Here is a 54585-nt window from a genome sequence, read left to right as displayed (position 1 = left end):
TTGCTGCCGACGTAGATGATCTGGTTGCCGACCTCGCCCATCGTGCCCTTCGCCAGGTCCTCGTGGCGCAACAGGCCCAGGGCCATCACGTTGACCAGCGGGTTTTCCTGATAACTGGGGTGAAAGGTGACCTCGCCGCCCACGGTGGGCACGCCGATGGCGTTGCCGTAATGGCTGATGCCCTCCACCACGCCGTTGACCAGAAATTTGGTGCGGGGCGAGTCGGGATCACCGAAACGCAGCGAATCCAGCACCGCGAAGGGCCGCGCGCCCATCGCGAAGATGTCGCGCAGGATGCCGCCCACGCCCGTTGCTGCGCCCTGCACCGGCTCGACGGCGGAGGGGTGGTTGTGCGACTCCATCTTGAAGGCCACGCCCCAGCCCTCGCCGATGTCCACTACGCCCGCGTTCTCGCCGGGGCCTTGCAGGACCTGCGGCCCTTCGGTGGGAAAGGCTTTGAACAGGGGCCGCGAGTTCTTGTAGCCGCAGTGCTCGCTCCACATCGCGCCGACGATGGCGGCTTCCAGGGCGTTGGGATGGCGCTCTATTTTCTCGACCAGCAGATCGTATTCGCTCTCGGAGAGGCCGAAGGTGGCGGCGCGGGCGCGGAGGGAGGGAAGCGGCGAGTGGGTCTGCGTCATGCGTCCACTTTCTTGATGAGTTGCAGTTGACCCCGGTGATAACCGATGTGCCGCAGGTGCAGGCCGAGCGCTGCCAGAATCGGGCGCTCGCCGCCCGGCGCACTCGGCGAGAAGGTCATGCCGCCGAGGTCACTGGGGGTCATGCCCTGCAAGAAGGCCAATGTCTGGGCGCTGATGTCGTCCAGGCGGGCCAGCACCCCTGCCTTGCCCGCCGTCTCATCTGTCGGTGAAGGCTCGCTGCCCAGGTTCTGCACCCAATCGCGGTCTTCCCAGCCGAGGTGGTGGTAGTTGGGGGTGCGGTCTTGCAGGGCAGTCAGGCGCAGCCAGTCGGCGATGTGCAGGGCGTGCCAGGCTGGGGCGTGGCCGAGCGTGGCGGCACTGAACTCGGCTTCCGGAAAGCTGTCCAGCACGGCGCGGTAAGCGCTGAGTTCGGCGGTGTACTGCTCGGCCAGAAAGGTGCTGAGTTCGTTCTTCGGTTGTTCGTTCATGAACGGACCTCCGTGCGGTGTTGCTTCAGGCTCTGAAACAGCCCGCGCCCGTCCTCGCTGCCCAGCAGGGCTTCCACCGCCCGCTCGGGGTGCGGCATCATGCCCAGCACGTTGCCGCGCTCGCTGACGATTCCGGCGATATCGTTGAGCGAGCCGTTGGGGTTGTCGAGGTAGCGGAAGATGATTCGCCCCTCGCCTTCCAGCGCCTCGATGGTCTGTGCGTCGGCGTAGTAATTGCCCTCGCCGTGCGCGATGGGGATTTCGAGCGTCTGGCCTGGCGTGTAGGCCGAGGTAAAGGCCGTCTGGTTGTTCTCCACCCGCAGATGCACCGGCTTGCACAGGAAATGCAAATCCTGGTTGCGAGAGAGCGCCCCCGGCAAGAGTCCCGCCTCGGTCAGCACCTGAAAGCCGTTGCAGATGCCCAGCACAAAGCCGCCGCGCTCAGCGTGGGCCTTCACTGCCTGCATCACCGGGCTGCGGGCCGCGACTGCGCCGCTGCGCAGGTGATCACCGTAACTGAATCCGCCGGGCAAGAACACCAGATCGGTACCGGCGGGCAGGCCCTCCTCGGTGTGCCACACGAAGCGTGCCGACGGGTCGAGGTTCATCCGCGCGGCGTGCAGCGCGTCGGCATCGCAGTTGGAGCCGGGAAACTGAATAACGGCGACGTTCATAGATGCTCCAACTCACTGACGGTGCGCTCGCTGACGACATTGCCAGTATTCAGCGTGCTGGCAGGTTCAAACATCATGATCCAGGTTTCTTCGGTCTGGGCAACAGGCAGATGCTCGACGCCGCGCGGCACGACGATCAGTTCGCCCTCATGGACCATTCGTTCGCCGTCTCTGAACTTGAGTTGCAGCACGCCCCTGATCACCATGAACAGCTCGTCTTCCTGCTCGTGGGCGTGCCATTCGAACTCGCCACTAATACGGGCAATCTTGACCTGCTGGCCGTTGAGGTCGGCCACCACTTTGGGTGACCAGTGCTCACTGAACAGCCCGAACTTCTCGTACAGATTGACTGTCTGGGGCAGCGCCCTGGCGGGCACGCTCACGCTGGCTCCGGTGCTTTCTCTTCCAGCTCCCAGCGCACGTTTTCCATCACCGGATTGCTCAGCACATTCTCGGCGATGTCTTTCAGGCGGCGTTCCACTTCCGTGCGCTCGCCTTCGAGGTGCAGCTCGATGTATTTGCCCACCCGCACGCCACTGACCGGCTGGCCGAGGTGCGACAGCGAGCGCTCGACGGTGCGCCCCTGCGGATCGAGGATGCTGGGCTTGAGGGTCACGAAGACGCTGGCTTGATAGTTGGGCATGGATGTTCCTCTGCAATGAACGTGTGGCAGGCGGATGGTGGAAGACGCAGAAGGACTGAGACTTGTTCGCGGATCACTCAGGCCTGCTCCACCCGCCGCAGCATCTCCCCATAGGCTTCCTCGACCCCGCCCAGATCGCGCCGGAAGCGGTCCTTGTCCATCTTCTCGTTCGTTTCGGCGTCCCAGAATCGGCAGGTGTCGGGGCTGATCTCGTCGGCCAGCACAATCTGGCCACTGGGCAACTTGCCAAATTCCAATTTGAAATCGATCAGCCGAATGCCGCGCTGCTCGAAAAAAGGCGTCAGAAAATCCCTGACTTGCAGCGCCAGTTCACGGATGCGGGCCAGATCGCCCTCGCTGGCCCAGCCCAGGGCCACGGCAGTATCGGTGTTGACCAGCGGATCGCCCAGCGCGTCGGACTTGTAGCAGTACTCCACCACCGGGCGGGCAAGCGTCTTGCCTTCCTCCAGGCCCAGCTTCTTGGCAAAACTGCCCGCCGCCACGTTGCGCACGATCACTTCCACCGGCACGATCGTCACGGCCTTGACCCGTTGCTCGGTGCTGCTGAGCTTCTCGATGAAATGGGTGGGAATGCCCGCCGCTTCCAGTTTGGGATACAGCGCCGCCGTGATGGCGTTGTTGGTGGCTCCCTTGCCGGCCCAACTGCCGCGCTTCTGGGCGTTGAAGGCGGTGGCGTCGTCCTTGTATTCCACCAAGTACTCGGCGGGGTTCGGCGTGGCGTAGACCCGCTTGGCCTTGCCCTCGTAGCGGAGTTCACTTCTGGTCGTGTCGGTCATGCTGGCTCCTGTACTGCCCGGCGCAAAAGGAAAAACGGGAATCAATGAAGTCGGCGAGTCGGCTCCCGGGACGGGGAATCAGGCTCGCTCGTGTGGACGGCAGGCTCAACTGTGGGGCGACAAACTCGTGAATCGGAAACCTCCAACGCCGCCTCGCGGACGGCTGGTCCAGCGCTCGGCTGGGGCGTCTCGCTGGACGCACGGATGGAAGATCGGGCGGCTCTCTCGGGGTGCTCTCCTGGGTTGACCGGGGCGCTCACCCTGGGGTCAGGAAAGCAGCTTAACACCCCCGCGCTTCGCCGGGTAGGGCACCCCGACTGGACAACCCCAACTGGACAACCCGGTTGGGCGAGTCGATCGGGGCAGGTGCACAGGGACGAAGGCCGCTTGCCGGGAAGCTACACTAAGCGGCATGGCTGCCGATCTCTCCCTCCTGCCCCCCACGCTGCTGCTGGTCGTGGACCTGATCGACCCGGACAGCGGCCTTGCCGAGGTCGAAGACGACCAGGGCCGTACCTACGCCTTTCCCGCTGCCTGGTTGCCGCAGGCCGCCGACGGCCAGGCGTACCGAGTGGGCGTCTCAGACCAGGGTGTGCAGTTCGTGGCCGAGGCGGGCGGCGCGGCCCGGCTGCGTGAGAAGAGCAAGCAGACCCTGCTGGAATTCAGTGACGACTTCTCGGGTGAGCAGCCGTGAGAGAGGTGGTGGTGGTGCCCGATTTGCACGGGCGGCTCGATCTGCTGCTGTCAGCCTTGCGGCAATTTCCCGAGGCCCACTTTCTGTCGCTGGGCGACGCCATCGACCGGGGTCCGCGCAGCCTCGCCACCGTGGACAAGCTGCTGGAACTGCACGGGCAGGGCCGCGCCACCCTGCTGATGGGCAACCACGAGCGCATGGCGCAGGAGGGCCTCAAGTGGTACCGGCGCTACAGCGGCACCCACGACATGGGCGATTACCGCAAGGCCATGGAGGGCTACCAGTGGTGGATGCAGGCGGGCGGCGACACGGTGCGCAAGGAGTTGCCCCAGTACGCCGCCGAGCACGGCGGTCCCAGCAGCCTGACCCTGGAGAAGTTTCCAGAGAATCTGGCGCGCTATCTCGATCTGCTGGTGCGGGTGGTGTATGTCACCGCTGACGGCGCGATTCACTCGGAGGTGCCGCCGCAGCCGAGCGTGCTGGTGGCCCACGCCAGCCCCCCGGTGAGCCACCCGCAGTACCGCCACCCCGAAACGGCGGCGCTGTGGTTGCGGCCCTTCGAAGGTCCCTTTCCGCTGCCGCCGGGCGTGGTCTACAGCGTTCACGGGCATACACCGGTGCGCGTGCCGACCCGGCTGGGCCGCCACCTTTACCTCGACCTGGGGGCCTACGAAACCGGCAAGCTGGCGCTGCTGCCGCTGAGCGTGCATCAGGTGAGCAAGGTGACGGTGCTGTGCGGGCGCGGCGAGCCGCTGCGGGCCAGCCGGTATCCGGCGATGGGCGAGGCGCTGCCTACCCAGCTGGTGCCGCTGGACGGTGCGCCGGGTCGGCGCTGAGGTGAAGCCGATCGGCCCCCAGTTCAAGTACCTCGTCTGACCCAGCCCCTGTAGCTGAGCCTGGGCCGCTTCCCGGCGCGGATGGGTCAGGTGGTCTGGGTGCTGCGCCGCTGAGCGCAGGTGGCTACAACACGGCGTCCAGCCCTGAGAGGCATTCCTGGGCAATCGCGCGGGCCAGCGGGTCGCGGGTCGAGCGGGCGTAGCTGACGCCCAGGTGCAGGTGTTCGTCGGCCTCGTCCTCGCCGAGCATGATCAGGGTCTGGAAGAAGGCCAGGTGAACGTGCGAGAGCAGCACGTCGCGGGTGCGCTCCGGCGGCAAGACCCGTAACGTGCCCAGCGCCTCGGTCAGCAGGTCGAGCGCGGCCCGGCTCTCACCTTCCACCGCCGCTTCCCGCCCCAGTTGCAGGAAGCGAGCGGCACTGAGGTAGGCGGGGCGCATGCCCGTCACTCTAGCGCAGCCCTCGGGCTGAAACCGGAAGATGAAGGTGACCCCGGCGTAAGAATCCCGTGAGGCAGCGGGCCTCATGCTGGCCTGAGCATGACCAACGCCGTGGCAATCGCGTTACTCAGCAGCTTCACTCTCTTTCTGGGCCTGAGTGCGCTGGCGCGCCGCCACATGCAGCGCGAGCGCCTGAGTATCAGCGGCCTGGGGCTGGCGTTGAGCGGTCTGGCCGGGCTGGGCTGGCTGACCGTGGTTGATGGCAATCTGCGCGCCGCCGCCCCGGTGCTGCTGATCGGCGCGCTGGGCTACTGCTTCGGACATTTCACGACGCCGCGCCGCGCCGTGCCGCGCCTCAGTGCTCCAGGTCCCCAGCTCAAACCCAAATAAGCCTGCTTGTCTGCCCTTACTCGGCCAGCCGCAGCCAGGGCCAGCGGGCTTGGTAGTCGGCCACCTTCGCCGCGTAGAGTTCAGGCGTCTGGTTGAGCGGATTGGGCCGCAGAATGCCGCTGGCGAGGTCGCCGAACCCGTACGGGGCGTAAACCTCGCCGCTGGCCGAGATGCCCAGGCAGGTACACCGCACCAGAAACTGCCGGATGCTTTCTTTCGAGCTAAGAATGGCCGGGCGCGGCAGGCCGTACTTCTCGACAAACCACAGATGCACGCGAGCCTGGTTACGAACCTCGGTCCGCACCCCGAGGTCGGCGAACAGCACCTCGGCGCGGCGGATCACGGCATCCTCGGCCTTGTAGCTGGTGTCGGCGTCCCAGTAAAAGAGGTCGTAGTCGCGAATGCCCTGGCCTGCCGGACGGCCTGAGCGCACGTTCCAGACTGCTTGAAACAGGCAACCCGCCACCAGATAAAGCTGCGGCACGCCAAGGCGGGGCAGCCGCTCAAGGATCGCCGCGTTGACTGGATTGCGCTGGACCATCTCCAGAAATTCAGCTTCAGTCATGTGCTCAGGCGTCATGTGATCGGTGCCTCGGCTCTGTGCCCCGGCTCAGCGTCTTGGTGGCCCCCGGCGCTCGCCACCCTCACGCGGTGCACGCGGTTCGCGCGGCGCGATCTTGCCTTCCAACTCCGGGCGCACCAGATCGATCTTGCCCCGGTCGTCGATGCCCACGATCTTGACCCTGAGCTTGTCGCCCACGTTCAGCGCGTCCTCGACAGCGTTGATGCGCTCCTCGCTGATCTGTGAGATGTGCAACATGCCGTCCTGGCCCGCAAACAGGTTCACGAAGGCCCCGAACGGCGCGGTCTTGACCACCGTCCCCTCGAACTCCTCGCCGATCTTGGCGCTGCGGGTCACGGCCTCGATTCTGGCCTGCACCGCTTTGGCCGCCTCGCCGTCGCTGCTGAAGATGCGGATGGTGCCGTCCTCCTCGATGGTCACCTGCGCGCCCATCGCTTCGAGTTCGCGCACCTGCTTGCCGCCCGGCCCGATGACCTTCCCGATGAGTTCGGGGTTGATCTTGATGCTGATGATGCGCGGCGCGGTGGGGGAGAGTTCGGGGCGCGGCGCGGGCAGCACCTCGGCCATCTTGCCGAGGATGTGCAGCCGGGCGTCCTTGGCCTGCGAGAGCGCCTCGCGCATGATCTGGGGCGTGATGCCCTGAATCTTGATGTCCATTTGAAGCGCGGTGACGCCCTGTGCGCTGCCACAGACCTTGAAGTCCATGTCGCCCAGCGCGTCTTCCGAGCCGAGAATGTCGGTCAGGATCTTGTACTTGCCGTCTTCCATGACCAGGCCCATTGCGACACCCGCCACCGGAGCCGTGATCGGTACGCCCGCATCCATCAGCGCCAGCGTTCCGGCGCAGACGGTGGCCATGCTGCTCGATCCGTTGCTCTCCAGCACCTCGCCCACCAGCCGGATTACGTAGGGAAAGCTCTCGAAGCTCGGCAGCACCGCCCGGATGGCCCGCTTGGCGAGGTTGCCGTGGCCGATCTCGCGCCGCGACTGCCCGCCCATGCGCTTGACCTCGCCGGTTGAGTACGGTGGGAAGTTGTAGTGCAGCATGAACTTGTCGCCGGTCTCGCTGGTCAGATCGTCGATCAGAATCTCGTCGCGCTCGGTGCCGAGGGTCGCCACGCCCAGCACCTGCGTCTCGCCGCGCGTGAAGATGGCCGAGCCGTGGGCACGCGGCAGAGGCCGGGCCTCGATCCAGATGGGGCGCACGGTGCGGGTGTTGCGCCCGTCGGCCCGCAGGTCCTCTTCCAGAATCAGGCGGCGCAGTTCCTGCTTCTCGACTTTGTAGAAGGCGTTTTTCAGCGCGGTGATCTGGGCAGCAGCTCCCTCGGCCCCGGCGTCCGGTACCCGCAGGGCGATCAATCCGTCGCGCAGTGCCTTGACGCGACCGCTGCGCTCTTTCTTGCCTGCCGTGAGCAACACGTCGCGCAGGCCGCCAGCCCTGGCGTCCTCGGCGAGTTCCGGCACCATGTCCACCGTGAGGTCGGCCTCGGTCGCGAAGACGAACTTTTCCTGGCCAAGTTCGTCGCGCATCTGCTCGATCAGGGCGATAATAGGCTGCATCTGGGCGTGGGCAAACTCGATGGCCGACACCAGCACGTCCTCGTCCACGGTTTTCGCGCCCGCTTCGACCATCAGGATGGCGTCTCTGGTTCCGGCGACCACCAGGTCCATGGTGCTGTGTTCGAGCTGGCTGAAGGTCGGGTTGATGACGAACTGGCCGTCGATCTGCCCGACCCGTACGCAGGCAGTGGGGCCTTCCCAGGGAATGTCCGAGATGCTCAGCGCCGCCGACGCGCCGATGGGACCGAGCACGTCCGGAGAATGCTCGCCGTCCGCCGAGATCACCGTGATGATGACCTGGGTTTCCTGGCGGTAGCTCTTGGGAAACAGCGGCCTGATCTGGCGGTCGGTGATGCGCGCCGACAAGATGGCCTTCTCGCCGGGGCGGCCCTCGCGGCGGTGAAACGACCCCGGAATCTTGCCCACGGCGTAGTGGCGCTCCTCAAATTCCACTGTCAGCGGCAGAAAGTCGAGGCTGCTGCGCTCGTCTCTGGCCTGGGCGGTGACGAGCAAAATGGTGTCGCCGTAGCGCACGGTCACCGAGCCGCTGACCAGTTTGGCGAGCTTGCCGGTTTCGATACTCAGTTCTTTGTCGCCGAGCATGGTGGAAAAGGTCCGGGGGGTTTTGGCGTTCATTGTTCCGAGTCTAGCGCGGCGGCGTTGATCAACGGTGACGGCTGCGGGGAAAGCGTGGGGGCTGAAACCAGAGGCGTTCAGCGGGCATTGGTGCGCTGCTGCCCTTGCTCCAAAGGGGGCTTGTCCCAGAAGCCGGGACAATTCCAGCCTCAAGACACTGGGACAAGTCCCCGCCTACGCTCGGGGGGCTTTCGGGGAGAGCAGACCGCCGCGCCGAGCCTGCTGAGGAGGAATGTTCGGACCGCGCCCTGAACGCCCGCGTGACCGTCTTCCACTTGCCGCGACTTTCCAGTGTTCACCATTCCAAGGAGCCGTGTATGCCCCATTCCAATGCCGAGGACCGCCCCGCGCTCACCCTCTCTCGCCGCGAACTGATGCAGCGGGCCGCTGTTCTGGGGCTTGTCAGCCTGCCCCTGGTGCGGGGCGTGGGACTGGCCCAGACCACCACCCCGACACCGCCGGCCGCTGGAACGGCCAGCGATTACAAGTTGAGCCTGGCAAGCCTGCCTGCCGTTGCCATTCCCACAGACGTGAGCGCCCGCAAGGGCAACAAGGCGGCCTGGCCGCTGCTCATGGGCGTGTCCATTGCCCAGGTGGAAATCCCGGAGGGCAGCTGGCGAGCGCCGCACTACCACACCAACACCTCCGAACTCGCCGTGATTGTGCAGGGCCGCGCCAAGGCTGCACTGCAACCGCCGGGGGAGGCGTGGCTGGAACTGGACCTGGAGGCCGGTGACTGCGTGTACTTCCCGCTGGGCTGGGCGCACTGGCTCAGGAACACCGGCAGCGGGGTGCTGCACACCTACTTCAATTACGGCCACGAGCAGCCTGCCACCGTCGAAGTGACGGGCTGAGAAACGGGCCTGGCCGACTACAATAAACAACGCTTCGTTTCAGATGATGAGACTCAGACCAACCGCCGCAACCGCTGAAGGCTGCGGCGAGATTTTTCCTCTTCTCTCGGGACCCCAGCCTGAACCTGAACTGAAGCGGAAGTGGCCCCACCCGGTCCGGCGTTCAGAGGACCGGGTGGGGCCTTGCTCTCCTTCCCCAGATCAACGCCGCCAGTCCCACCACACCCGAGAGCGTGATGATCAGCCCGGCATTGCCGACCAGCAGGAAAGCCAGTGGCAGCGCTGCGGCGATCAATACGGGTGGCCACCAGGCCCGGCCCAGCGCCCGCAGTGCCAACAGAGCGCTCAACACCCCGCCGATCAGTCCGGCCCAGACCACCAGCAGATAACTCATCAGCATGCCACCGAGGGTGAGGCCCGCCAGCACCGCCAGCAGTGCCAGCGCCACCTGCACCGGGGTCGTTCTCAGCCCATGCCCCCAGGCCCACAGCCCTCCGAAGACGGTGGCGATCAGTAAGGAGAGCGGGGCGAAGCCGTAGAGCTTGCCCAGCGTCTCGCGCAGGCTGGCGCTGGAAAAGGTCATGGCCACGTCCTGAGCCGTGATCACGTCCTTGAGGTTCCAGCTCAGCGTGTTGCTGCCCAGGCTCCGGGCCGTCTGGGTGGGCGGCAGGCTGTAGCGGGCGAACTTGGCCGCTTCGTTGGTCTTCACGCTGAGTTCAAAATCCTTGATCGGCTCGCGGCGGCTGGCCAGCAGGTAACTCCAGCCGCGCGCGCCCTGGTGGGCGTAGGTCACCTTCACGTTGGCGGTTTCCCTGGGGGCCATCTGCGCTTCCCACTGGCTACCGTTACTCAGGTCGGCCGCCGTCAGCTCCTGGCCGTTGACGATCACCTTGAAGCCCGACAGAGTGCCGCTGCCCTCGGGCAGGGGAAACTGAAAGCGCACGGTGATTTCGCGGTCGAGCGGATTGGTGAAAGCGTACTCGGCGGCGAAGGTGGCGTTGTAGTAGGTGCGCCTGGCTCCTCGCGCCGGCGTCACGAAATCCAGGTTGACGTTGACCCGTGAGGTGTCGAGCTTGATCGGGGCCTCGCTGGTCAGGGTGGCTTGCCGGGTGAAGATCACGTCCCTGCCGCTGCGCCGAAATTTGTCCACCAGCTTGGTCACGTTCTGGCTGGTCGGATCGGTCAGATACGGTGCGAGCGCGCCCACGCCCTGCTCGCCCACCCGTTTGAGCAGGCTGGGTGGCACCACCAGGGTGCGGGTATAGGTCTGCTCGGTCAGGTAGGTGATGGTGGGGCTGGGCTGCACGGTGGGTGCGGCGTCGAGGTCGGCTCCGTTGCCGGCCCGCGCGTTCTCGCCTACGCTGATCCGGCTGATGACCAGGTTGCCCAGCACGCCCAGCGCCGCGAAGGTAAAGCCTAGCAGCAGCAGCACGGCGGCCCAGCTGCCCACCGGCCATGCGGCCTCGCGCAGCCACCGCATGGCCGATTCATAGCGGTCGCGGCGACCCAGGCGCAGCGTCAGCAGCCCAATCGCGCCGATCAGCGCCAGCACCAGCAGCGCCCACAGCGCCACGTGCCAGCCGGAAAAGAGAGACCAGAAGGCGTCCAGGGCCACTTGAACCATACGAAACTCCTTGAGCAGCGCGGCAATAGGGAATAAGCGGTCAATGAAACCGGGCGTGGGCGGTACGGGAATCCTAATGAGATGATAGCTGGACGAGATGAGTAGATCACTCAAGATGTGTAAGATACTCAAATGAGTATAGATGCACCGATTCGTTTCGGCTCCAGACCCTGAACTTGGTACCATCGCTCCATGTCGCTTTCCTTCGAGCAGGCCCGCGCCGAGTCCCAGTCGCTGCCTAGCAAGCCTGGCAATGCCACGCTGCTCAGGCTCGACGCCCTCTACAAGCAGGGCAGCCAGGGCGACGTGACAGGCAAGCGCCCCGGCGGATTCGATTTTGTCGGTGCGGCCAAATACGACGCCTGGGCCGCTCTGGTGGGGATGCCAGCCAGCGAGGCCCAGGCCAGCTACGTGGCACTGGTCGAGCAACTCCAGCAGGGGTGAGCTGCTCCCGCTTCTCACCCTGAGCGCCTGCCATGACTCCAGCAACGCCTCCAGTACGCCCGAATCCGGAAGCTGCGGGCCGCCCCGCCGGATCAAGCCGGTTTCGCGGTATCCTGCCCGCACTGTGAGCGCTCCCGAAGGCCAGTCCAGCCAGTTCGCGTCTGCCAGTGCCGGTGAGGTCGCCGGAGCCGACGCCTTCAAGGGCCGGATGCGGGTGCTGGCCCGCACCTACGCCGCCGGATTGCCGGCCCTCGACACCCACAGCTTGATGGAAGGTCAGTTGCTTCAAGACGCCGGAGTGCGGCTGGAATTCATGCCGATGGGTGAGCGCGACGGAGCTTACGACCCCGAGAACAAGGTCATCCTGATCAATTCCCAGGTGCGCCCCGAGCGTCAGCGCTTCACGCTGGCCCACGAGATCAGCCATGCCCTGCTGCTGAGTGACGACGACCTGCTCAGCGATCTGCACGACACCTACGAGGGCGAGCGGCTCGAAACCATCATCGAGACGCTGTGCAACGTGGGCGCGGCAGGCATTCTGATTCCCGACGCCCTGATGAACGAGATTCTGGAACGGTACGGCCCCAGCGGGCGGGCCATGGCCGAGCTGGTGCGCCGCGCCGACGTGAGCGGCAGCGCGGCCCTCTACGCCCTCTCTGAAGTCGCCAGCGGCCAGGTGCTGCTGGCAGTCTGTGCGCCCAGCAGACGTGGCGGGCGCGGCGAGGCCCAGCAACTCACGGTGCGGGCCAGCGGCAAGGCGGCGGGCGTCAAGTATTCGCTGAGTCCCGGCACCCCAATTCCCGACGAGCACCCCATCCAGATCGCCTTGGAAACTGGCCTGGAGATCAGCGCCCGCAGTTACGTGCCGTTCCGGTCGGGGCGCAAGATGCCCGCCTGGGTAGACGTTTACCCTGACGGCAGCGGGCGGCGGGTGTTTGCCAGTTTTGATCTCGATCCGGCCCGGCTCAGCGGTTCGTGACCGGAGATAGAGGAGCGCTGCCGGACATCTGGGAAGCCCGGCGCGGCCCGCTGGCCCTGGCAGTGGCCGACGTTGAGAGCGAGGACCACGCCCGGATCATTCACAGTTACGCCTTTCGCCGCCTTCAGGGCAAGACCCAGGTGCTGGGCGCACGCGGGGGCGACTTCTACCGCACCCGATTGACCCACAGCCTGGAGGTGGCTGAACTGGGCCGCGCCATGCTGGACGTCCTGCACGCCCGCCCGGCAGCCCAGACTGCCGCCTGGAGAGCGCAGCTGCCTAGCCGCACCCTGCTGGCCACCCTCTGCCTGGCGCACGATCTGGGCCACCCGCCGTTCGGCCACGCTGGGGAGCGCACCCTGGACGCGGCCATGCGGGCGAACCTGCCTGACGCGGACGGGCGGCTGCCGGTCGGCTTCGAGGCCAATGGGCAGACCCTGCGGTTGCTGACCCAGCTGGAAACCGGGCCGGACTCCGGCGGTCATGGCCTCAACCTGACCCGCCGCCTGCTGCTGGGCGTGCTGAAATACCCGGTGGCCTACTCGCAGGCCGCCCGGCAGGCCTGGGTGTGGCCACCCAAGTGCTACCTCGACACTGAGCAGCCGGTGGTCGACTGGTTGCTCGCGCCGCTGTCGGCCGCCGACCGCCAGCGGATGACCCGGCCCGTACCGGACCCGGACGCGGGCCACCGCAGCTTCGACTGCCGCTTGATGGAGCTGGCCGATGACGCGGCCTACAGCATCTACGACCTGGAAGACGGGGTGAATCTGGGGCTGATCGACCGGGGCGACTGGGACGCCCTGGCCGATCAGCGCCCCGAACTGGACGGGGTGCCGCAGCTTGCCAGCTGGGCCAGGCAGATTTTCAGCGGTGATGAGGCCGAGGGCAAGCGCGGCGTGGCGGCCCTGTCGCGCGCCCTAGTGACGGGTGTCGAGGTAAGCGCTCAGGGCCTGTTCGACGAGCCGCTGCTCGATCTGCGCGCCGACTTCACACCGCAGGCCGCCGCGCTGCAAGGCTTTCTCAAGGCGCTGGTCTACCGTCAGATCATCGACACGCCGCAGGTGCGGGAACCCGAAGCGCTCGCCTGCGCGGCGCTGCGCCGCCTCTTCGATGCTGCCCAGGCTGAGCCGCTGCGCTGGCTGGGCACCGGGTCGCGCCGCCGCCTAGAGGCCAGCGGCAGCCAGACTGAGCGCGCTCGCGTGGTGTGCGATTACTTGGCCGGAATGACCGACAGCTACGCCCTGGATCTGGCGGCGCGGGTGGAGTGAAGTCACTTTGCGCGCACCGGCCGGGGATGAGTGCCGCGTCAGCCCCGCGCGGCATCCTCCTCACCGCCAGCCCTTAGCATGCGGTCATGCGCCGCCTCGTTCCCGCCTTGCTGCCGTTTCTCCTCCTTCCCGCGCTGGCCGAAGCTGGCTCCTGCGACGGCGGCATCAAGCCGATGCGGCCCGACTGGGTCTGGACTTACCGCGACACCGACAAGGACGGCGTGGAATTCTACGAGATGCGCCGCAGCCTGACTGACAAGGGCTATACCGACACCTACACCACCCCTGGCAAGCCGTCCGCGCCGCAGAGCTTTCGCTGTGAGGCCGGTGCGCACATCAACGTGACCGCGCCCAGCATCGGCGGAGCCGAGATCACCCGGCTGACCGTGACTGGAGTGAGCTTCCCCGCGCCCGCCAGCTGGAAGACCGGTTATGCCTGGAACTACATCATGAATCTGGAAGGCCGCAAATCCGGCTTCAACGCCAGGGCGACCATCACCTTCAATTACCGTATCGTCAGCCGCGAGAAAGTCACGGTGCCTGCCGGAACCTTCGATGCCTGGAAAGTCGAGATGAGCGGCAACGTGGACGCCCGCGTGGCGGTGCTGCCGATTCGCCAGAAGTTCAGCGAGACGCAGTGGATCGTGCCCGACATCGGCATCGTCCGGATTCAGCGCGCGAACAGCGGCTCGGAATTGATGTCGCTCAAGAAGTAGCGGCAAGCAGGTGTTAGCCTGAAGCATGACCCAGCCCGACCAGACAGACGAAGCGCCCAGGCTCCGGCCCGGGGACGCCTTTCCCGATTTTGATTTGCCCGATGCCCAGGGGCAGAGGCACACCCTGAAAGATTCCAGCGGCCGGTACCTGGTGCTGTACGTGTACCCCAAAGACAACACCCCCGGCTGCACCAAGGAAGCCTGCGACTTTCGCGACAACATGGCCCTCAAGCAGCACGGAGCGCAGGTGCTGGGCCTGAGCATGGACGACGCCGAGAGCCACGCCTCTTTTGCCGCCGAGCACAGCCTGCCGTTTCCGCTGCTCTCCGATCCCAGCGCCGACTTTCTGAAAGCGGTGGGCGCGTACGGCACCAAGAATCTGTACGGCAAGGTGTCGCAGGGCGTCAAGCGCACCACCTTCCTGGTCGGGCCGGACGGCCAGCTGGTCAAGGCTTGGTACGCCGTGAGCGTGGACGGCCACTCGGACGCGGTGGTCCAGGCCATCGAAGCCGATCAGGCCAAGTCCTAGGCCGTGCCGATCCCCGATCTGGAAGCGCTGAAGAAAGAGGCGGCGGTGCGGGCCGTCTCGCTGATCGAAAGTGGCATGCATCTAGGCCTCGGCACCGGCAGCACCGCTAAATACGCCATTGCCGAACTGGGGCGCAGGGTGGCGGCGGGCGAGTTGTCGGGGCTGAGTTGCGTGGCGACCAGTGAGGCCAGCGACGCGCAGGCCCGCGCCCTGGGACTCGATGTCGGGCCGCTGACCCGGCAGTTCTTCGACCTCGCCATCGACGGGGCTGACGAGATCACGCCGGATGTGGACCTGATCAAGGGCCTCGGCGGCGCGCTGGTGCGCGAGAAGCTGGTGGAGGTTCAGGCGCGGCGGCTGATCATCATCGCCGACCACACCAAGCTGGTGACGCGCCTGGGGGAGAGGGCACCGCTGCCGATCGAGGTGCTGCGCTTCGGCGTGGACAGCACCCTGGAGCGCTTGCAGGCGCTGGGCGCGGTGGGCGAACTGCGCCGTCAGGCGGGCGAACTGTATCTCACTGACAACGGCAATTTCATCTATGACGCCCGCTTCGCTGGAGCCGATCTGGCCGCTCTGGAGCGCCCCCTGAAGGGCACGTTGGGCGTGGTCGAGACGGGCCTGTTTCTGAATATGGCCGAGCGGGCCTTCGTGGCGGCCCCGGAGGGTGTGCGCGAGATCGTGCGGTCTGCTGCCTCGGCGGCGCGCTGAGCTGCGGAGCGCGTTAAGCAAGTGTTAGTCCCTGGCCCTGCCCGCGCCCCCAGGCCGCACAATGAGGGCATGGACCTTCAGACCCAGATTGACCAGACTCCCTTTCCCGAAGGCGTTCAGGTCACGACCTACGAGGAGATGGAAGGCCGGATCTTTCGAATTCGCCAGCGCCAAGGCGACGTTCGGCATGGCCTGGAAATTCTGCTGACCGACGAGGCCGTGCAGATGTACGGCGAGGGGCCGATGGTCGCCACCGTATTGCAGCAGCTCCAGCGCCACGCCGAGCAGGGCCTGCCGGTGGTGGAGGCCGGGCAGGAATACGAGCGCCTGACGTTCGTGGGCGACTGAATTGGGCGCGCTTGGTCTTTTCAGGTTCCAGCACGAAACTAGCCCGGCCTAACACTCAATAAACTTGACATGATGGCACTCAAGTCTCAGAATAAGGGGACTTGAGGAGACTGTCTTGAACCCAGAACACTTCACCGAATCCGCTCTCCAGGCCATCGCCGAGGCGCAGCAACAGGCCCAGGCGGCCCAGCACCAGACCCTGACGACCTGGCAGGTGCTGTCGGCCCTGCTGGGCAACGACACCGCCGCCCGCACCCTGACGCAGGCCGGGGGCGATTTGAATGCGGCCCGCGCCTCGCTGGACGCCGAACTCGGCAAGCTGCCCCGCGTGCAGGGCGGCGAGGGCCAGACGTACCTCGACCCGGCGCTGGGGCGAGCGTTGACCAAGGCCAACGAGATCGCCAAGACGATGGGTGACAGCTTTGTGGCCCCCGACGCCCTGCTGATCGCCCTGCGCGGCGAAATGAAAGGCGGGCCGGGCTGGCCCACGGCCGCGCAGCTGACGGCGGCGGCGACGGCGGGCCGCAAAGGAAAAACCGTGACCAACAAGACCAGCGATCAGCAATTTGAAGCGCTCGAAAAATACGGCACCGATCTGACCCAGCGGGCCATGGACGGCAAGTTCGACCCGGTGATCGGCCGCGACGAGGAAATCCGGCGCGCCATGCAGATTCTGCTGCGCCGCACCAAGAACAACCCGGTGTTGATCGGCGAACCCGGCGTGGGCAAAACGGCGATTGCTGAGGGCCTGGCCATGCGAATCGTCAAGGGCGACGTGCCGGAGGGCCTGAAAAACAAGAAGATCATCGGCCTCGATATGGGCAGCCTGCTGGCTGGCGCGAAATTCCGGGGCGAGTTCGAGGAGCGGCTGCGCGGCGTCATTGACGAGGTGGTGGCCTCGGCCGGCGAGATCATTCTGTTCGTCGACGAGCTGCACACCATCGTCGGCGCGGGCAAGACCGAGGGCAGCCTCGACGCGGGCAACATGCTCAAGCCCGCCCTGGCACGCGGCGAGCTGCACCTGATCGGCGCGACCACGCTCGACGAGTACCGCGAGATTGAGAAGGACCCGGCCCTGGAGCGGCGCTTTCAGCCGGTGTTCGTGGACGAGCCGAGCGTGGAAGACACCATCAGTATTCTGCGCGGCATCAAGGAGCGCTATCAGGTGCACCACAACGTCGAGATCACCGATCCGGCGCTGGTGGCGGCCGCGCAGCTCTCGAACCGTTACATCTCTGACCGGCAGCTGCCCGACAAGGCCATTGATCTGATCGACGAATCGGCGGCCCGCCTGCGGATGGCGCTGGAATCGAGTCCCGAGCGCATCGACCAGTTGGACCGCCGCAAGTTGCAACTCGAAATCGAGCGTGAGGCCCTCAAGCGCGAGAAAGACCAGGACTCGCAAAATCGCCTGCTCGACATTGAGGGCCAACTGGCCACCCTCACGGACGAGCTGAACGACGTGCGGGGCCGCTGGGAAGCCGAGCGCGGCGAGATTGCCCAGCTGCGCGAGAAGCGAGAATCGCTCGACGCCGTGCGCACCGACATCGAGCGGGCGCGGCGCGACTACGATCTCCAGAAGGCCGCCGAACTCGAATACGGCACGCTGCCGCAACTCGAGCGTGACGTGCAGGAGCTGGAGCGCAGGCTCAAGGGCGCGGAATTTGCACACATGGAAGTCACCGAGGACGACATCGCCGCCGTGGTCAGCCGCTGGACCGGCATTCCGGTGAGCAAGTTGATGGAGGGTGAGCGCGAGAAGCTGCTCAAGCTCGAAGAGGAGCTGCACCAGCACGTCATCGGGCAGGACCGGGCCATCGTAAGCGTGTCGGACGCCATTCGCCGCTCGCGGGCGGGCCTGAGCGATCCCAACCGCCCGCTGGGCAGCTTCATGTTCCTGGGGCCGACCGGTGTGGGCAAAACAGAACTCGCCAAAGCGCTGGCTGAGTCCCTGTTCGACTCGCCGGATTCGATGGTGCGCCTCGATATGTCCGAGTACATGGAGAAATTCAGCGTGCAGCGCCTGATCGGCGCGCCTCCCGGCTACGTGGGCTACGAGGAGGGCGGTCAGCTCACCGAGGCCGTTCGCCGCCGCCCCTACGCCGTGCTGCTGTTCGACGAGATCGAGAAGGCGCACCCCGACGTGTTCAACGTGCTGCTCCAAGTCCTCGACGATGGCCGCCTGACCGATGGGCAGGGCCGCACGGTGGATTTCCGCAACACCCTGATCATCATGACCAGCAACACCGGTTCGCCGCTGATTCTGGAGATGCAGGCACGCGGCGACGACCCCGAGGACATCCGCGACGCCGTGATGGGAGCCTTGCAGCAGGGCTTCCGGCCCGAGTTTCTCAACCGCATTGACGACATCATCGTGTTCGACGCGCTGACGCCCAGCGATCTGCGCCGCATCGTGGAGATTCAACTCGGTGGCCTGCGCCGCCGCCTGGCCGAGCGCCGTGTGACACTCAACCTGACGCCCGCCGCGCTCGACAAGCTGGCCCACGACGGTTACGACCCGGCCTTTGGTGCGCGCCCACTCAAGCGCGTCATCTCCCGCCAGATCGAGACGCCGCTGGCCAAAGACATCCTGGCCGGACAGGTGCCGGACAACACCAGCCTGAACATCGACTACGATGGCGAGCGCTTTGGGTTCAAGGTGGGTGCCCTGAACTGAGGAGACGGTGAGCTGGTGTAGAACAGCTGCCGGAATGAATGCAGCCGGGGGCCTGTACCGAATCACAAGACCCCTCGGCTACGTTCGGTGGGACACTCTAAGGTGCACTCGCAGCGGTCGAGACAGGCAAGGCTGAACCAACAAAAAAGAGCCTCAGGCGGCGGTATCCGATAGGAGCCGCCGTTTTGCTATGGCCTGGCGTCGATTTGCTGCACCGTCCAGCTATTGCCGTCCGGGTCTTTGAAGAAGACGAAACCGGAGAAGTTCAGAGCGTCGTCTTCTGTGGCGGCGCGAGGCAGGCTGGCCCTGCCGATGAACTGGATGGAACTGACCTCCACGCCGCGTTCCACGAGTTGCGCGTGTGCAGCGCGAAGATCGTTTACCACCAGTTGCAGGCCCTGAAGTGACCCCGGTTCCATCTTGGTCATTCCGCTTCCAATCACAATCGAGCACCCAGAACCGGGCGGCGTCAGTTGCACCACGCGCCGGGTTGCCTCCATGCGGGTGTCGTGATCCACTTTGAAGCCCAGTCCGTTTTCGTAAAAAGCGCGGGCGCGATCAACATCGCTGACCGGCACGATGACGACTTCCAAGGTCCAGTTCATCTTGTCTCCTGGGGTGAGTAGTGCCAGGCCGTTAACGCCAATGCCAGCAAGAACGAGGTCCTGGGTTTGTGATCGTGTGAGCGCTCAGCATGTATGTCAGCTCTACGATACCGGGACTGAAGGGCTGCGGTAAGGCGAGGTGCAGCCTGGAACCTCAGTTTCAAACAAGCGCTTGCCACGGCACAGCACAACCGAATAGGTCAGCAGGTTCAGTTGATCCACCAGACGGTGTCGTAACAAGAACCGCACCAGTTCCCCGCTGCCCTAAACCAGGATGTTCTTGCCAGCCTGATTCTTGAGGACCGTTACGTCCACTTTTCGTATGTTATTTCGCCTGCTGGGCGCTCAGATGTTCGGTCAGGCGATCCCAGGTCTGTGAGATGCCCTCAAGCATGCCCATGTCCATAACGGTCTTGAGCGCTTCTTCAGTGCCGTAAATCGAGCGGCTGATGACCCGCGTGCCGCCCTCAACCTCCTCGAAAGTCAGGCTGGTCTGGGAGGAGGGCATGGCCGTATTGATGGTTCCTGCCGCATCCGAGAAATAATCGGTGTAGACGAGCCGCTGGGGAGCCTCGATCTCGTCGTAGATGCCCAGCTCCCAGGATTCCATGCCGTAGAACCCGGCCTGGGCCTGGTCCATACATTTCATGCAGTAGTGCCACCTGCCACCGGATCGCAGATCAAGCGTGCAGTGGGTGAGCTCCCAGCCGCGCGGCCCCCACCACTGGCGCAGATGTTCGGCCTGCGTGAACGCCCCGAACACGAGGGCGCTTGGAGCGCGGAAGGTGCGCTCCAGAACGAGTTCGTTGCCGTGTTCGACGTTGGAGGTCATGTTGGGGTGGGTGCTGGTCATCGGGGGTCTCCTGGTTTGGGCGGTGGCGGCGGGGTGGTTTCCGGCGGCTGATCTGGTGGTTGAGCGGAGTCCTGAAGCCTCTGTAAGTAGCCGTCCAGCTTGTCGAAGCGCTCTTCCCAGAGTTGCCGGAAGGTGGTCAGCCAGTCGTCCAGCGCTCGAAAGGCTTCGGGCCGCAGTGAGCAGATGCGGCGGTTGGCGTCGGCCTGCATCTCGATGACCCCGGCACTTTGCAGCACCCGCAAATGCTTGGAGGTCTGCGGCTGCCGCAGCTGAAGTTGAGCGGCAATCTCACCCACCGTCAGCGGCTTGAGGCGCAGCAGTTCCACGATCTCAAGGCGCTGTGGGTCGGCGAGAGCATGAAACGTGGCGACATTCAAGGGTGGAGTCCATCACCTCCTCGGGTTGAGCTGGCTAGAGTATTCCACATTTAGAATATGCCTTGACAAGGCATATTCCGGGGCGAACCTGATTGGGCCGGTTCTGGCGGCAGTATGCGTTGCTTTGTCGGCTTCCGCGCTCAGCTTTCGGCTTAGACCTGCACTTCCGGCGCTGTCCGCTTGCTGTTCCAGCTCGCCCCTACACTCGCTGCGATCACGCACCCAATCGCCAGCCACTGCGACACGCTCAGCAGTTCGTGCAGCACCAGCCAGCCCAGCACAGCGGCCACGGCGGGTTCCAGGCTCATCAGAATCGAGAAGAGCTGCTTGGGCAGTTGCCTCAGCGCAATCATCTCCAGGCTGTAGGGCAAAGCGCTCGACAGGGCCGCGACCAGCAGGCCCGAGAGCAGCAGCGGTGCAGTGACCTGCGACGGCAAAAACCCCAGCAGCAGTGAGAGCGGCACCACCGTCACGGCGGCAAACAGCATGCCCACGCTGACGCCCTGGGTGCCGGAAAAGTGGCGTGTCATCCGCGAACCGATAACGATGTAAGCCGCCCACAGCGCTGCTGCGATCAGCGCCAGCGCAAGGCCCAGCGGCTCAATGGCCCTGCCGCCGCCCAGCGGGGTGATCAGGAAGATGCCCAGCCCGGCCAGCGCCACCCAGATCAAATCGCTGCGGCGTTTGCTGCTGCCCACCGCCACGGCCAGCGGCCCCAGAAATTCCAGCGTGACCGCCAGACCCAGCGGGATGTACTGAATGGAGGCATAAAAGGTCAGGTTCATCAGGCCCAGCACCGCGCCGTAGATAGCCGCTGCCCGCCACTGGCGTGCGGTGAGGGCCAGCAGATTGGGCCGGAAGATCAGCAGCAGCATCACGGCACTCAGGCCCACCCGCAGGGCCGTGACGCCGGAGAACCCCAGTGCCGGAAACAGGCCCTTGGCGAGGGCCGCGCCGCCCTGGATGCTGCTCATGGAGAGCAGCAGGGCGGGAAGCGGAGGCAGGCCGACGCGGGGCAGGGATAGCAGACGGGTCACGAAGAAGCAGTGTAGCGCCGCAGGTGCGGCTGGGGGGCAATTCAGGTCACTGGAAACTGGCGGCCAGTGCCTGCGCCTGGGCTTCAAAGCCGCGCTGCACCTGTTTCAGCGGCGTGAGGCGGCTGAGTGGTCCCCGGAACGTTTCCACGCTCACGTAGTGGGTCTGGGCATCCGGCAAGGCGCTCAGGGTCTGGACCCGCTCACACCGAAGCAGGCCCAGTCTGGCCATCAGGTGGTCGTAGCGCCAGATCAGGACCGCCATGCCCTGCACGTCGGGCGGGCTGACCCGGGTCACGACCTCGGGTGAAGTGGTACCGCCGCCCCTGGTCCAGCGCACCTGAAGGGTCAGCCGCTGGCCCACTTCGGCCCGCTGCGGGCCAATGACGCGCACTGTGAAGGGATTCCATTCGGGATACCGCGAGAAATCGGCCAGCCGCTCGAAGACCTGCTCGACAGGCGCGTCGATGGTTGTTTCCGTGTAGGCCTGAAGGGGCATAGCGCCAGTCTAACGGCAGGAGCCGGAGTCACGCCGCAACCGCCTGCGGGGTTCTACGACGCTCGGAAGACGGCGGTTTCCGATCACTTACCCTCACTGCCAGAGTGCTATAAACAAAAGCGAGCGGCAATAAAGAAGCGGCCCGCAGGCCGCCTCGTTTGTTGGTTGCTTTACTCAAAGCTGCTTGATCAGGCCCACTTGATCAGGCCCAGTTCGATCGGGTTGCTCAGATCCGCCGAGTAGGGCATGGCCCGCACGCCGACGCTGTAGAGGCCGCTGTCGGTCAGGGGAATGCTGACCTGGTACTGGCCGCCGCCCGAGGAGGTCATCGGTACGTGCATGGTCTGCTCGCCGTGCTTGAGCACCGCTTCCACCAGCAACTCGCTTTCCTGAATGCCCGCCGGAGTCACCTGGGCGCTCACCCTGACTTCCTCGCCGGGCTGCACGGTGGCCGGAAGCTGCGCGGTGGCGTGAATCTGCACGTGCGGCCACTGCTGACTGACCCAGCTCTTCCAGCTGCCCAGAGCGCGGGCCTTCTCGAAGTGGTTGGCATCGATCTTGTCGGCGCGTGTGCCCAGCGGCAGGTAGTACTTCTGCACGTAGTCGATGACCTGGCGCTGCATCGAGAACTCAGGACTCACCGTGATGATGGCGCGGCGCACGGTTCCCAGCCAGCCGTGGTTCTGCCCCTGGGCGTCCTTGCCGTAGTACAGCGGCACGATGGTATTTTCCAGCGTCTCGTACATGCTGAAGGCGTCGGCGTCGTCCTGGATATTGAGGTCGGTGTACTCGCGCTCCTCGCCGATGGGCCAGCCGTTGGTGCCGTCGTAGCCCTCGCGCCACCAGCCGTCGAGCACGCTGAAATTGGGCGCGCCGTTGAAGCTCGCCTTCATGCCGGACGTGCCGGACGCCTCCAGCGGGCGGCGCGGATTGTTGAGCCAGATGTCCACGCCCTGCACCAGCTGGCGGGCCACATTCATGTCGTAGTTTTCCAGAATCACGATCTTGCCCGCGAACTCGGGGTCACGCGAGAGCTTGTAGATTTCCTGAATGAAGGCCTTGCCAGGGTTGTCGGCAGGGTGGGCCTTGCCCGCGAAGACGAACTGTACCGGACGCTGCGGGTCGTTGACGATCTTGCTGAGGCGCTCACGGTCGCGAAACAGCAGGGTGGCGCGCTTGTACGTCGCAAAGCGCCGGGCAAAACCGATGGTCAGGGCGTCGGCGCTCAGGGTCTCACCTGCGGCGGCCACGTCGGCGGCACTCGCTCCGGTACGGCGCAACTGCTCCTGCGAGCGGGCGCGCACGAAGGCGATCATCTCTTCTTTGAGTTCGTGCTGGGTGGCCGAGAGCTGGGCGTCGGGCAGCTTGTTGATGTCGTCCCACATCTGCTTGTCTTCGAGCCGCTCGGTCCAGTCGGCGGGCAACACCGTCGAGAACAGGTCGCGGTACGGCTGGGCCAGGAACGTCAGGTTGTGCGCGCCGTTGGTGACGTGCCCGATCGGTACCTCGTTCGGGTCGGCTCCCTCGTACAGGAAGTTCCACAGCCCCCGGCTGACCTCGCCGTGCAGTTCGGAGACGCCGTTGGCCATTCTGGACATTCGCAGCGCGAACACCGTCATGGAAAAGGTCGGCACCAGATGGTTGTCCCAGTTCTGGTCCTGGCGGGCCAGGCTGTAGAGTTCGTCGCGACTGGTCGCCAGTTGCGCGGGCCACTCGCCGATGTAGCGGTCCATCAGGTCGTAGGCAAACGCATCGTTGCCCGCCGCGACCGGGGTGTGGGTGGTAAACAGCGTGCTGCTGGCCGAGGCTTCCATTGCGGTGCGGAAGTCCAGGCCCTGCGCCACGTACTCCCGCACCCGCTCCAGGCCCATCAGGGCGGCGTGGCCCTCGTTCATGTGGTAGATGCTGGCGGGAATGTCGAGCGCCCTCAAGGCCCGGATGCCGCCGACCCCCAGCAGCACGTACTGCTGGATGCGGAGTTCCTGGTTTCCACCGTAGAGCCGGGCGGTGAGCTTGCGGTCGTCTTCCGAGTTTTCCGGCACGTTGGCGTCGAGCAGCAGCACCTGAATGCGCCCCACCTGCAAGCTCCAGACCTGCAACGCCACGTCGCGCCCGCCGACCCGCACGCTGATTTTGGCCGTCTCGCCGCTGGCCGTCAGGGCCGGGCGAATCGGCAGGGTGGTCAGGTTGAGTTCGTCGTAGGCCTCTTCCTGCCAGCCGTCCTTGTTGAAGAGCTGCCGGAAGTAGCCCTGATGAAACAGCATCCCCACCGCCGTGAACGGCAGCCCCAGATCGGACGCGCTCTTGCAGTGGTCGCCCGCCAGCACGCCCAGGCCGCCGGAGTAGATCGGCAGCGATTCGTGGAAGCCGTACTCCATGCTGAAATACGCCACCGGCTTGAGGTCGGGGGCGGTTTTGGCCGACCACACGTCACCCTTGCCCGACTTGCCCTTGTGCATGTAGGCGTCGAAGTCGGCCATCACCTCGCGGTAGTCGGCCAGGTAATCCGGGTCGCTGCTGAGCGCCTCCAGCCGGGCCGAGGGCGTTTCCAGCAGCGTCTGCACCGGGTTGTGCTGGAAGCGCTCCCAGTTGGCCGCGTCGAGCGTCTGATACAGGGCCTGCGCTTTGGGCGTCCAGGCCCAGTAAAGGTTGTAGGCGAGTTCTTCCAGGCGCTCGAGCGGCCCAGGCAGACGCGGCAGCACGGTGACTTTACCGATGACGTTCATAGAATCCAGCTTACATGATGGCCATAAGGGCGGTGCGTAGCGGCTAGACGCCCAGATCGGAGGGGTTGCTGCGCCCACCGGTGTAGCCCAGCAGGCGCCAGGCCAGCAGCGCCAGCCATTCGCGCAGCAGGTAGCGCGGCGCGGGCCGGATGGCGGCGCTGCTGACGTCGGCCTCGATTCCCTCGGCGCGGGCGAGCGACACGGCGCGGCGGGCGTGCACGCTATCGGTGACCAGGGTCACGGCCCCCGGCATCAGCGGGCGGCTGTTGCGCAGGTTCTGGAAGGTAGTACGGCTCTGCTCCTCGGCCCGCAGCACGGCCACCGGCACGCCCTGGCCGCGCAGGTAGCGCACGCCGATCTCGCCCTCGCTGAAGAGGTCGCCCGCGCCGACGCCGCCCGACACAATGATCCGGGTCACGCCGCCTTGGCGGTAGAGCGTCAGGGCGTGATCGAGCCGCCGCCGGAAAGCCGGGCCGGGTTGTCCGGCGAGTTGCGATGCGCCCAGCACCAACAGGGTGGGCGCGGGCTGCTCAGGGTTGGGCGGCGCGGGCAGCGGTGAGGCCGCCAGGCCCATCAGGGTGAGCAGGGCCGCGCCCAAGAGGGCCAGCAAGGAAAGGGTCGGCAGTCGGCGCACGCGGGAGTCAGTCTAGCGGTTGCCGGATTCCGCTGAGCAACCTTGCAGGCCCCTTCGGTTAGGCGGATGACCTTGCCAAACGGGGACTGTGTAATACAGTGCATCCCACATGACCCCTTTCTCCCCGCGCGCGCCCGGCTTTTCTGGAACCCCATGCCCAATACCCTGATTATCGTTGAGAGTCCCGCCAAAGCCAAAACCATCGCCAAGTACCTCGGCAAGGGCTACACCGTCGAGTCGTCCATCGGCCACATCCGCGATCTGCCCAAGAGTGCTGCCGAAATTCCCGAGAAGTACAAAGGTGAAGCCTGGGCGCGCCTGGGCCTCAATATCGAGGACGACTTCAAACCGCTTTACGTCGTCTCGCCCGACAAACGCCAGCATGTCGCTCACCTGCGCAAGCTGGCCCAGCAGGCCGACGAGGTCATTCTCGCCACCGACGACGACCGCGAGGGCGAGAGCATTGCCTGGCACCTGTTTCAGGAACTCAAACCCAAGGGTGTCGTCAAACGGATGGTGTTTCACGAGATCACCAAGGACGCCATTCAGGCTGCTATCGCGCATCCGCGCCAGATCGACAGCAACCTCGTCGAGGCCCAGGAAACCCGCCGCGCCCTCGACCGGCTCTACGGCTACGAGGTCAGCCCGGTGCTGTGGCGCAAGGTAGCTCCCAAGCTCTCGGCGGGCCGGGTGCAGAGCGTGGCGACCCGGATGTTGGTCGAGAGAGAGCGCGAGCGGATGCGCTTCGTGGCCGCCGAGTGGTGGGACATCGAGGTCGGCTGTGTGACGGGCGCGGGCGAACCGTTCCCGGCCCGGCTGCTGGAAGTGGACGGTGTGCGGCTGGCCCAGGGCCGCGACTTCGACTCGCTGACTGGCCAGCTCAAGAAAGATGTGGACGTGCTCAGGCTCGGCGAGGACGCCGCCCGTGCCCTGGCGGAGGCGCTCAAGGAACAGCCCTTCAAGGTGCTGAGCGCCGAGGAGAAGCCCTTTACCCAGAAGCCTTATGCTCCATTCATCACCTCAACGCTCCAGCAGGAAGGCAGCCGCAAGCTGGGCTTCGGCGCTCAGCGCACCATGCGGGCAGCGCAGAAGCTCTACGAGGGTGGGTTCATCACCTACATGCGCACCGACAGCACCACCCTCAGCACTGAGGCCATCAGCGCGGCGCGCAGTCAGGTGAAGTCGCTTTACGGCGACGCCTACCTTCCGGCCCAGCCGCGCAGCTACACCAAGAAAGCCAAGAATGCCCAGGAAGCCCACGAGGCGATTCGTCCGGCGGGCAATGCCTTCCGGACCCCCGACAGCCTCAAGGCCGAACTCGGCAGTGATGAGTGGCGACTCTACGACCTGATCTGGAAGCGCACGGTGGCCTCGCAGATGGCCGACGCGCGCGGACGCCGGATGCAGGTGCGCCTCGGCGGGCAGGCGACCGATGGGCGGGAAGCGCTGCTGAGCGCCTCGGGCCGCTCGATTGACTTTCCCGGCTTCCTGCGCGCCTACGTGGAGGGCCGCGACGATCCGCAGGCGGCCTTAGAGGACCGCGAAACGATCCTGCCGCCGCTGAAAGAAGGCGAGCAGGTCATTGCTGCCGACCCCGAGCCGTCGGGACACGAGACCCAGCCCCCGGCCCGCTACACCGAGGCCAGCCTGGTGCAGTCGCTGGAAGGTGCGGGCATCGGGCGGCCCAGCACCTACGCCAGCATTCTGGGCACCATCCAGGACCGGGGCTACGCCGCCAAGAAGGGCCAGGCGCTGATTCCGACCTGGACGGCCTTTGCCACCTCGGCGCTCCTGGAACTGCATTTCGGTACTCTGGTCGATTACGACTTCACCGCCCGGATGGAAGAGGACCTCGACGACATCGCAGGCGGGCGGCAGCAGCGCGGGCCGTACCTGCGCTCGTTCTTTCTGGGCGAGGGCGGCGGCATGGGGCTGCGCCCCCTGATCGAGACCCAGATGGAAACCATCGACCCGCGCGCGGTGGCGACCATTCAGGTGCCCAGGCTTGCGGGCAGCGGCATCGAGGTGCGGGTGGGCAAGTACGGCCCCTACCTGACGCGCGGCGAGACCAAGGGCAACATTCCCGAGGAGCTGGCCCCCGACGAACTGACCCTGGAAAAGGCCGAGGACCTGCTCAGCCGGCCCAGCGGCGACCGGGTGATCGGTGAGGACCCCGGCTCGGGCCTGCCGGTAGTTGCCAAGGCCGGGCGATTTGGCCCTTACGTCCAGATCGGTGAGGAGAACCCGCCGCTGCGCACCGCCAGCTTGTTTCCCAGTGACGATCTGGCAACCTTATCGCTCGACCGGGCGCTCAAACTGCTCTCGCTGCCCCGGCTGGTGGGTGTCTCGGAAGGCGAGGAGATCTGGGCCTACAACGGCAAGTTCGGCCCCTACCTCAAGCGTGGGGGCGACTCGCGCAGCCTGACCATTCCCGAGCAACTCTTCACCACCTCGCTGATCGAGGCCGAGGCCCTGTTCATGCAGCCGCGTTTCAAGGGCGGGCGCGGCGCGGCGGCGCCGCTGGCGAGCTACGTCTACTCCGACCGCGCGCCCATCACGCTCAAGAGTGGGCGCTTCGGCCCCTACCTCACCGACGGCGAGCGCAACGCCACGTTGCGTAAGGGCGAGGATCAGGGCAGCCTCAACGAGGTGGACGCCCGCGCCATTCTGGAGGAGCGCGGCAAGGAGCCGAAGAAGAAGGAAGCCAAGGGTAAGCGTGGCGCGGCGGGAGCGGGCAGCAAATCGGCCAGCGCCAAACCTGCGAAACCGGCGGCCAGAAAGTCCAGCGCTGCTGCCAAGAAGGCCGCGCCCGCCCGGAAGTCTGTCAGCAAAACCACAGCAGCCAAAACGACCGCTGCCAAGAGTGCCGCCAAGCCCAAGTCGGTCCCGCTGACCTGGGCGCAGCTCAAACCCCACCTGGGCGTGCTGAGCACTCAGGAGCGCGAACTGGTGACGGCCACCCGCGAGCGCGGCGAAAAGGTGGAGGCGGTCGCCCCGGCACTGGGGCTGGACGTGAAAAAGGCCAAGGGCATGGCTCTCCAGGCCAGCAAGAAACTCAACCAGGCGGCGCGGAGCTAGGCGGCCTTGCCCGGTCCGCCGCCCCAGCCGCCCGCCGCGTTGCACCTGACGCGGCTGGCAAAGGTCACACCGGATCAGCCGGTCTGGTTGCCCGGCACCGGCCTGCGGGCGCTGCACTTGACACGGGTGCACGTGGGCGAGGCGGGCGGCGCGGTGCTGTGCCTGGAAGGCGAACTGCTGATCGACTTCGCCGACGGCGCGTTCCTGCACCTGCGCTCCGGCGAGGCCTGCAGTCTGGGTCTCGCCCACCGCCTGCTCCCTGCCCGCCGCCACTGCACGGCGCTGCATATCGGCGGCGAGGCCAGGTACCCCACGGTGCATTCCGCTCAATGATACGGTTCCCCGCCGCTGTGGTGTGCCCTAATAAGCGTTGATATGACGCGTTCGGCAGATTCCAGTGGCCTCTTTACCGCCAGCGAGGTGGAGGCGCGCTCCGGCGTGCCGGCCACCACCCTGCGGCAGTGGGAGCGGCGTTACGGATTGCCGCATCCAGAGCGCAACGCCAGCGGTTACCGGCTCTACAGTCGGCGGGACGTGGCATTGATCGACTTCATGCGCCAGCGCACCGAGGAGGGCGTGCCGGTCAGCCGCGCCGCCGAACTCGCCAGGGAACAGTTCGCGGTGCTGGGCGAGACGCCGGGCGATTCTGCCCTCGTGCTGCCCACCCCGCTGTCGCCGGGTCAGGCTGCAGGAACCGCGCCGCTGGCGGCCCAGACACTGGTGGACGCCTTGATCAAGTCGGATCTGACCGGAGCCGAGCGGCTGCTGGCCGAGGCCCAGGCCCGCATCAACATCGAGGGCGTGCTGATGCAGTTCATCCAGCCGGCTCTGGGCCTTCTCGGCGAGAAATGGGAACGCGGCGAGATCACTGTGGCGCACGAGCACCAGGCCAGCGCCTTCCTACGCTCGCAACTGACGGCGCTGCTGAGTGCAGCGGGCCACAGCCGCTTCGGCCCGACGGTGGTGGCCGCCTGCGGACCGCAGGAGCAGCACGAACTCGGCCTGCTGATGCTCAGCGTGGTGCTGCGCCGCCTGGGTGTGCAGGTGCAGTACGTGGGGGCCAACACCCCGCTGGGTGACCTGGCGGTGTACGCTCGCAGCGTCGGCGCGCAGGCCATCTTGCTCAGCATCAACACCCAGGAAGCGCTTCAGGCGGCCCTGAGCCAGCGCAGCGATTTGCAGGGCCAGGACATCCCGGTGTTCGTGGGCGGCCATATCCTCAACACCCTGCCTCAGGCTGCCGCCGAGCTGGGTCAGTGGGCCGGACCCGACGCGGTGCAGGCCGCCCGCATGATCGTGGACGCGCTGGAAGTTCAGGAGCGCCGGGCATGAACGCCGCCTTCAGCCGTGGACACGGGGCCGCCGGGCAGCGCTACGCGCGCGGCACCTACCTGTTTCGCCAGCACGACCCGGTGCAGGGTCTTTACCGCGTCGAAACCGGGCTGATCCGCCTGAGCCAGCTGACGCCGCGTGGCCGCCTGATGACCCTGCGGCTGGTCTTGCCGGGCGATTATTGCGGCGAGGACGCCCTCAACGGCGGATACTACCGCCACCACGCCGAGGTGCTGACCGGCTCCAGCATCGTGCAGGTCGATCCGGCGAGCCTGCCCGAGGGTGCGGTGCTGGCGCTGGCCCGCAGCCTGGGGCGTCAGCTGGGCCGGGTCGTCGACCACGAGGTCAGCTTGCAGTCGGGGGATTTGCGGCTGCGGGTGGTGCGCTACCTGCTGCAACTCGCCGATACGCCGCTGGGTGCCGAGGACGCCGAAAACCGCCTGTACGTGCGCGCCACCCACGAACTGCTGGCCGAGGGCAGCGGCAGCACCCGCGAGTCGGTCAGCAAGGCCATTACCGAGCTGCGCTGCGCGGGCTTGATCGAAACCGGCTACCGGCACATTACCCTCACCAATCTGGCTGGGCTGCGCGCCCTGGTCAGCTTGGCCGACCCCACCCCCGCTTCCAAGGAGACCGATTCATGACCCAACCGCATCCGTTCGCCGCTTCCCCGTCTGCCGCCGCCCTGCGGGTGCTTGTCACCGGGGCCAGCGGCTTCGTCGGCAAGGCGGTGGTCGCCGAGTTGCTGCGGCGCGGCTATACGGTGTTCGCTGGATCACGGGAAGGCCAGGGGCTGCCCGGCGCGGTGGGGGTCAAGGCCGACGTGACCAGCCGGGATGGGATGCAGGCCGCCGTCAACGACGTGCAGCCGGGCGCGGTGGTTCATCTGGTGGGCATCATCGCCGAGAAGGGTGCGCAGACCTTCGGCCGGGTGCATGTCGAGGGCACCCGCAACGTGCTGGCGGCCCTGCCCAGTGGAGCGCGCTACCTGCACATGAGTGCCCTGGGCGCGGATCCGGCCAGCAAGAGCGGCTACAGCTCCACCAAGGGGCAGGCCGAGCAGCTCGTCCGGGCCAGCGGGGCGGCCTACACCATTTTCGAGCCGTCGTTGATCTTTGGCCCCGGCGACGACTTCTTCGGACGGGTGCTGAAAAATCTGGTGTCTCAGGCCCCCATCGTGCCGCAGATTGGTGACGGACACTTTCCCTTTCGCCCTGTCAGCATTCAGGATGTGGCTGCCGCCTTTGCGGGTGCGCTGGAGCGGCCCGAGACGGTGGGGCAGACGTACGAGCTGACTGGCCCGGCCGAGTACACCTTCCGCGAACTGCTGAACCTCGAACTCTCGGCGCTGGGCAAGCGCAAGACGATTGTGCCGGTGCCGCTGCCGCTGATGAACCTGGTCGTGCCGCTGATGAACCTGCTGCCCAGCCCGCCGATTACCAAAGACCAGTACGCCATGCTGCTGGAAGGCAACACCGGCGACCCTGAATCGGCCCGCCGGGCCTTCGATCTGCCGATGCTGAATCTGGAACAGGAACTGCCACAGCTTCTGAGGAAATGAACGCCGGGGCGGCCCTGGCCCTGTGTCGCCGCCTGGGGCTGAGGGACGAGCCGGTGTTCCTGGCAGTGGGCGCAACCTGCCGGGTGTACCGGGTGGGCGATATGGTTCTGCGAAGCGGACCAGCCCGTTTTGCGGTGGACGCCGAGCTGCGCCGCGCCCTGGGTCGGCTGGGCGCGCCGGTGGCCGCCCCGCAAGCGGTGGGGGAGGGCTGGAGCCTCGATTCATTGCTCGCTGGGACGGCACTCATGCAGATCAGCGATGCCCAGGCGGCCCAGATCGGCGCGGCGGTGGCGGCACTGCATTCGCTCCCAGTGTCGGGCTGGGGCCTGCTGCGCGATCAAGGCGGGCCATTCGTCGCAGAAGCCCCGACGCTGCCTGAGGGCATTCAGACCCGCCTGACCGACGCCTGGCCCTTCGGCACCACGCTGCTCAAGCAGCATCCGCTGATGCGTTTCGCGCCTGAGCTGCTGAACCGGTTGGCTCCGCTGGAAGAGTCGCTGCTGGCCCTGGCTGACACTACGCCTGTCATCAACCACAGCGATCTTCACCGCGAGCAATTTCTGTTTGAGGACAGACTGCTCAGCGGTCTGCTCGACTTCGGCGACGCGGTGGCTGGGCCGCCCGGCTGGGACGCGGCCTCATTCGCGTTGTTCTGGGGCTGGGAAAGGCTTCCGGCGTTTCTGTCGGGTTACGGGTCGCCAGACCTGGAGGCCCAGGCCCGCTTGATGGCCGTGCCGCTGGCGTTTCACCGGGCCAGCCGCGCCGCGCTCGACCCGCTGCGGCTGCGGCGGGCGGCAGACTATCTGCGGGCTGCCCTCAGCGCCAGCCGTACACCAACTTTCTGATCAGCCACTCCGCCGGGCCGGTCGAGAAGCGCCGCAGGTACAGGTTCGAAGCCCATACCTGGGCCAGGCCCAGCGCCAGCGCCAGCAGCAGGGCGCGAAAGGCTCCCCAGTGGCCGTAAAGGTTCAGGCCATACGGGTAAAAGACAGTGGTCATGATCAGCGACTGGGCCAGGTAATTGCTGAGCGCCAGGCGACCGGAGGCGGCGAACCAGGTCAGCCCCCCGAGCTTGCCGGAGGCGGTCAGCAGCCCGACCCCACCGATGTAGGCCAGGGCCAGCCCCAGACCCCCGACCAGCCGGGCCAGCAGGCCCCACACCTCGGCGCTGTAAGCGCTCTGGGTGTTGAAAAAAGCCAGCAGCAGATTCAGCGGCAGCCCCACGCCGAGGCCGAGCGCCAGCAGCCACTTCAAAGCTGGGCGGTGTTGCTCGGGCCACCACAGCACCCCCGAGCGGTAGAGTGCGCCGCCGAAGCAGAACAGGGCCAGCAACCAGAACCCGTCGAAGCCCACCACCGAACCGAGCGCGGGCAGCACCTGATGGGCGCGGGCCGAGAGGATGTCCAGAGAACTCTGCCCCGCCGAAACCACCTCCGGCAGCCGCCTGCTCCCGACCAGCCCACCGACGCTGCCCACGAAACTCAGCACCCAGCCGACGCCTGAGAGCACTCCAACCAGAACCAGTAGCCGGGGCCGCGCTTGCTCCAGCAAGACCAGCGCCACGCCGACCACCGCGTAGTTGGCGATGATGTCGCCGTGCCAGACCAGCACGTAATGCAGCGTGCCGACGACCAGCAGCACGGCCAGTCGCCGCAGCAGCAGACCCCTGCTGCCGCGTTCCAGCAGCGTGAAGGCCCCGGCCCCGAACAGCATGGCGAACACGCTGATGAACTTGCCGTTGAGCAGCAGATCGATCACAATCTGGGCGCCCCAGTCTACGCCGTGCTGGGTCCACTCGGCGTACCCGGCGAAATCCTGGGCGTTGACACACAGAATGCCCAAAAGGGCCAGGCCGCGCAGCACGTCGGGCAGCGGGGCGCGCTCGGCAGGCGGGGTGGCGCTGGGGCTAGTGGCGGGCCGGGACATACCTCAGGGTACTGTCCTCAGTCGCAGGCGGTTGGCAACCGGGCGTCCTGGGCCGCTGGACGGGCCAGTCCGTGCGACTGTCGGAAGTCCTGCCAGCGCACCAACTCGGCCACCGCCTCGTCCACGATGCGCCCGGCCTGGGGCAGCGCGGCGCGGCGCGAGGCCAGGTTGCGGCTGACCACGCCCTGAAGGTCGTCAAGGTTAAAGAGGTGCGCGCCCGGCAAAGTGCTGATGTCGGGGTTGAGAATGCGCGGCACGCTGATGTCGATCAGCATCATCGGGCGCTCGGGGCGCTCTTTCAGGGCGTCGGCCACGCCGGAAGCGCCCAGTACGTAATGCGGCGCGGCACTCGACGCGATGACCACGTCGGCTTCCGGCAGCACTTCCTGAAGGTATTCGTGGGCGCAGGCCCGCCCGCCGAGTTTGTCGGCCAGTTGCTGGGCCCGCTCGGCGGTGCGGTTGACCACGATGATGTCCTGCACGCCCGCCGCCTTGAGGTGAATTAAGGTCAACTCGGCGGTTTCACCCGCACCCACGATCAAAGCGGTGCGGCCCGTCAAATCGCCCAGGTGCTGGTGGGCCAAGTCCACGGCGGCGCTCGACACGCTCACCACCTTGTCGGAAAGTCCAGTCTCGAAGCGTACCCGTTTGCCTGCGCTAAGCGCACCCTGGGCAGCCTTGTTGAGTAGCGCTGCGGTGTCGCCGCGTTTCGAGGCGTCTTGCCAGGCCCGTTTGACCTGGCCCTGAATCTGGGTCTCTCCGATGACCAGGCTGTCCAGGCCCGAAGATACCCGGTAGAGATGCCGTGCGGCTTCCTCGCCCTGGTAGACGTACAGATACTCGCGCAGCAGGTGGCCCCACGAGCCCTCGAAGGCCGAGAGCGGGTCACCGCCGATGCCGGCCAGATACACCTCGGTGCGGTTGCAGGTCGCCAGCAACATGACCTCGTGGGCGTGCCGGCGCAGGTGCGCCAGAATCGCCTCCCGCTCGTCGTCGCGCACGGTGGCCCGCTCTCGCACGGCAATGGGCGCGGTGGTGTGGTTGAGGCCGACGACGGCCAGATCGAGCGTGCCGAAGCTCATGTGCCCAGCCCCACGGCGGCGCGAATCTCGGCGCGCAGGTCGTTCATGGCCGCCTGTTGCCCCTCCGCATCGAGGCCCAGGGCCGCGTCACGCTGGGTACTCCAGACGCTGAGCGGCAACTCGGCGGGCAAGCTGAGCGCCACCTTCTCGCGCAGGGCCTGGGCCAGCATCGGCAACTCACTGCCGCTGCTGATCGCCACCGTGACGCTGCCGCGCTCCAGCACCGCCGGAAAGCGCAAATTGCCCGCGCCCGCCTCGCCCGCGTGGTTGACCAGTGCGCCCGCGGCCAGGGCCAGCTTTGTGACCTCGTCGTTGACGGCCGGATTGCTGGTGCAGACTACGACCACCCGCACGCCAGCGAGGTCGCTGGGAAGAAAGGCCCGCTGCTGGTAATCACAGCCCATAGTCAGCAGCTGGGGCACGATCTCGAGCGCGACGACCCGGACGTGCAGGCCGGCGGCCAGCAGGGTCGCGGCGCGGCGCACGGCCACCTTGCCGCCGCCCACGACCAGGGCCGTTTCGCCGCCGAGTTGAAGGATGGCTGCCAGATTCACTGGGGCAGTATAGACCGGTTCGGGGGGCGCAACGTCCCCGACCGACCGGTCGGAAATGCGTGCTGGTGCAGGTTTGCCGCCTTGATCCGGTCTACTTCCTGACCCGCCGAACGGTCCGGCGCGGCGGCGGAAACAGCAGCCGCGACACAGCGCGAAACGGATAGAACGACAGCGTGCCCGCCCCTACGCCGATCAGCACCGCCACGAAGAAGTTCCATTCCAGCGCCATCCACAGCGCGATGAAGACGAAGGTGCCCAGCGCGGAGGCCAGCAGCAGGGCGTAGCGCCGCGCATGGTCCACCGGGGTCAGCGAGTCGAGGTCCATGCTTTATTTCAGCACATGCCCGGGCAGTCAGATGGCCTTTTCCAAACGCCGCCGGAAGCCGAACTCACCGTTGCGGCGCGCTGCGCGTGGCACAATTTTCGGATGAACTCCAACGACGCTTCCTCTCAAAACGGCCTGTTCGATGTCGCCATCGTGGGCGCGGGGCCGGTGGGCCTGGCTGCCGCCATCAGTTGCAAGCGGGCGGGCCTGAGCTATGTGGTGCTCGATAAGGGCTGTGTGGTCAACGCTATTTTCGATTACCCCACCTACATGACCTTTTTCACCACCGCGCCGGAACTCGAAATCGGCAACCACCCGATGGTGACGGGCCACGACAAGCCCGACCGTAAGGACGCGCTGATGTACTACCGCCTGGTGGCGCAGCGCGAGCAGCTCAACATCCGTCAGTACGCCGAGGTGACGCGCCTGCACGCCGCGCCCGCCGGGTTCACGCTGGAAGTCGAGGGCGAGGGCGGCGAGATGGGTGTGGTGGAGGCCCGCCGGGTGATCGTGGCCACCGGCTACTACGACAACCCGTTGCAGCTTGGTATTCCCGGTGAGGACGCGGAAAATGTCAGCCATTACTACACCGAGGGCCACCCCTTCTGGCGGTTGAACGTGACCGTGATCGGCGCGGGCAACAGCGCCGCCGACGCCGCGCTGGATCTGTGGCGCAGCGGCGCGAACGTGACGATGGTGGTGCGTGCACCCGAACTCAAGAGCACCATCAAGTACTGGGTGCGCCCCGACCTGGAAAACCGCATCAAGGAAGGCAGCATCAAGGCCATCTTCGAGTCGCAGGTGGTGGAGATTCACCCTGAGCACCTGCTGGTGCAGCATCAGGACGGCAGCACTGAAACGTTGCCGACGCATTTCACCTTCGCCCTCACCGGCTACCGCCCCAAGCTGGATTTCCTGGAAGAACTGAAGCTGGCGACCCACCCGGACCAATGTCTGGTGCTGGGCGGGGCGCACGAGAGCAGTGTGCCGGGCCTGTTCGTGGCCGGGTCGGCAGGTTACGCGGGCAAGACCAATCAGGTGTTCATCGAGAACGGGCGCATCCACGCCGAGCAGGCGGTGGCCGAGATCGCCCGCCAGCTCGAGGCGCGGGAAGCGGCGCTGGTCTGAACCTGAGTCGGTTCCGTATCAGTTGGCCGCCAGCTTCACGTCGAAGCGCTGCTTGCCTTCTCTGCCCTTGCCGGGCCTCGCCTTGAGCTGCAAGAGGCCTTGCAAAGACTTGCCCTTGAACGTCAGGTGAAAGAGGGCCAGCCGCTCCTCGCCGCCCGACGCTGCGGGGTTGGCGACCTGCCCGGTCAGGGTCCAGCCCGCCGTCTTGAGGGCCGCGACGTAGTGGTCAAAGAGGGTCTGGGCATTCTGCGGCGCATAGAGGGTCGCCACCTCGCTAGTGTCGTTGCCGCCGTAGCTGGAGGACCGCTGCTCGGCTTCCGTCTGGGGCAGCGGCGCGAGTTCGGGCAGCGACCAGTTGGATTCGGCAGGGGTATAGCTGTCCTGGCGGGCATAGAAGTTGTCGGGCGCGGCTGAGCGGCTACCCTGCGGGCAACTCTTGTCAGTGTCATAGTTAGGGCTGAACGTCAGATTGACGGCAATGTCTGATTCCGTACTGTACGCGTTGATGCTCAGATTCTCGTCCGTCCCCGGTTTACAGTACGGTGAGCCGCCGAAAAAACTGCTGTCGGTTGGGTCTGGTCCGTCGCTGAGAAAAGCCTGATTGACCGGGCCGCTGGGATATTTCTTGAGCCAGCCTTGCTTGGCGAGTGCGCCGCTCAGGCGGTCGCGCACGTCCAGAAAAGGCCCGGTGCTCTTCAGATAGAGTTGCATGTCCTGGGCGCTTCTCACGATGCTGCCCACGATGCGCTGACCCGGCAAGGCGGGCAAGGTGAACGGCAGTTTCGGCGGCAATTGCCCCGGCAAGAAGCCCGTTTCGCTCCTCAGGTTGGCCGAGGACAGCAGCAGTTCACGCTCGTTGGGAGTGAGTTGCTGCAACACCTTGTCCGCTGTTTGGGGGCGAATCACCGGCTTGGGGGCAGCAGTGCTTCCAGCCAGCGCACCGGAAATCAGGGCGGACGGGGCGAGTAAAAGTAACGGAATGGTGATTTTGAAAGATTTCACCGCCAGAGCTTAACGGAAGTCCAATCGAGTGCTCAAACAGGTTGGTGCTTTTCAGGCTGCCCTGCGCCCGCCCAGTCCTTATACTTCTCCCCATGTCCCGCCCCACCACCGCTTCCCTTCCCGGTCCCCTGTACCGTCCCGTCATCGGCCTGGAAGTCCATCTGCACCTGAGCACCCGCACCAAGATCTTCAGCTCGTGCAGCACCGACTACTTCGGCCAGGACCCCAACACCTTTATCGATCCGTTCACACTGGGGCTGCCCGGCACCCTGCCGACCCTCAACCGTGAGGCGGTCGATCTGGCGATCATGTTTGGGCTGGCGCTGGGCTGCGACGTGTCGGGCTTTACCCAGTTTCACCGCAAGAACTACTTTTACCCCGACGCGCCCAAGAATTTCCAGCTCAGTCAGTATGACCGCCCGATTGCCCGTGACGGCGCGCTGGACGTGAGCGGCGAGCGCATCCGCATCATGCGTGCCCACCTTGAAGACGACGCGGGCAAGCTGATGCACCCCGCTTACGCGCCCTACAGCCTGCTCGACCTCAACCGTGCCGGAATGCCGCTCATTGAGATGGTGACTGAGGCTGACCTCACCACCCCCGAGCAGGCCCGCGACTTCCTAGTGCAAGTGCGGGCGATCGCCCAGGCGCTCGGTGTCTCGGACGCCAACCCCGAGGAAGGCCAGATGCGCTGCGACGTGAACGTGAGCCTGCACAAGGAAGGTGAACCCTGGGGCACCAAGGTGGAGGTCAAAAACCTCAACTCGTTTCGCAGCGTGCAGAAGTCGCTCGAATATGAGATCGCCCGCCAGACGCGTGTGCTCAGTGGCGGCGGCACGATTACCCAGGACACCATGGGCTGGGACGAGGGCGGTCAGAAGACCTTCGTGATGCGGACCAAGGAGGGCGAGGCCGATTACCGCTACTTCCCCGAGCCCGATCTGCCGCCGCTGAATATCACCCCCGAGATGATCGCTGCTGTGCGCGCCCGGATGCCCGAACTTCCGGCCCAGAAGCGTGGGCGCTACCTCGCCGCCGGGATTCGTGCCGCAGACGCCGAGACGCTGAGCATGGACGCGGCGCTGAGCCGGTTTCTGGACGAGGCACTCAAGTCGGGGGCAGATGCTCAACCGCTGGATGCCCAGAAGCTGACCAACTGGCTGCTGACCGACGTGGCCGGATACCTGGCCGCCCGCGAGCAGCCGCTGAGCGCCAGCGCCCTGAGCCCGGCCCATCTGGCGGAGCTGGTGCGTTTGATCGACGCCGGAACCCTCAGCGGCAAGATGGCCAAAGACCTGCTGCCGGATGTGATGCAGGGCGCGGACCCCGCCGGGCTGGTGCGCGAGCGCGGGCTGGCGGTCGTGACCGACACGGCGGCGATCGAGGTGGCCATCGACGCCGCCATGCAGGCCGACCCCGCCACCGTGCAGAAGGTGCAGGCGGGTAACGCCAAGGCCATGAACGCCCTGTTCGGCCCGGTGATGAAGGCGCTGGGTGGTCAGGCCAAGCCCGACATGGTGCGGCGTCTCTTGCAGCAAAAACTCGGTCTGTGAAGGCGCGCTTCTGAACCCGGCAACCGCCCGCTGCGCCGCGCTGGTCGCCCTGTGGGTGCAGGTGGCGGCCCTGATCGCTTATGGCATATATCAGGCCTTCGGCAGCAGCGGCGCGGACCTGCTGCTCAACTCGCTCGACGTGATCCTGGCGACCATCAGCTTGGGGCTCTGGACGTTGCTGCTGGGCGACTTTCTGCGCGGCGCACCGCCGGAACAATCACGGCTGGGGACGCCCGACGCGCGCCTGCGCATCTTCCGGGCCGTGTATCCCTGGTTGATCGCGCTGCGGGCCGCCATGTGGCTGCTGACCTCGCTGGCGCTGCTGGGCGGCGCAGGCGACACGGCCAACCCGGTGGCGGTGCTGGCACTGTTTCTGGTCTGGGGCGGCGGCATCGTGGGCGGGCTGGCGGTCTACACCATCAGCGCCGCGCTGTTTGCTGCTCCCGGTGACGGCTCAGGCCGCGCCCGGCTGCTGACCTGGCTCAATATTTCGGCGGCCCTCAGCGTGGCCATGACCGTCATGAACGTCTGGCCGCCCACCGGCTTCGTGCCCGCGCCCGCCCTCACCGACCAGCTCATCTGGGCCGGACTGGGTGTACTCGACGTGCTCGCGACCCTGCTGGCCCTGCGCGCCGTGCAGGTGGCTCCGCAGCGGGAAGGAGCGGAGCAGGTGAAGCAAGAGACTTGAGAGGGCCACCGCTCCGCTCCCAAGCTCTCCAATCAAGAGAGCGCAAAAAGCAAAACGAAATATTGCCTTCCGTCCTCACTGGCCGGGCAAGTCTTTGGCGCAGCGTCCACCCCGTGATCGACACACGCCACGGATCTGCTGAGCGATAAGGAAACTCCATCCCGAGCGGAGCGACTTTGCTCCCCTCTCCCTGAAGAGGAGCTGGGAGAGCGGAACGATCGCAAAAGCCAAAAGCCCAGGCCCCAACAACTCCCCTACATCGCCTGCCACATCAGGTAGCCCATGACCAGCCCGCCGACCACGATGCTGACGAGTGACGCCGTGCGAACTTTTTTCAAGAACAGCATCAGGCCCAGCCCGGTGAGCGCCACGACGACCAGAAACACGCCCGACACGTCGATGACCCAGCTCCAGGCCCCGCCCGAGTCACGGCCCTTGTGAAAATCGTTGGCGACGGCCAGCGCACCCTGGGCGTCCACATTGACTGAGTACTGGCCGCTCTGATCGAACTGCACGTCAGCGCTATAGCCCGGCGCGCGAAAGCTCAGGCCACCCGCGCCGCCGCTGTACTGGAAATCGTCGGCGCTGCCGTGCAGGCCGTACTTGGCCCGCAGAAATTCGGCGATCTTGAGGGCGTCGGGTTGACTCCCCTTGATCCACCCGGCGGGCATGCTGCCGCTGAGTTGCTGGCGCTTTTCCACACCGCCGAAGGTCCAATCCGGATGGTTGAGCGTGACCCCGGTGGCCGCAAAAAAGAGAATCAGCAGCAAGCTGAACATCGAGATGTAGGTGTGCAGCCACCTCAGCCAGACATTGAGCCTGGCTTTGGCAGTGCGCGGGCGCGGGGCCGGACGAGTAGAAACCGCTGCTGCCGGGCCAGATGCAGGGCTGCTGTCTTTGGTCATGCCTTCTTGCGGTAGTCCACGCTGACGCTGCTGAGATCGGGATTCACGCTGCTGTCGAGCGTCTTCTTGAGGGGGGCCGCACCCAGCGCGACCTTCTCGCGCACCAGACCGTAGGGACCGTGCTCACGGGCGACCTCCACGCACACGAAGTAGTCGCCCTGCGGAGCCTGGGTCTTCTGGTCGGTCTTGCCGTCCCAGACCAAGCTGTACTTGCCGGGGTTGCGGGTGGGGCTGGACACGGTGGCGATCAGGCCGCTGCTCTCGGAGAACCAGTGGCGCAGCTCGCTGATGTAGCGGGCGTGCCGACTGGTTTCGGCCCACAAGCTGAGGGTCCGCACCGGGTTGCCCTTGGCGTCCTCGATGTAGACGGCCACGTAGGGGCGGTTGTAGCGAAAGCCGCTGGCCTGCGCCAGTTCCAGGTTGACGGCCAGTTCCATGCCGCCGGGCAGCGCGGCGCTCTTGACTGCTCCCTGGGCGTCGACCAGATTCAGGCGGGGGAGGGCCAATGTGGCGGCCAGCGCGGCAGAGACTTTGAGGGCATGTTCCAGAAAACGGCGGCGATTGAGGGGATGAGACATGATTGATTTTCCTTCATGGGGGTTAACGGGGGGTTAGGGCAACTGGTGCTGCTGCCAGAAGGCGTTGCTGAGGTGCTGCGAATCGTCCAGGATCAGCACGCCGACAGTGCCGAGCGCGTTGGCCAGTGCCAGGCTCTCACCGGGGTCGAGCACGCAAAACGCCGTCGAGAGGGCGTCGGCCTCGGCGCAGGTGGGGGCCAGCACCGAGACGGCGCGGGTGGCAGCGGTGGGCTGCCCGGTGCGCGGATCGAACAGGTGCGCGCCCCGGTGAGAATGCCCGCTGGTGGCGACGGCCTGGTTGTGGATGTTCAGGTAAAGGAGCGGCGCGCGGTTGTCGGCCACCTCGCCGGGCGCCTCGATGCCCACCGGCACGCTTCGCTGCCCGATATGGCGCACGTCGCCGCCGATATTCAGCACCACCTCACGCACCCCCGGCGACTGAAAGGCTACCTGCGCCGTTCGGTCGGTGATGTACCCCTTGGCGTGGGCGTTGAAGTTGAGGCCCAGCGCGGTGTGGAGCGTGACCTGATCGCCTTGTAGCGTCCACAGCGGGCGGCGCATCTGCTCCAGCACCCGGTTCAGTTCGCCCGGCTGCGGCTCGCCCAAGGCCCACAGCCGAGCGAGGGTGTCGGCTGCCGGATGAAATGCGCCGCCGGTCAGGGTCATGAAGTGCTGGGCCTGGCTCAGCAGCGCAGCGAGGTCGGGGGAGAGGGAGACGCCGGGTTGCCGCCCAGCTTGCAGACGGTTCAGTTCACTCCCGGGCAGAAAGCGGCTGAACACCTGCTCTAGCCTGTCCAGCTCGGCCAGCAGGGCGTCTTCGGCGGCGTCCAGTTGAGCTTGGGTATCCGCTAGCAGTTGCAGTTCCAGCGCTGTGCCCAGCACGCCTTCCAGGCGGCGCAGTCGGCGTCTGGGACGGGTGAGGAGGGGAGGCCACTTCATGACCTGCCCAGTCTGCGGGGGATTTGTGAAGATTGTTCGTGGAGCGGGTTGGGGTTCTGCGCGTGGGTGTGGCGGAGCTGCCACCTTACCTGTTCGGTCTGGGTGGCCCCTCGGCGTTACCGGATATTCCAGCTTTGCTCAGCCACATCAGCGCCCGGTTCAGCAATTGGCGCGGCGAATTTCATCTTTTTTCACCCCGGCCCGCCACAAGCTGAGGGCCGTGAACATTCCCTTGCAAGGTCGGCGTGCCCTGGTCATCGGGGCCAACCCGGGAATCGGGGAAGCGGTGGTGCGCGGGCTGGCTGCCGCCGGAGCGCGGGTCGTCATCAATCATGTCTCGCAGCCGGAAGCCGCCGACAAGGTCGCTGCCGACATTACAGCAGCGGGCGGCGAGGCGTTCACGGTGCTGGCCGACGTGAGCGACCCGGCGCAGGTGCCCGCCATGTTCGAGCAGATCGACGCCCACTACGGCGGCCTCGACCTTCTGGTCAACAACGCGGGCATCGATGACGCGCACGCCCTGAGCTGGGAGGCCGATCCGGTCGCCTGGTTGCAGGTAATCTGCATCAACCTGTTCGGGGCTTTTCTGTGCGCCCAGCAGGCCCTCAAGCGGATGGTGCCGCAGCGGAGCGGGGTGGTCGTCAAGATCACCAGCGTCCACAGACAAGATCGCCTGGAGCGGCTACAGCGCTTATACGGCCAGCAAGGGCGGCGAGGAGATGCTGATGAAGACATTGGCCCAGGAAGCCGCTCCATACGGGGTCCGGGTACTGGCGCTGGCTCCGGGCGCGGTTCGCATGCCGATCAACCGATCGGTCTGGAGCAATCCGACCTCGCTGGCCGGTCTGCTGACCAAGATTCCGCTGGGCCGCATGGGCGAAACCTCGGATATTGCCAACATGGTGGTGTTTCTGTGCTCGGATCAGGCGAGCTACGTGACCGGCACCACCATCTACGTGGACGGTGCGATGACCGATTACCCTGAGTTCGCGCACAGGGGCTGAGCCGCTTTTTAATGTTCAGGTCCCTTGAGCGCTGAGGTAAGCGTCGATCCGGGCCAGGGTGGCGGCAGGCTGCTCGAGCTGTGGCAGATGCCCCGCTCTCTCGATCAGTTCGAACTGGGCGTTGCCGAACCCCTGGGCGTACGCTCTGCCGTAAGCGGGGGTCACGATCCGGTCACTCTCGCCCCACAGCACCAGGGCAGGAATTCGAACCGCCTTGAGTTGGCCGAGGAGTTCGGGCCTGTGCATATACGGCTGGCCTGCAACGGCGCGCATGGCCGCCATGTTGGCCTGCCGTCCCGCGAGCTGCTGCGGGGCCAGACTGGATGGGTCTACGTAAAAGCGCCCGGCGTCGTGGTAGGAGTATTCGGCCACCTCACGGGCGTTCAGCGCGAAGAAGTCCCGAATCGGCTCGCCCACGATTTCGACCCCGACAGCGTCGACCAGGATCAGCCCACTGATGAGTCCAGCCCGGTCGCGTAGCGCCATTTCGGCCCCGATCCAGCCGCCGAGCGACGAGCCGATGACCAGAACGTCGCGCAGGTCCTTCATTTCAAGAAACGCGAGGTACAGCTGCGCCAGCTCCTCGATCCCCGCCGAGTCGCCCAGCTGCTCAGTCCCGTTCCAGCCGGGATGGGTCGGCAAAAAGGTGTGCATGCTGCTGGAAAGGTGTTCGGCGATTCCCGCCACGGTAAACGGCCCGCCGCCGCCGTGCAGGATCAGCGCGGGGCGTCCGCTGCCCGCCTCGCTGAAGGTCAGGCTGAGGTCGGGGCGCAGCTGGGTCGTCTGGATATGGGATGTGGTCACGATGGGCATGCTATATCAACATATTTATATAAACAAGCTGACATAAGACGCTAGCATGGTGGCATGTCGGTTGAATTGCAACTTCTGGGCAAGGCCATCAAGCGGGCGCAGTACCGCCATCACCGCCAGCTCGACCTGCGCCTGGCCCCGCTCGGCACGACGCTGGTTCAGTGGGACGCCTTGAGGGCCATTGAGCGCCAGCCGGGAGCCTCGGCGCACGATCTGGCCGTGGCCACTTTCCAGAGCGATCAGGCGTTCGGGACCCTCGCCAACCGTCTGCTCGCCCAACAGCTGATCGAGCGCCGTTCGGGGCAGGGGCGGCGAATCGAGCACCGGCTGACACCAGCGGGCAAGGCGCTGCTGGAGGCTGCTCACCCCCTGGCCGACGAGATGCTGGCCGACTCGTTCGCCGGACTGACCGAGCAGGAATGCGCCACGCTGCTGGCCTTGCTGCTGCGGGTCGGTGAGCCGGACCCGGACTAGCTTAGTGCTGTCAGTCCAGCGCCTGCGCCAGATCGGCCTGCAGGTCGGCCAGCGCCTCGACGCCCACGCTCATGCGGATGCTCTGGGGCGTTACGCCAGCGGCGCGGCGGGCGGCCTCGGGCATCCGGCCGTGGGTGGTGGTCCAGGGATGCACGACCAGGGTGCGGGTGTCGCCCAGATTGGGGGCCATCCGGATGACCTTGAGGCGCGCGAGGAAGGTCGCAGGGTCGGCCACCTCGAACGACATGACTGCGCCGAAGCCGCCGGACAGGTACTGCTGGCCGAGGGCATGGTGCTCGCTGCTGCCCAGCCCCGGATAGTTGACCCGGCCCACCCCGGCGTGTCCGCTCAGAAATTCGGCCAGGGCCAGGGCCGTCTGGCACTCGCGGGTCAGCCGGAGCGACAAAGTTTCCAGACCCAGCGCGATCAGGTAAGCGCTCTGCGGCGGCAGCACCATGCCGAGCTGCGACGTGCCGAACCAGCGCTGCCGCCAGGCCAGGGCACCCGCGCCGCGTGCCGAGAGCAGGCTCGGCTCTCCCTCAGTGTAAATCGGGTTGCGGCTCAGGTCGTGCGCTGTGCCCACCGTGACGCTGCCGCCCAGCACCGAGCCGTGGCCGCTGGCCCACTTGGTCAGGCTGTGCGTCACCATATCGGCCCCGAACGTCAGCGGGCGGCACAGCAGGCCCACCCCGCCCCAGGTGTTGTCCACACCCAGCAGCGCGCCCTGCGCGTGGGCGATGTCTGCCAGGGCCGACAGATCGGCCACGTCGGCGGCAGGGTTGCCGATGGTCTCGGCCCACACCAGGCGGGTCTGAGGTCGCATGGCGGCGCGCACGGCATCGGGCGTGTTCTCGACCAGGGTTGCCGTGATGCCCATCAGCGGCAGCACATTGCCGAGCAGGCCCACCGAGCCCCCAAACAAGCTGCTGGTCGCCACGATATGGTCCCCGGCGCGGCAGGCGCTGAGCATGGCGGTGAAGCTGGCCGCCTGCCCGCTGCTGAGGCAGACCGTGTCCGAGCCACCTTCCAGCGCCGTGATGCGGGCTTCAAGGGCTTTGGTCGTCGGGTTCTGAATGCGGGCGTAGCTGCTGCCCGCATTGGTCTGAAACTCCTCGGCGGCGGCGTCCAGACTATCGAACTGAAAGGCCGCCATCTGCTGCATGGCGATACCCACGCCCACCCCGGTGCCGCGCCCGATCCCGGTGTGAACGGCCAGCGTGTCGTAGGCGAGGTCGGCGGCGAGGTCGGACGGCAGGTCGTGAGCGTCGGTCATAGCCGCGATGCTAACGTGCCTGGGCCGCAGGGTGGAGCAGACGGCTAGAGTGAGCGGATGTCTTACCTTTCCGAACTGCGCGCCCTGGTCGGCGCCCGGTCGCTCTTCAGCATCGGGGCCAGCGCCGTCGTGCAAGATGAAACCGAGCGGGTGCTGCTTCAGCGCCGGGGCGACGATGGGTTGTGGGGCTTGCCGGGCGGCGGCCTGGAACCCGGCGAAACCTTCGAGCAGGCGGCTCGCCGCGAGCTGAACGAGGAAACCGGCCTGGACACGCCGCTGACGTTCTGGCAGGCCGTCAGCGGGCCGCAGCTCTACCACCGCTACCCCAACGGCGATCAGGTGTACTTCGTGGGCGGGCTGTGCCGGGGCCGCCTGACTGCCGCCGCGCTGGAGCACGCCGTACCCGACGACGACGGCGAAACCCTGGCGCTGGACTGGTTCGAGCTGGGTGAATTGCCCACCATCAGCGCCAATGTCAACAAGCAGACGCTCAGTTTGCTGCGGGCTGAGATTGGGTTGCCGCCGCTGGTGCTGGAATACTCACCGCCGCCGCCGGGGGGCGAGCACCTGCGCGAGTTGCGGGCACTGGTCGGGCCGCGCCCACTGTTTGCTCCCGGCTCGAACGTCATGCTGAGAGATGGCGAAGGCCGGGTGTTGCTGCTGCGGCAGGCACACAACCGGCTGTGGGCCTTGCCGGGCGGCAGCATGGAACTTGGCGAAACCTTCGAGCAGGCGGCCCGCCGCGAACTGAGAGAGGAAGCCGGCTTGGAGGTGGGCGAACTCAGACCGCTGAAGCTTTACATCGGCCCGGAGCACCGCTTCACCTATCCGCACGGCGACGTGATCGACAACGTATCACAGCTGTTCGAGGGGCAATTTCTGGGCGGTGAACTGAACTTGCAGGTCAGTGAAGTCACTGAGGCGGGGTGGTTTGCGCCCGCCGACCTGCCGCCCGAAGCTGAACTGAGCGGGCCGCTGATCCGGGCCAATCTGAAGGACTGGCGCTAGCCGGAGTCAGCTCACCTCGGCCAGTGCCGCCGCCAGCGCTTTCGGCAACTCCTGTGTCACCCTCGCCATCGTCCGCGAGGCCGCCGCCTGCACCATCTTCTCGAAGGCCGAGCCGCCCCACTTCTCGGCGGTGGGGATGCTCAGATGGGCGCGGAACACGAACGCGTACTCCAACTCCAGCAGCGGGCCGCTGAGCTTGCCCTCGCCCGCCACTTCCAGCCAGGCCCGCTCGTTCTGGAGGCCTTGCGGTATGAGGCGCGCGCCACTTTCGGTGTTCTCCAGCACGCTGAAAAACGGCAGGGTCACCTCACCGACCATCGGTAGTTGCACCGCCAGCACGCCGCGCACCTGTGCGCCGCCGACCTGCACATCACGTAGGAAGCGCACCCTGGCCAGTGAGCGGGCCGGGTCGCGCAGGAAGGCCAGAGCGGCGGCGTGATCAGGTGGAGCCGTCAGCGTGAACAGCTCGCTCGCTTCGACGATCAAGTGCGGTCCTGCCAACACGGACTGGGGAGCGGCGCGAGGGAAACCCGTCTCAATCTACCCATTCGATCACCAGCGCGCCGCTCGACAGGGCATCACTCAAATCGTCGTCGCTGGCGCTGCGCAGCCGGGGCAGGTGGGCAAAGCGCGGGGTGGCCGAGGCGTAGCCAAGCCGCACCACCACGGCGTCGTTGGCATCGTCCTTGCCGATGCGCCACACCAGTTGCCCGCCGAGCGCTTCGAGCTGGGCCGCGAGTTCAGGCGCAGGAAAACCAGTCATGGAAGCTATTGTAATGCGGCCCGGTTGCTCTATGTCCGGTTGCCCTGTGCCCGGGCGGCGCCCCTATACTCGCCGCGTGACCCCTGTTCCCCGCTGGATGAACCGCCCGGCCACCCCGCGCTCGAAAGCGGCGGCGGCGCTCCTGCGCCTCGGTGGCTGGACCGCGCTGCTGCCCCCCGCGCCGGGACCCAAGCTGGTGGGCGCAGCTTACCCGCACACCAGCAACTGGGACCTGCTGCCCGCGCTGCTGTGGGCCTGGGCCACCGGCACGCCGCTGAAATTTGTCGCCAAGCACAGCCTCTTCCGCTTTCCGCTGGGGTCGTTGCTGCGGGCCTGGGGCGGCGTGTCGGTCGACCGGCGCCGGGCTGGAGGCAACTTCGTGGACGCGGTGGCTACCATGATTGCCGAGCAACCGGAGATCGTGCTGGGCCTCGCGCCGGAAGGCACCCGCGAGCGCGCCGAGGCGTGGAAGAGTGGCTTTTACCACATGGCCCAGGCGGCGGGCGTGCCGGTGGCCTTGATTGCCTTCGACTGGAAACGCAGGCGGGTGGGCGTGCTCGGCTACCTGACCCCCAGCGGCGACTTTGAGGCCGATTATCAGCAGATCCGGGCCATCTACGCAGGGGTGGTGGGGCGGCATCCGCAGAAGGCGACCCCGATCCGGGCCAGGCTGGAGGTGGCGGAAGGCGTCAGGGAGCGGATGTGAAACGCTCTACCGGTCTGTCCATCACCGGGCGCTTCACTCCTGGCCTTTGAGGCCCTGAATCTCCTCAATGAAGCGCTCTAAGCTATCAAACTCGCGGTAGACGCTGGCAAAGCGGATGTAGGCCACGTCGTCGAGCGGGCGTAGAAAGTTCATGGCCCGCTTGCCGATCTCGCCGCTCTCGATTTCCGGCGCGCCGACCTCGTCCTCGAAGCCGTAGGCAAAGGCCCGCAGGGTTGCTTCAGGAATGGGCCGCTTCTCGCTGGCCAGCGCGAGGCCGCGCAGCAGTTTGTCGGGGTTGAAGGCCTGGCGCAGTCCGCCGCGCTTGACGACCATCAGCGGTTCGAGCTGGGCGCGCTCGTAGGTCGTGAAACGCCGCGCGCAGTTCAGGCACTCGCGGCGGCGGCGAATGGCCGCGCCCTCGTCTCCGGAGCGCGAGTTGACCACTTTACTGTCGGCCGCGCCGCAGTAGGGGCACTTCAAGAGCTGCGCACCAGATTCTCGCGGTACTGTTGATCGCGGTATTTGGGCGCGGGCGGCAGCGGCACCTCGATGATGTTGCCGCGCAGGTGGTGCAACTCCGGTAGGGCCAGCGTCAACACCGCCTCCGAGAGCGGCGCGTCGGCCTTGGCCTCGCTGCTGCTGGCGCGGCTGGGCAGCACCATATTGAGCCGCAGTTCCTCGGCCTCGGCGCGCTCGACCAGCCCGCGCAGTGCGCCGCGCTGGGGGTAGGCTTGCAGGCCCAGTTCGTCGAGGTGCGGCCCCACCAGGGTCAGCCAGGTGCCGGGCAGGCGGCGCTGGATGATCTGGGCCAGCATGACGCTGCTCTTGACGTTGCAGTTGAACAGGTCCATCCACTCGCCCTCGCTGAGCATGGTGAAGTTGGCATGCGCCCGCTTGTCGGCCAGGTGCACGATGCCGTGCAGCACCCCGAAAATCTCTAGCATCCGGCTCTGGGCGCTGAGCCAGTCGAGCGTCACGCCCACGTCGGCCTTGAGCGGAATGGCCGTGCCGCCCGCGTGCTCGATCTGGCTGGCGTGCGCCGAGAGCGTCTCAGGGTTGCTGCCGATCAGCACCAGGCTGGCTCCGGCCCGGGCCAGTGCGCTGCTGATGGCCCGGCCGTAGCCCTGGTCGCCGCTGGTCACGGCGATCACCTGGCCCGCGAGGCGTTGGGTGTTCACGCCTTCAGAGTAGCTCACCCGGCGCGGCGCGGCGTCGGCGGCGCTCATGGCAACTCGTCTTCCGCTTCGAAGTCGGCCTCGAAGGTCAGGCGCTCCAGATCAGGGGCGGGCGCGGCCTGCGCCTTGCTGGTGGCTCCCCGCCGGGCAGGCGTGGCCGGACCCTCCACCCGGCTGCGCTTTCTGAGCATGGCCGGTTCCTTGTCGAGGTCGAAGACGAAGTGCTTGGGCCGCCGGTCGCGCAGCCAGGTCTCCAGAGCCACCAGGCGTGGGCGAAAACGCAGGTATTCACGCAGGTGACGCACCGAGACGAACTTGGCTTCCTGCACGTCCCGGTCCGGGTCGCGCGGCCCCAGTGTGCCGCCCACCTCACGGCCCACGTAGAAAAATTGCAGGTGGTGGCCCCAGGTCTCGGCCTGAAACTCCACCAGAAAGGCCAGCTCGCGCAGCTCCACGATGAGTCCGGTTTCCTCGTAGGTTTCGCGCCGCGCTCCCTCCTGAAGCAGCTCGCCGACTTCCAGCCCGCCTTTGGGCAGGCTCCAGCGGCCCCGCTCGCGCACGATCAGCACCTCGTCACCGCGCATGACGATGCAGCCCACCCCGATGCGCGGCTCGGCCAGCGGGCGCTTGTTGCGGCCCCGCGAGGGCGGCGCGGTCACGGGCGGCGTCACCTCGCTTTTGCTGCCCTCGCTTCTGCGCCGGTTGTTGCGGCCCCGGCCCCGGCCCCGCCCCCGGCTGTTCGGCTGGTCGCCGGAGCGGGTCGTTGCAGCCTGAGCAGCGGCTTGCGGCACAGCGGCTTGCGGCGGGGTCGTCTGGTTCTGGCCGGCCTGGGACTGGGCAGTGCTGGGCATGCGGGCGGTGGGAACTCGGCCCTTGGGGTCTGCGGGCATCAGTTTTCTCCTGCCAGGTCGTTGAAGCGCACGTGGGCGCTGTGAAATTGCAACTTGACGGTGCCGACCGGGCCGTTGCGCTGCTTGCCGATGATGATCTCAGCGATGCCCTGCTGGTCGGTTTCCTTGTTGTAGTACTCGTCTCGGTAAATGAACATCACGATGTCGGCGTCCTGCTCAATCGCGCCCGATTCTCTCAGGTCCGAGAGCATCGGCCGGTGGTTGGGCCGCTGCTCCACGGCGCGCGAGAGCTGCGAGAGCACCATCACCGGTACTTCCAGCTCGCGGGCGATGCTCTTGAGGCTGCGTGAGATGAGGCTGATCTCCTGCTGGCGGTTCTCGTTGCCGCCGCCACCACTCTTGTTGCCCGACATCAGTTGCAAATAATCGATGATGACCAGCCCCAGATTGCCGTGCTGGGCCTGGATGCGCCGCAACTTGCTTCTGAGGGCATTGACGGTCAGGTCGGGCTCGTCGTCGATAATCATGGGGGCCTCGGCCAGCCGCCCGGCGGCGTGAGCCAGCCGCTCGAAGTCGCGCTCGTTGAGCTGCCCGCTGCGAATGCGGTTCATGTCGACCCGCGCTTCCGAGCACAGCATTCTGAGCGCGAGCTGCACGCTGGGCATTTCCAGGCTGAAGACGGCCACGGTTTTCTCGCCCCTGAGGGCGACATTCTGGGCGATCGAGAGCGCGAAGGCGGTTTTCCCCATGCTCGGTCTGGCCGCCAGCACGTTCAAACTGCCCTTCTGCAAGCCTGAGATCTGCTCGTCGAGGTCACGAAATCCGCTGGCCACGCCGTCGGGGATCCCCTTGTTGCTGTGCAGCAACGTGATGTACTCGAAAGTGTCTTGCACCACTTCACTCATGGCCTGGTACTGCTCGCCCTTTTTCTTCTGCTCGGCCACCTCGAAGATCATCTTCTCGGCCTTGTCGAGCAGATCTTCGAGCGGCAACTGCCCGTCGTAGGCCAGCTTCATGGCCTGGGCGCTGGCCGAGATCAGCTGGCGCAGGGTGTGCTTTTCCTGCACCAGCCGGGCGTAGTGCTCGGCGTAGGCTGAGGTCGGCACCTGGTCCGACAGTCCGATCAGGTAAGTCAGGCCGCCCACGTCGTCGAGGGTGCCGCGTTTGGTCAGCTCGTCACTCAGCGTGACCAGGTCTACCGGCTCGCTGCGCTCCTGCAAATTGCGCATGGCGGCGAAGATCTTGCGGTGGCCTTCCCGGTAAAACATCTCGGGTGAAAGGGTGTCGGAAATCTGAATCAGCACGTCGTTTTCGAGCAAAATACTGCCCAGCACGCTGATTTCGGCGTCGTTGTTGTGCGGCGGCACGCGGGGAGTCAGTTCCATGAAAGCCTTTTTGCCTGGCCCCCGGTGAGCAGGGCAGGCACGCGCCCGCACGGAGCGCCAGGAAAACGCGGGCGACGTGTGGGCGGGAATAGTTGGAATGTGGGACGAAGAAGTCCCGTCTGGCAGGGCAAACAGCTTTCCGAGCCTGACCTGAGAGCGATCATAGCAAAAGTCCGGTGCGGCAGTCCGAGGAAGTGCCGATGGCCGAAGCCTGCCCCTCAGTCACCGAGTGCTGTCATCCGACCGGTCAATGGTCTAGCACCGTCAGCCCGGCGTATTTCAGAATTAGCCGCTTTTGCCCCACGCCGGGAAAGTAGACCAGCACCTCGCGCCTGTCGCCTTGGTGAAAGCCCTGAATGAACACCCCGTCGCCGAACTTGGCGTGCCGCAGCCGCAGCGGTTTGGTCTTGGCGACGGCGCGCTGAATGTCGCGGCTGGGAATGACGAGCCGGGCGCTGACTTCCGGCAACGACAGCCCGTGCAAATCGAGCAGCTCTCTGGCCTGGGCGGCCCAGGAGGAGCCGCCCTCGGCCAGCACCGGGACCGCCACCTGCTCGGGCTCGAACTCGCCCTCGGCCAGCGGCGGCACGTTCAGCAGCGTCTCCAGGTAGAGGCGGGTGGCCGCCTTGTCGGTGGGACGGCGCTCCCCGCTGGCCAGAAACGGCGAGAAGCAGCGGCTCACCGCGATGCACTCGAAGCAGCCCTTCTGGCAGCACGGCTTGCGGCACAGCTCCAGCGCCCGGTGCAGCAGGTCATCAAGCTGTTCGTAGGCCCGCCGCGCCACGCCCAGCCCACCGCGCCAGTCGTCGTACAAGAAGAAGTAGTTGTCGTTGTTCTCCCGAAACACCCCGGCCAGATCACCCTCGTCGCAGGCCACCCGCTCGGGAATCAGCTTTTGCAGCAGGTGCTTGAGGGTGTGGGCCACCGCCGAGGGCTGTTCGGTGGCGCGGGCGTCGATGCCCAGTTCGATGGCATTGGTCTGAAACGGCACTGTCTGGGTGGGCGTCTCGTAGAGGTGCTCGCTGAGCTTGTTGGCCTGCATCCGGTCCTGAATGCGGCCTCCGCAGTGGCGGCAGGTGCGCTCACTGAGGCCCGGCTCGCGGTCACAGCCGCTGCAGGCCCGCTCGAAGACCTCCCGCATCATCTGATAGCCGCTGTACTGGCGCTGAATCGTCACCGTGCCGAAGCGGTAGGCCAGCGCGCCGCGCGTCTGCCAAGCGCTCATCTCGCGCGGCGTCACCAGCGTGGCGTGCAGCCCGCGTGTGAAGGTGTGCTGGTTGTCGTACTTCTCCACCAGGATGGCAGTGGCCTCCGAGGTGGGCAGCCAGCGCTTGACCTTGTAGCCCTGCCCGTCGAGCATGAACACCGCTTCCTCGTGCTTCTCGATGAGGGCGTAGTGGTGGCTGGGGCTTTCCAATGGCGCAGTCAGGGCTTTGGAGCCGTGCCGGTCCCACTCACCTTCCTCGATCACCACGAATTTGGCGCTGCCCTCGCCGCGCAGATTCCAATAGCGGCTGGTCGGCGCGAAGTCGCCCAGGCCCGCCAGATACAGTTCTTCCTGCTCGCGCTCCCTATGGCGCGGCGCGAGGTAGGGATTGCTGGCCTCCACCACCGCCTTCTCGATCTGCCCGGTCAGCAACTCTTTGAAGTTGCCCTGATTGCTGTAAAAAGCGTCCACTGCCAGCGGCACGCCCCGGTCGTCGAGCGAGGGCAGGTACAGCACCAGTCCCGGAGCCACCCGCCCGGCCCGGCCCGCCATCTGCCGGAAGGCCATCCGCGAGCCGGGGTAGCCGTCTACAATCACGATTTCCAGGTCGCCGATGTCTACTCCAGCTTCCAGCGCGTTGGTGGCGAACATCACCCCGCTCTTGGTGCGGCGAAACTCGCTCAGGCGGCCCTCGCGGTCACTGGTTCCGGCCATGTAGAGGTGGGCGTGCTTGTGATAAAGGGGATGCGCCCGGTACGTGCCGTAGAGCCGCGCGGCCCGCGAGCGCCCCCGGAAAAACGCCAGCACCTTCAGATCGCGGTTGATCGCCGACGACATCACCGCGTCCCAGAAGCGCCTCGGCTGGCCTCTGTGGTCGGCCAGGTAATAGCGCTTGCCGGGCCGCGCCGCGCCGGAGTCGCTCACCTCAGTCACGCCGACCCCACTCAGCTCGCGGGCAAACTGGGCCGGGTTCCCGATGGTAGCGGTACTCAGCACCACCTGCGGGTTGCCACCCAGCGCCCGTGACAGATTGAGCAGCCGCCGCAGCATCCCGGCGACCTCGCTGCCAAACCCCCCACGGTAGCTGTGCGCCTCGTCGAGCACGATGAATCTGAGGGTACTCAGAAAGGCCCGCATGCGCGGATGCGTCAGGCTCCAGTGCAGCTTGTCGGGGGTGGCCGTCACCATCCGCACGTCCGGCGTCAGCACCTGCCCCGGCTGCGCATTTCCCTGAAACGAGGCCACCCCCCAATCGTAGCCACCGCGCTCCTTAAAGGCCAGCAGTTTCTCGCGCTGATCCTGCCCGAGCGCCACCAGCGGATACATGAACAGCGCGGTGGCCTGCCGGTCCTGCTCCAGCGCCTCGAACACCGCCGGAAAAAAGGCCCCGGTCTTGCCGCTGGCGGTCGGCGTCGTCACGATGACGTGCTCGCCCGCCTTGAGTCGGCGGTAGGTTTCAGCCTGGTGACTGAACACGTCACCGAAGCCAAACCCCCGTTGCAGCGCGCCCGACCAGCCCAGTTCGGCGGCCCGCACCGTTCGGGCCGGAGTGGGGTCGTCCTCGTGCAGTAAAGCGGCGTTGACGCCCAGAATGTCGCGCAGGAACGCTTCCAGATTGAGATAGGAAGCGGGAAGCGTCTGCGTGGACATACTGGTCAGTCTAGAGGCTGCCAAGCAGTTCCAGACCGTGTTTCGTCACACTGATTTCCTCGACTTTTGGGCGGCTGAACGCTCTCCAGCGACTTCGCACCGAATGTGCCTTCGCTCAGGGTTGACAGATCCGGAAGTGGACTGTATTGTTTCTGAGCTTCGAAGGAAGCGGGAAGCATGACAAGCGAGAGAGTGAGAGAGCAGGGTTGCCTGACAGGGCAATACAAGCGGTCTTTTCCCCCGAAAAGACTCCAGACTTGTGAAACCGCCGAGGGCTTTAGCCGCCCGGAGCAAAAGGAAGTCTTTCGAGACTTCAAAGCCATTGCGAGAACTAGCAAAGGCAAACTTATCAACTTCACTGCTGCT

59 protein-coding genes and 1 pseudogene (1 of these 60 only partly in view) are annotated in these 54585 nt (G+C 66.2%); 26 read left to right on the top strand and 34 right to left on the bottom strand.

Features of this window, described 5'->3' with window-relative positions:
• The 6 genes from purL to purC all read right to left on the bottom strand — a co-directional run.
• Positions 1-641 carry the 5' end (the start) of a phosphoribosylformylglycinamidine synthase subunit PurL gene (purL, locus tag GUI70_RS00295; RefSeq protein ID WP_161880290.1) on the bottom strand. It extends 1609 nt beyond the left edge of the window, so the window shows 641 of its 2250 coding nt (coding positions 1-641); its start codon is at positions 639-641; its stop codon lies beyond the left edge, outside the window.
• Positions 638-1129 (bottom strand): DinB family protein, encoded by a 492-nt coding sequence (locus tag GUI70_RS00290; protein ID WP_161880289.1) that lies wholly within the window; start codon positions 1127-1129, stop codon positions 638-640. Before GUI70_RS00290 ends, purL begins: the two co-directional genes overlap by 4 nt.
• Positions 1126-1803 carry a phosphoribosylformylglycinamidine synthase subunit PurQ gene (gene purQ, locus GUI70_RS00285; protein WP_161880288.1) on the bottom strand — a complete coding sequence of 226 codons (678 nt, stop codon included), beginning with the start codon at positions 1801-1803 and terminating at the stop codon, positions 1126-1128. Before purQ ends, GUI70_RS00290 begins: the two co-directional genes overlap by 4 nt.
• Positions 1800-2186 carry a cupin domain-containing protein gene (locus tag GUI70_RS00280; protein WP_306468245.1) on the bottom strand — a complete coding sequence of 129 codons (387 nt, stop codon included), beginning with the start codon at positions 2184-2186 and terminating at the stop codon, positions 1800-1802. Before GUI70_RS00280 ends, purQ begins: the two co-directional genes overlap by 4 nt.
• Positions 2183-2446 carry a phosphoribosylformylglycinamidine synthase subunit PurS gene (purS, locus tag GUI70_RS00275; protein WP_161880287.1) on the bottom strand — a complete coding sequence of 88 codons (264 nt, stop codon included), beginning with the start codon at positions 2444-2446 and terminating at the stop codon, positions 2183-2185. Before purS ends, GUI70_RS00280 begins: the two co-directional genes overlap by 4 nt.
• Positions 2447-2523: 77 nt before the next feature.
• On the bottom strand, positions 2524-3243 hold the full coding sequence (gene purC, locus GUI70_RS00270; protein WP_161880286.1) for a phosphoribosylaminoimidazolesuccinocarboxamide synthase: 720 nt from the start codon (positions 3241-3243) through the stop codon (positions 2524-2526).
• A gap of 412 nt (positions 3244-3655) precedes the next feature.
• Here purC and GUI70_RS00265 point away from each other — a divergent pair, with 412 nt between their 5' ends.
• Positions 3656-3937 (top strand): hypothetical protein, encoded by a 282-nt coding sequence (locus GUI70_RS00265; RefSeq protein ID WP_161880285.1) that lies wholly within the window; start codon positions 3656-3658, stop codon positions 3935-3937.
• The gene (locus GUI70_RS00260) at positions 3934-4773 is read left to right on the top strand and encodes a metallophosphoesterase (RefSeq protein ID WP_161880284.1); all 840 of its coding nucleotides are present in this window, start codon (positions 3934-3936) and stop codon (positions 4771-4773) included. Before GUI70_RS00265 ends, GUI70_RS00260 begins: the two co-directional genes overlap by 4 nt.
• A 124-nt stretch (positions 4774-4897) precedes the next feature.
• Here GUI70_RS00260 and GUI70_RS00255 read toward each other — a convergent pair whose 3' ends face one another.
• Positions 4898-5212 carry a hypothetical protein gene (locus GUI70_RS00255; protein ID WP_161880543.1) on the bottom strand — a complete coding sequence of 105 codons (315 nt, stop codon included), beginning with the start codon at positions 5210-5212 and terminating at the stop codon, positions 4898-4900.
• A 99-nt stretch (positions 5213-5311) separates the two neighbouring features.
• Here GUI70_RS00255 and GUI70_RS00250 point away from each other — a divergent pair, with 99 nt between their 5' ends.
• Positions 5312-5602 carry a hypothetical protein gene (locus tag GUI70_RS00250; protein ID WP_161880283.1) on the top strand — a complete coding sequence of 97 codons (291 nt, stop codon included), beginning with the start codon at positions 5312-5314 and terminating at the stop codon, positions 5600-5602.
• A gap of 16 nt (positions 5603-5618) precedes the next feature.
• Here GUI70_RS00250 and GUI70_RS00245 read toward each other — a convergent pair whose 3' ends face one another.
• Together GUI70_RS00245 and pnp are read right to left on the bottom strand one after the other, a co-directional pair.
• The gene (locus GUI70_RS00245) at positions 5619-6167 is read right to left on the bottom strand and encodes a nucleotidyltransferase family protein (RefSeq protein WP_161880282.1); all 549 of its coding nucleotides are present in this window, start codon (positions 6165-6167) and stop codon (positions 5619-5621) included.
• A 45-nt stretch (positions 6168-6212) separates the two neighbouring features.
• Positions 6213-8381 carry a polyribonucleotide nucleotidyltransferase gene (pnp, locus tag GUI70_RS00240; RefSeq protein ID WP_161880281.1) on the bottom strand — a complete coding sequence of 723 codons (2169 nt, stop codon included), beginning with the start codon at positions 8379-8381 and terminating at the stop codon, positions 6213-6215.
• Between the two features lie 317 nt (positions 8382-8698).
• Between pnp and GUI70_RS00235 the strand changes: the two genes are divergently transcribed.
• Positions 8699-9235 (top strand): cupin domain-containing protein, encoded by a 537-nt coding sequence (locus GUI70_RS00235; RefSeq protein ID WP_161880280.1) that lies wholly within the window; start codon positions 8699-8701, stop codon positions 9233-9235.
• Between the two features lie 163 nt (positions 9236-9398).
• Here the strand turns inward: GUI70_RS00235 and GUI70_RS00230 are convergent, their stop codons facing one another.
• Positions 9399-10859, bottom strand: a complete 1461-nt coding sequence (locus GUI70_RS00230; RefSeq protein WP_161880279.1) for a hypothetical protein — start codon at positions 10857-10859, stop codon at positions 9399-9401.
• Between the two features lie 192 nt (positions 10860-11051).
• Here GUI70_RS00230 and GUI70_RS00225 point away from each other — a divergent pair, with 192 nt between their 5' ends.
• From GUI70_RS00225 to clpB, 8 genes are all read left to right on the top strand, one after another.
• The gene (locus GUI70_RS00225; protein ID WP_161880278.1) at positions 11052-11303 is read left to right on the top strand and encodes an acyl-CoA-binding protein; all 252 of its coding nucleotides are present in this window, start codon (positions 11052-11054) and stop codon (positions 11301-11303) included.
• 124 nt (positions 11304-11427) lie between these two features.
• Positions 11428-12282: an ImmA/IrrE family metallo-endopeptidase gene (locus GUI70_RS00220; protein ID WP_306468244.1), complete on the top strand. Its 855-nt coding sequence runs from the start codon at positions 11428-11430 to the stop codon at positions 12280-12282.
• Complete coding sequence (gene dgt / locus GUI70_RS00215) at positions 12279-13550, top strand: dGTP triphosphohydrolase (RefSeq protein WP_161880277.1); 1272 nt, start codon at positions 12279-12281, stop codon at positions 13548-13550. The genes GUI70_RS00220 and dgt overlap by 4 nt, the downstream gene beginning before the upstream one ends.
• Before the next feature lie 86 nt (positions 13551-13636).
• Complete coding sequence (locus GUI70_RS00210; RefSeq protein ID WP_161880276.1) at positions 13637-14266, top strand: TapB family protein; 630 nt, start codon at positions 13637-13639, stop codon at positions 14264-14266.
• Positions 14267-14291: 25 nt separating this feature from the next.
• The gene (gene prxQ / locus GUI70_RS00205) at positions 14292-14795 is read left to right on the top strand and encodes a thioredoxin-dependent peroxiredoxin PrxQ (protein ID WP_161880275.1); all 504 of its coding nucleotides are present in this window, start codon (positions 14292-14294) and stop codon (positions 14793-14795) included.
• Between the two features lie 9 nt (positions 14796-14804).
• Positions 14805-15506 (top strand): ribose 5-phosphate isomerase A, encoded by a 702-nt coding sequence (rpiA, locus tag GUI70_RS00200; protein ID WP_161880541.1) that lies wholly within the window; start codon positions 14805-14807, stop codon positions 15504-15506.
• A gap of 69 nt (positions 15507-15575) precedes the next feature.
• Positions 15576-15854, top strand: a complete 279-nt coding sequence (locus GUI70_RS00195) for a hypothetical protein (RefSeq protein ID WP_161880274.1) — start codon at positions 15576-15578, stop codon at positions 15852-15854.
• Between the two features lie 115 nt (positions 15855-15969).
• The gene (gene clpB, locus GUI70_RS00190; protein WP_161880273.1) at positions 15970-18531 is read left to right on the top strand and encodes an ATP-dependent chaperone ClpB; all 2562 of its coding nucleotides are present in this window, start codon (positions 15970-15972) and stop codon (positions 18529-18531) included.
• 188 nt (positions 18532-18719) lie between these two features.
• Here clpB and GUI70_RS00185 read toward each other — a convergent pair whose 3' ends face one another.
• From GUI70_RS00185 to GUI70_RS00155, 7 genes are all read right to left on the bottom strand, one after another.
• A complete protein-coding gene (locus GUI70_RS00185) occupies positions 18720-19136 on the bottom strand; it encodes a VOC family protein (protein ID WP_161880272.1) in 417 nt (138 codons plus the stop codon).
• A gap of 325 nt (positions 19137-19461) precedes the next feature.
• The gene (locus tag GUI70_RS00180) at positions 19462-19989 is read right to left on the bottom strand and encodes an SRPBCC domain-containing protein (RefSeq protein WP_161880271.1); all 528 of its coding nucleotides are present in this window, start codon (positions 19987-19989) and stop codon (positions 19462-19464) included.
• On the bottom strand, positions 19986-20366 hold the full coding sequence (locus GUI70_RS00175; protein WP_161880270.1) for an ArsR/SmtB family transcription factor: 381 nt from the start codon (positions 20364-20366) through the stop codon (positions 19986-19988). Before GUI70_RS00175 ends, GUI70_RS00180 begins: the two co-directional genes overlap by 4 nt.
• Positions 20367-20518: 152 nt before the next feature.
• Positions 20519-21403, bottom strand: coding sequence for an EamA family transporter (locus tag GUI70_RS00170; protein WP_237724596.1), 885 nt, complete (start codon positions 21401-21403; stop codon positions 20519-20521).
• 46 nt (positions 21404-21449) lie between these two features.
• Positions 21450-21899 (bottom strand): SRPBCC domain-containing protein, encoded by a 450-nt coding sequence (locus GUI70_RS00165; RefSeq protein ID WP_161880269.1) that lies wholly within the window; start codon positions 21897-21899, stop codon positions 21450-21452.
• A 188-nt stretch (positions 21900-22087) separates the two neighbouring features.
• Complete coding sequence (gene glgP / locus GUI70_RS00160) at positions 22088-24625, bottom strand: alpha-glucan family phosphorylase (RefSeq protein WP_161880268.1); 2538 nt, start codon at positions 24623-24625, stop codon at positions 22088-22090.
• Positions 24626-24668: 43 nt separating this feature from the next.
• The gene (locus GUI70_RS00155; protein WP_237724595.1) at positions 24669-25259 is read right to left on the bottom strand and encodes a YdcF family protein; all 591 of its coding nucleotides are present in this window, start codon (positions 25257-25259) and stop codon (positions 24669-24671) included.
• Positions 25260-25412: 153 nt separating this feature from the next.
• Here GUI70_RS00155 and topA point away from each other — a divergent pair, with 153 nt between their 5' ends.
• From topA to GUI70_RS00125, 6 genes are read left to right on the top strand one after another with little or no spacing between them, the layout of a single operon-like run.
• Positions 25413-28337 carry a type I DNA topoisomerase gene (topA, locus tag GUI70_RS00150; RefSeq protein ID WP_161880267.1) on the top strand — a complete coding sequence of 975 codons (2925 nt, stop codon included), beginning with the start codon at positions 25413-25415 and terminating at the stop codon, positions 28335-28337.
• Positions 28338-28343: 6 nt separating this feature from the next.
• A complete protein-coding gene (locus GUI70_RS00145) occupies positions 28344-28670 on the top strand; it encodes a hypothetical protein (RefSeq protein WP_202630350.1) in 327 nt (108 codons plus the stop codon).
• A gap of 42 nt (positions 28671-28712) precedes the next feature.
• Positions 28713-29669, top strand: coding sequence for a MerR family transcriptional regulator (locus GUI70_RS00140; protein ID WP_161880266.1), 957 nt, complete (start codon positions 28713-28715; stop codon positions 29667-29669).
• Entirely contained in the window at positions 29666-30313 is a 648-nt protein-coding gene (locus GUI70_RS00135; protein WP_161880265.1) for a Crp/Fnr family transcriptional regulator, read from the top strand. The genes GUI70_RS00140 and GUI70_RS00135 overlap by 4 nt, the downstream gene beginning before the upstream one ends.
• On the top strand, positions 30310-31230 hold the full coding sequence (locus tag GUI70_RS00130; protein WP_161880264.1) for a complex I NDUFA9 subunit family protein: 921 nt from the start codon (positions 30310-30312) through the stop codon (positions 31228-31230). Before GUI70_RS00135 ends, GUI70_RS00130 begins: the two co-directional genes overlap by 4 nt.
• Positions 31227-32075 (top strand): phosphotransferase family protein, encoded by an 849-nt coding sequence (locus tag GUI70_RS00125; protein ID WP_161880263.1) that lies wholly within the window; start codon positions 31227-31229, stop codon positions 32073-32075. Before GUI70_RS00130 ends, GUI70_RS00125 begins: the two co-directional genes overlap by 4 nt.
• Here the strand turns inward: GUI70_RS00125 and GUI70_RS00120 are convergent.
• The 4 genes from GUI70_RS00120 to GUI70_RS00105 form a co-directional block, all read right to left on the bottom strand.
• Positions 32047-33156: a DUF418 domain-containing protein gene (locus tag GUI70_RS00120; RefSeq protein WP_161880262.1), complete on the bottom strand. Its 1110-nt coding sequence runs from the start codon at positions 33154-33156 to the stop codon at positions 32047-32049. The genes GUI70_RS00125 and GUI70_RS00120 overlap by 29 nt on opposite strands.
• A 17-nt stretch (positions 33157-33173) precedes the next feature.
• Positions 33174-34238 (bottom strand): glutamyl-tRNA reductase, encoded by a 1065-nt coding sequence (gene hemA, locus GUI70_RS00115; RefSeq protein ID WP_161880261.1) that lies wholly within the window; start codon positions 34236-34238, stop codon positions 33174-33176.
• On the bottom strand, positions 34235-34792 hold the full coding sequence (locus GUI70_RS00110; protein WP_237724594.1) for a precorrin-2 dehydrogenase/sirohydrochlorin ferrochelatase family protein: 558 nt from the start codon (positions 34790-34792) through the stop codon (positions 34235-34237). Before GUI70_RS00110 ends, hemA begins: the two co-directional genes overlap by 4 nt.
• Positions 34793-34883: 91 nt before the next feature.
• Entirely contained in the window at positions 34884-35117 is a 234-nt protein-coding gene (locus GUI70_RS00105; protein WP_161880260.1) for a hypothetical protein, read from the bottom strand.
• Between the two features lie 102 nt (positions 35118-35219).
• On the opposite strand from GUI70_RS00105, the gene GUI70_RS00100 reads away from it, so the two are divergent.
• Complete coding sequence (locus tag GUI70_RS00100; RefSeq protein WP_161880259.1) at positions 35220-36245, top strand: YpdA family putative bacillithiol disulfide reductase; 1026 nt, start codon at positions 35220-35222, stop codon at positions 36243-36245.
• An 18-nt stretch (positions 36246-36263) separates the two neighbouring features.
• On the opposite strand, the gene GUI70_RS00095 is transcribed toward GUI70_RS00100, so the two are convergent.
• The gene (locus GUI70_RS00095) at positions 36264-37247 is read right to left on the bottom strand and encodes a hypothetical protein (protein ID WP_161880258.1); all 984 of its coding nucleotides are present in this window, start codon (positions 37245-37247) and stop codon (positions 36264-36266) included.
• A gap of 92 nt (positions 37248-37339) precedes the next feature.
• Between GUI70_RS00095 and gatB the strand changes: the two genes are divergently transcribed.
• Both gatB and GUI70_RS00085 read left to right on the top strand, forming a co-directional pair.
• The gene (gene gatB / locus GUI70_RS00090; RefSeq protein ID WP_161880257.1) at positions 37340-38800 is read left to right on the top strand and encodes an Asp-tRNA(Asn)/Glu-tRNA(Gln) amidotransferase subunit GatB; all 1461 of its coding nucleotides are present in this window, start codon (positions 37340-37342) and stop codon (positions 38798-38800) included.
• Complete coding sequence (locus tag GUI70_RS00085; protein WP_237724593.1) at positions 38742-39488, top strand: hypothetical protein; 747 nt, start codon at positions 38742-38744, stop codon at positions 39486-39488. Before gatB ends, GUI70_RS00085 begins: the two co-directional genes overlap by 59 nt.
• A gap of 254 nt (positions 39489-39742) precedes the next feature.
• Here the strand turns inward: GUI70_RS00085 and GUI70_RS00080 are convergent, their stop codons facing one another.
• The 3 genes from GUI70_RS00080 to GUI70_RS00070 are packed head-to-tail and all read right to left on the bottom strand — an operon-like array spanning position 39743 to position 41910.
• A complete protein-coding gene (locus GUI70_RS00080) occupies positions 39743-40393 on the bottom strand; it encodes a PepSY-associated TM helix domain-containing protein (protein ID WP_161880256.1) in 651 nt (216 codons plus the stop codon).
• Positions 40390-40971, bottom strand: coding sequence for a DUF2271 domain-containing protein (locus tag GUI70_RS00075; RefSeq protein WP_237724592.1), 582 nt, complete (start codon positions 40969-40971; stop codon positions 40390-40392). The genes GUI70_RS00080 and GUI70_RS00075 overlap by 4 nt, the downstream gene beginning before the upstream one ends.
• 33 nt (positions 40972-41004) lie before the next feature.
• Positions 41005-41910, bottom strand: coding sequence for an FAD:protein FMN transferase (locus GUI70_RS00070; RefSeq protein ID WP_161880255.1), 906 nt, complete (start codon positions 41908-41910; stop codon positions 41005-41007).
• On the opposite strand from GUI70_RS00070, the pseudogene GUI70_RS25180 reads away from it, so the two are divergent.
• A pseudogene (locus tag GUI70_RS25180) lies at positions 41909-42529 on the top strand (SDR family NAD(P)-dependent oxidoreductase); the annotation flags it as partial. The gene GUI70_RS00070 and the pseudogene GUI70_RS25180 overlap by 2 nt on opposite strands.
• Positions 42530-42578: 49 nt before the next feature.
• A complete protein-coding gene (locus GUI70_RS24170; protein ID WP_272952763.1) occupies positions 42579-42914 on the top strand; it encodes an SDR family oxidoreductase in 336 nt (111 codons plus the stop codon).
• Between the two features lie 15 nt (positions 42915-42929).
• Here the strand turns inward: GUI70_RS24170 and GUI70_RS00060 are convergent, their stop codons facing one another.
• Positions 42930-43718 carry an alpha/beta fold hydrolase gene (locus tag GUI70_RS00060; RefSeq protein WP_202630348.1) on the bottom strand — a complete coding sequence of 263 codons (789 nt, stop codon included), beginning with the start codon at positions 43716-43718 and terminating at the stop codon, positions 42930-42932.
• Between the two features lie 63 nt (positions 43719-43781).
• On the opposite strand from GUI70_RS00060, the gene GUI70_RS00055 reads away from it, so the two are divergent.
• Positions 43782-44201 carry a MarR family winged helix-turn-helix transcriptional regulator gene (locus GUI70_RS00055; RefSeq protein WP_161880253.1) on the top strand — a complete coding sequence of 140 codons (420 nt, stop codon included), beginning with the start codon at positions 43782-43784 and terminating at the stop codon, positions 44199-44201.
• Between the two features lie 10 nt (positions 44202-44211).
• Here GUI70_RS00055 and GUI70_RS00050 read toward each other — a convergent pair whose 3' ends face one another.
• Entirely contained in the window at positions 44212-45474 is a 1263-nt protein-coding gene (locus tag GUI70_RS00050; protein ID WP_161880252.1) for an aminotransferase class I/II-fold pyridoxal phosphate-dependent enzyme, read from the bottom strand.
• A gap of 57 nt (positions 45475-45531) precedes the next feature.
• Here GUI70_RS00050 and GUI70_RS00045 point away from each other — a divergent pair, with 57 nt between their 5' ends.
• Positions 45532-46482, top strand: a complete 951-nt coding sequence (locus tag GUI70_RS00045; protein ID WP_161880251.1) for an NUDIX domain-containing protein — start codon at positions 45532-45534, stop codon at positions 46480-46482.
• 6 nt (positions 46483-46488) lie between these two features.
• Here GUI70_RS00045 and GUI70_RS00040 read toward each other — a convergent pair whose 3' ends face one another.
• Together GUI70_RS00040 and GUI70_RS00035 are read right to left on the bottom strand one after the other, a co-directional pair.
• Complete coding sequence (locus GUI70_RS00040) at positions 46489-46968, bottom strand: DUF3809 domain-containing protein (RefSeq protein ID WP_161880250.1); 480 nt, start codon at positions 46966-46968, stop codon at positions 46489-46491.
• Positions 46969-47017: 49 nt separating this feature from the next.
• A complete protein-coding gene (locus GUI70_RS00035; RefSeq protein ID WP_161880249.1) occupies positions 47018-47245 on the bottom strand; it encodes a DUF3248 domain-containing protein in 228 nt (75 codons plus the stop codon).
• A 76-nt stretch (positions 47246-47321) separates the two neighbouring features.
• On the opposite strand from GUI70_RS00035, the gene GUI70_RS00030 reads away from it, so the two are divergent.
• Positions 47322-47951: a 1-acyl-sn-glycerol-3-phosphate acyltransferase gene (locus GUI70_RS00030; RefSeq protein WP_237724589.1), complete on the top strand. Its 630-nt coding sequence runs from the start codon at positions 47322-47324 to the stop codon at positions 47949-47951.
• A 33-nt stretch (positions 47952-47984) separates the two neighbouring features.
• Here the strand turns inward: GUI70_RS00030 and nrdR are convergent, their stop codons facing one another.
• The 5 genes from nrdR to GUI70_RS00005 all read right to left on the bottom strand — a co-directional run bounded on the left by nrdR (position 47985) and on the right by GUI70_RS00005 (position 54219).
• Positions 47985-48431: a transcriptional regulator NrdR gene (nrdR, locus tag GUI70_RS00025; protein WP_161880248.1), complete on the bottom strand. Its 447-nt coding sequence runs from the start codon at positions 48429-48431 to the stop codon at positions 47985-47987.
• Complete coding sequence (locus tag GUI70_RS00020; RefSeq protein ID WP_161880247.1) at positions 48428-49177, bottom strand: SDR family NAD(P)-dependent oxidoreductase; 750 nt, start codon at positions 49175-49177, stop codon at positions 48428-48430. Before GUI70_RS00020 ends, nrdR begins: the two co-directional genes overlap by 4 nt.
• Positions 49174-50016 (bottom strand): NUDIX hydrolase, encoded by an 843-nt coding sequence (locus GUI70_RS00015; protein WP_237724588.1) that lies wholly within the window; start codon positions 50014-50016, stop codon positions 49174-49176. Before GUI70_RS00015 ends, GUI70_RS00020 begins: the two co-directional genes overlap by 4 nt.
• Entirely contained in the window at positions 50016-51362 is a 1347-nt protein-coding gene (gene dnaB / locus GUI70_RS00010; protein ID WP_161880246.1) for a replicative DNA helicase, read from the bottom strand. The genes GUI70_RS00015 and dnaB overlap by 1 nt, the downstream gene beginning before the upstream one ends.
• Before the next feature lie 247 nt (positions 51363-51609).
• Complete coding sequence (locus GUI70_RS00005) at positions 51610-54219, bottom strand: DEAD/DEAH box helicase (RefSeq protein ID WP_161880245.1); 2610 nt, start codon at positions 54217-54219, stop codon at positions 51610-51612.
• Positions 54220-54585 lie beyond the last annotated feature (366 nt).

This window comes from Deinococcus alpinitundrae, from assembly GCF_009982895.1.
GTDB lineage: Bacteria > Deinococcota > Deinococci > Deinococcales > Deinococcaceae > Deinococcus > Deinococcus alpinitundrae.
Note: the sequence above shows the minus strand (reverse complement) of the source record. Positions and strands in the feature narration are given on the sequence as shown.

Bases quoted from the DNA above. Each gene is read 5' to 3' on its own strand.
- GUI70_RS00290 (WP_161880289.1), bottom strand. From the start codon at position 1,129: ATGAACGAACAACCGAAGAACGAACTCAGCACCTTTCTGGCCGAGCAG.
- purQ (WP_161880288.1), bottom strand. From the start codon at position 1,803: ATGAACGTCGCCGTTATTCAGTTTCCCGGCTCCAACTGCGATGCCGAC.
- purS (WP_161880287.1), bottom strand. From the start codon at position 2,446: ATGCCCAACTATCAAGCCAGCGTCTTCGTGACCCTCAAGCCCAGCATC.
- purC (WP_161880286.1), bottom strand. From the start codon at position 3,243: ATGACCGACACGACCAGAAGTGAACTCCGCTACGAGGGCAAGGCCAAG.
- GUI70_RS00265 (WP_161880285.1), top strand. From the start codon at position 3,656: ATGGCTGCCGATCTCTCCCTCCTGCCCCCCACGCTGCTGCTGGTCGTG.
- GUI70_RS00255 (WP_161880543.1), bottom strand. From the start codon at position 5,212: ATGCGCCCCGCCTACCTCAGTGCCGCTCGCTTCCTGCAACTGGGGCGG.
- GUI70_RS00250 (WP_161880283.1), top strand. From the start codon at position 5,312: ATGACCAACGCCGTGGCAATCGCGTTACTCAGCAGCTTCACTCTCTTT.
- GUI70_RS00245 (WP_161880282.1), bottom strand. From the start codon at position 6,167: ATGACTGAAGCTGAATTTCTGGAGATGGTCCAGCGCAATCCAGTCAAC.
- pnp (WP_161880281.1), bottom strand. From the start codon at position 8,381: ATGAACGCCAAAACCCCCCGGACCTTTTCCACCATGCTCGGCGACAAA.
- GUI70_RS00235 (WP_161880280.1), top strand. From the start codon at position 8,699: ATGCCCCATTCCAATGCCGAGGACCGCCCCGCGCTCACCCTCTCTCGC.
- GUI70_RS00230 (WP_161880279.1), bottom strand. From the start codon at position 10,859: ATGGTTCAAGTGGCCCTGGACGCCTTCTGGTCTCTCTTTTCCGGCTGG.
- GUI70_RS00225 (WP_161880278.1), top strand. From the start codon at position 11,052: ATGTCGCTTTCCTTCGAGCAGGCCCGCGCCGAGTCCCAGTCGCTGCCT.
- GUI70_RS00210 (WP_161880276.1), top strand. From the start codon at position 13,637: ATGCGCCGCCTCGTTCCCGCCTTGCTGCCGTTTCTCCTCCTTCCCGCG.
- prxQ (WP_161880275.1), top strand. From the start codon at position 14,292: ATGACCCAGCCCGACCAGACAGACGAAGCGCCCAGGCTCCGGCCCGGG.
- GUI70_RS00195 (WP_161880274.1), top strand. From the start codon at position 15,576: ATGGACCTTCAGACCCAGATTGACCAGACTCCCTTTCCCGAAGGCGTT.
- GUI70_RS00185 (WP_161880272.1), bottom strand. From the start codon at position 19,136: ATGAACTGGACCTTGGAAGTCGTCATCGTGCCGGTCAGCGATGTTGAT.
- GUI70_RS00180 (WP_161880271.1), bottom strand. From the start codon at position 19,989: ATGACCAGCACCCACCCCAACATGACCTCCAACGTCGAACACGGCAAC.
- GUI70_RS00165 (WP_161880269.1), bottom strand. From the start codon at position 21,899: ATGCCCCTTCAGGCCTACACGGAAACAACCATCGACGCGCCTGTCGAG.
- glgP (WP_161880268.1), bottom strand. From the start codon at position 24,625: ATGAACGTCATCGGTAAAGTCACCGTGCTGCCGCGTCTGCCTGGGCCG.
- topA (WP_161880267.1), top strand. From the start codon at position 25,413: ATGCCCAATACCCTGATTATCGTTGAGAGTCCCGCCAAAGCCAAAACC.
- GUI70_RS00140 (WP_161880266.1), top strand. From the start codon at position 28,713: ATGACGCGTTCGGCAGATTCCAGTGGCCTCTTTACCGCCAGCGAGGTG.
- GUI70_RS00135 (WP_161880265.1), top strand. From the start codon at position 29,666: ATGAACGCCGCCTTCAGCCGTGGACACGGGGCCGCCGGGCAGCGCTAC.
- GUI70_RS00130 (WP_161880264.1), top strand. From the start codon at position 30,310: ATGACCCAACCGCATCCGTTCGCCGCTTCCCCGTCTGCCGCCGCCCTG.
- GUI70_RS00125 (WP_161880263.1), top strand. From the start codon at position 31,227: ATGAACGCCGGGGCGGCCCTGGCCCTGTGTCGCCGCCTGGGGCTGAGG.
- GUI70_RS00120 (WP_161880262.1), bottom strand. From the start codon at position 33,156: ATGTCCCGGCCCGCCACTAGCCCCAGCGCCACCCCGCCTGCCGAGCGC.
- hemA (WP_161880261.1), bottom strand. From the start codon at position 34,238: ATGAGCTTCGGCACGCTCGATCTGGCCGTCGTCGGCCTCAACCACACC.
- GUI70_RS00105 (WP_161880260.1), bottom strand. From the start codon at position 35,117: ATGGACCTCGACTCGCTGACCCCGGTGGACCATGCGCGGCGCTACGCC.
- GUI70_RS00100 (WP_161880259.1), top strand. From the start codon at position 35,220: ATGAACTCCAACGACGCTTCCTCTCAAAACGGCCTGTTCGATGTCGCC.
- gatB (WP_161880257.1), top strand. From the start codon at position 37,340: ATGTCCCGCCCCACCACCGCTTCCCTTCCCGGTCCCCTGTACCGTCCC.
- GUI70_RS00080 (WP_161880256.1), bottom strand. From the start codon at position 40,393: ATGACCAAAGACAGCAGCCCTGCATCTGGCCCGGCAGCAGCGGTTTCT.
- GUI70_RS00075 (WP_237724592.1), bottom strand. From the start codon at position 40,971: ATGTCTCATCCCCTCAATCGCCGCCGTTTTCTGGAACATGCCCTCAAA.
- GUI70_RS00070 (WP_161880255.1), bottom strand. From the start codon at position 41,910: ATGAAGTGGCCTCCCCTCCTCACCCGTCCCAGACGCCGACTGCGCCGC.
- GUI70_RS00055 (WP_161880253.1), top strand. From the start codon at position 43,782: ATGTCGGTTGAATTGCAACTTCTGGGCAAGGCCATCAAGCGGGCGCAG.
- GUI70_RS00050 (WP_161880252.1), bottom strand. From the start codon at position 45,474: ATGACCGACGCTCACGACCTGCCGTCCGACCTCGCCGCCGACCTCGCC.
- GUI70_RS00045 (WP_161880251.1), top strand. From the start codon at position 45,532: ATGTCTTACCTTTCCGAACTGCGCGCCCTGGTCGGCGCCCGGTCGCTC.
- GUI70_RS00035 (WP_161880249.1), bottom strand. From the start codon at position 47,245: ATGACTGGTTTTCCTGCGCCTGAACTCGCGGCCCAGCTCGAAGCGCTC.
- GUI70_RS00020 (WP_161880247.1), bottom strand. From the start codon at position 49,177: ATGAGCGCCGCCGACGCCGCGCCGCGCCGGGTGAGCTACTCTGAAGGC.
- GUI70_RS00015 (WP_237724588.1), bottom strand. From the start codon at position 50,016: ATGCCCGCAGACCCCAAGGGCCGAGTTCCCACCGCCCGCATGCCCAGC.
- dnaB (WP_161880246.1), bottom strand. From the start codon at position 51,362: ATGGAACTGACTCCCCGCGTGCCGCCGCACAACAACGACGCCGAAATC.
- GUI70_RS00005 (WP_161880245.1), bottom strand. From the start codon at position 54,219: ATGTCCACGCAGACGCTTCCCGCTTCCTATCTCAATCTGGAAGCGTTC.